38 protein-coding genes and 2 pseudogenes (1 of these 40 running past the window's edge) are annotated in these 57,671 nt (G+C 44.1%); 1 reads left to right on the forward strand and 39 read right to left on the reverse strand.

Features of this window, described 5'->3' with window-relative positions; translation table 11 throughout:
* Window positions 1-401: 401 nt before the first annotated feature.
* The 3 genes from DXA15_RS02810 to DXA15_RS02825 all read right to left on the reverse strand — a co-directional run bounded on the left by DXA15_RS02810 (window position 402) and on the right by DXA15_RS02825 (window position 3,002).
* On the reverse strand, window positions 402-1,358 hold the full coding sequence (locus DXA15_RS02810) for a FecR family protein (protein WP_128133053.1): 957 nt from the start codon (window positions 1,356-1,358) through the stop codon (window positions 402-404).
* A 42-nt stretch (window positions 1,359-1,400) separates the two neighbouring features.
* Window positions 1,401-1,976 carry an RNA polymerase sigma-70 factor gene (locus DXA15_RS02815; RefSeq protein ID WP_128133054.1) on the reverse strand — a complete coding sequence of 192 codons (576 nt, stop codon included), beginning with the start codon at window positions 1,974-1,976 and terminating at the stop codon, window positions 1,401-1,403.
* Window positions 1,977-2,543: 567 nt separating this feature from the next.
* A complete protein-coding gene (locus DXA15_RS02825) occupies window positions 2,544-3,002 on the reverse strand; it encodes a glucosaminidase domain-containing protein (RefSeq protein WP_128133056.1) in 459 nt (152 codons plus the stop codon).
* Window positions 3,003-3,102: 100 nt separating this feature from the next.
* Here DXA15_RS02825 and DXA15_RS02830 point away from each other — a divergent pair, with 100 nt between their 5' ends.
* Window positions 3,103-3,354 (forward strand): DUF4248 domain-containing protein, encoded by a 252-nt coding sequence (locus DXA15_RS02830; protein ID WP_128133057.1) that lies wholly within the window; start codon window positions 3,103-3,105, stop codon window positions 3,352-3,354.
* Window positions 3,355-3,378: 24 nt separating this feature from the next.
* Here the strand turns inward: DXA15_RS02830 and DXA15_RS02835 are convergent, their stop codons facing one another.
* From DXA15_RS02835 to DXA15_RS02990, 36 genes and pseudogenes are all read right to left on the reverse strand, one after another.
* Window positions 3,379-3,765 carry an HU family DNA-binding protein gene (locus tag DXA15_RS02835; RefSeq protein WP_233566713.1) on the reverse strand — a complete coding sequence of 129 codons (387 nt, stop codon included), beginning with the start codon at window positions 3,763-3,765 and terminating at the stop codon, window positions 3,379-3,381.
* A 317-nt stretch (window positions 3,766-4,082) separates the two neighbouring features.
* Complete coding sequence (locus DXA15_RS25815) at window positions 4,083-4,586, reverse strand: hypothetical protein (RefSeq protein ID WP_233566715.1); 504 nt, start codon at window positions 4,584-4,586, stop codon at window positions 4,083-4,085.
* Entirely contained in the window at window positions 4,526-5,578 is a 1,053-nt protein-coding gene (locus DXA15_RS02845) for a CHC2 zinc finger domain-containing protein (RefSeq protein WP_233566719.1), read from the reverse strand. Before DXA15_RS02845 ends, DXA15_RS25815 begins: the two co-directional genes overlap by 61 nt.
* Window positions 5,579-5,582: 4 nt before the next feature.
* Window positions 5,583-7,010, reverse strand: coding sequence for a DnaB-like helicase C-terminal domain-containing protein (locus tag DXA15_RS02850; RefSeq protein WP_128133058.1), 1,428 nt, complete (start codon window positions 7,008-7,010; stop codon window positions 5,583-5,585).
* On the reverse strand, window positions 7,007-7,483 hold the full coding sequence (locus DXA15_RS02855; protein ID WP_128133059.1) for a hypothetical protein: 477 nt from the start codon (window positions 7,481-7,483) through the stop codon (window positions 7,007-7,009). Before DXA15_RS02855 ends, DXA15_RS02850 begins: the two co-directional genes overlap by 4 nt.
* Before the next feature lie 371 nt (window positions 7,484-7,854).
* Window positions 7,855-8,310 carry a hypothetical protein gene (locus tag DXA15_RS02860; RefSeq protein ID WP_128133060.1) on the reverse strand — a complete coding sequence of 152 codons (456 nt, stop codon included), beginning with the start codon at window positions 8,308-8,310 and terminating at the stop codon, window positions 7,855-7,857.
* A 293-nt stretch (window positions 8,311-8,603) separates the two neighbouring features.
* On the reverse strand, window positions 8,604-8,828 hold the full coding sequence (locus DXA15_RS02865; protein WP_128133061.1) for a DeoR family transcriptional regulator: 225 nt from the start codon (window positions 8,826-8,828) through the stop codon (window positions 8,604-8,606).
* Between the two features lie 42 nt (window positions 8,829-8,870).
* A pseudogene (locus DXA15_RS27855) lies at window positions 8,871-8,960 on the reverse strand (helix-turn-helix domain-containing protein); the annotation flags it as partial.
* The gene (locus tag DXA15_RS02875; RefSeq protein ID WP_233566720.1) at window positions 8,957-10,192 is read right to left on the reverse strand and encodes a glycoside hydrolase family protein; all 1,236 of its coding nucleotides are present in this window, start codon (window positions 10,190-10,192) and stop codon (window positions 8,957-8,959) included. The pseudogene DXA15_RS27855 and the gene DXA15_RS02875, both read right to left, overlap by 4 nt.
* Window positions 10,193-10,208: 16 nt before the next feature.
* Window positions 10,209-12,632: a glycoside hydrolase family 3 N-terminal domain-containing protein gene (locus tag DXA15_RS02880; protein ID WP_128133064.1), complete on the reverse strand. Its 2,424-nt coding sequence runs from the start codon at window positions 12,630-12,632 to the stop codon at window positions 10,209-10,211.
* Between the two features lie 18 nt (window positions 12,633-12,650).
* Window positions 12,651-14,990 (reverse strand): GH92 family glycosyl hydrolase, encoded by a 2,340-nt coding sequence (locus tag DXA15_RS02885; RefSeq protein ID WP_128133065.1) that lies wholly within the window; start codon window positions 14,988-14,990, stop codon window positions 12,651-12,653.
* Between the two features lie 134 nt (window positions 14,991-15,124).
* Complete coding sequence (locus DXA15_RS02890; RefSeq protein WP_128133066.1) at window positions 15,125-15,799, reverse strand: SGNH/GDSL hydrolase family protein; 675 nt, start codon at window positions 15,797-15,799, stop codon at window positions 15,125-15,127.
* Between the two features lie 53 nt (window positions 15,800-15,852).
* Window positions 15,853-16,725 (reverse strand): GDSL-type esterase/lipase family protein, encoded by an 873-nt coding sequence (locus tag DXA15_RS02895; RefSeq protein ID WP_233566721.1) that lies wholly within the window; start codon window positions 16,723-16,725, stop codon window positions 15,853-15,855.
* A gap of 31 nt (window positions 16,726-16,756) precedes the next feature.
* Window positions 16,757-18,868, reverse strand: coding sequence for a right-handed parallel beta-helix repeat-containing protein (locus tag DXA15_RS02900; RefSeq protein ID WP_233566722.1), 2,112 nt, complete (start codon window positions 18,866-18,868; stop codon window positions 16,757-16,759).
* Window positions 18,869-18,972: 104 nt separating this feature from the next.
* On the reverse strand, window positions 18,973-20,871 hold the full coding sequence (locus DXA15_RS02905; RefSeq protein WP_128133067.1) for a glycoside hydrolase family 97 protein: 1,899 nt from the start codon (window positions 20,869-20,871) through the stop codon (window positions 18,973-18,975).
* A gap of 22 nt (window positions 20,872-20,893) precedes the next feature.
* Window positions 20,894-23,302, reverse strand: coding sequence for a glycoside hydrolase N-terminal domain-containing protein (locus tag DXA15_RS02910; RefSeq protein WP_128133068.1), 2,409 nt, complete (start codon window positions 23,300-23,302; stop codon window positions 20,894-20,896).
* Between the two features lie 118 nt (window positions 23,303-23,420).
* Window positions 23,421-25,133: a RagB/SusD family nutrient uptake outer membrane protein gene (locus DXA15_RS02915; RefSeq protein ID WP_128133069.1), complete on the reverse strand. Its 1,713-nt coding sequence runs from the start codon at window positions 25,131-25,133 to the stop codon at window positions 23,421-23,423.
* Window positions 25,134-25,144: 11 nt separating this feature from the next.
* Window positions 25,145-27,367, reverse strand: coding sequence for a SusC/RagA family TonB-linked outer membrane protein (locus DXA15_RS02920; RefSeq protein ID WP_233566728.1), 2,223 nt, complete (start codon window positions 27,365-27,367; stop codon window positions 25,145-25,147).
* On the reverse strand, window positions 27,319-28,404 hold the full coding sequence (locus DXA15_RS25820; RefSeq protein ID WP_233566730.1) for a carboxypeptidase-like regulatory domain-containing protein: 1,086 nt from the start codon (window positions 28,402-28,404) through the stop codon (window positions 27,319-27,321). Before DXA15_RS25820 ends, DXA15_RS02920 begins: the two co-directional genes overlap by 49 nt.
* 206 nt (window positions 28,405-28,610) lie before the next feature.
* Window positions 28,611-28,883, reverse strand: coding sequence for a FecR domain-containing protein (locus tag DXA15_RS27860; protein WP_369683039.1), 273 nt, complete (start codon window positions 28,881-28,883; stop codon window positions 28,611-28,613).
* Between the two features lie 135 nt (window positions 28,884-29,018).
* Window positions 29,019-29,566 (reverse strand): annotated as a pseudogene (locus DXA15_RS27785) (FecR family protein); the annotation flags it as partial.
* Window positions 29,567-29,576: 10 nt separating this feature from the next.
* A complete protein-coding gene (locus DXA15_RS02930) occupies window positions 29,577-30,188 on the reverse strand; it encodes an RNA polymerase sigma factor (protein WP_128133070.1) in 612 nt (203 codons plus the stop codon).
* Between the two features lie 268 nt (window positions 30,189-30,456).
* Entirely contained in the window at window positions 30,457-32,682 is a 2,226-nt protein-coding gene (locus DXA15_RS02935) for a carbohydrate-binding protein (RefSeq protein WP_158579632.1), read from the reverse strand.
* Window positions 32,683-32,822: 140 nt separating this feature from the next.
* On the reverse strand, window positions 32,823-35,468 hold the full coding sequence (locus tag DXA15_RS02940) for a glycoside hydrolase family 38 C-terminal domain-containing protein (RefSeq protein ID WP_233566731.1): 2,646 nt from the start codon (window positions 35,466-35,468) through the stop codon (window positions 32,823-32,825).
* Between the two features lie 11 nt (window positions 35,469-35,479).
* A complete protein-coding gene (locus DXA15_RS02945; RefSeq protein ID WP_128133073.1) occupies window positions 35,480-37,744 on the reverse strand; it encodes a hypothetical protein in 2,265 nt (754 codons plus the stop codon).
* 147 nt (window positions 37,745-37,891) lie between these two features.
* Entirely contained in the window at window positions 37,892-41,296 is a 3,405-nt protein-coding gene (locus DXA15_RS02950) for a glycosyl hydrolase (RefSeq protein WP_233566732.1), read from the reverse strand.
* 319 nt (window positions 41,297-41,615) lie between these two features.
* Window positions 41,616-42,992 (reverse strand): RagB/SusD family nutrient uptake outer membrane protein, encoded by a 1,377-nt coding sequence (locus DXA15_RS02955; RefSeq protein ID WP_233566733.1) that lies wholly within the window; start codon window positions 42,990-42,992, stop codon window positions 41,616-41,618.
* On the reverse strand, window positions 42,917-43,402 hold the full coding sequence (locus DXA15_RS25835; protein WP_233566740.1) for a hypothetical protein: 486 nt from the start codon (window positions 43,400-43,402) through the stop codon (window positions 42,917-42,919). Before DXA15_RS25835 ends, DXA15_RS02955 begins: the two co-directional genes overlap by 76 nt.
* Window positions 43,403-43,420: 18 nt before the next feature.
* Entirely contained in the window at window positions 43,421-46,570 is a 3,150-nt protein-coding gene (locus DXA15_RS02960) for a TonB-dependent receptor (protein ID WP_233566742.1), read from the reverse strand.
* Between the two features lie 334 nt (window positions 46,571-46,904).
* Window positions 46,905-47,915: a FecR family protein gene (locus tag DXA15_RS02965; protein ID WP_128133075.1), complete on the reverse strand. Its 1,011-nt coding sequence runs from the start codon at window positions 47,913-47,915 to the stop codon at window positions 46,905-46,907.
* Between the two features lie 67 nt (window positions 47,916-47,982).
* Window positions 47,983-48,531, reverse strand: a complete 549-nt coding sequence (locus tag DXA15_RS02970; RefSeq protein WP_010802056.1) for an RNA polymerase sigma-70 factor — start codon at window positions 48,529-48,531, stop codon at window positions 47,983-47,985.
* Window positions 48,532-48,903: 372 nt separating this feature from the next.
* On the reverse strand, window positions 48,904-49,623 hold the full coding sequence (locus tag DXA15_RS27505; protein ID WP_255419912.1) for a glycoside hydrolase family 3 C-terminal domain-containing protein: 720 nt from the start codon (window positions 49,621-49,623) through the stop codon (window positions 48,904-48,906).
* Window positions 49,620-51,119 (reverse strand): glycoside hydrolase family 3 N-terminal domain-containing protein, encoded by a 1,500-nt coding sequence (locus DXA15_RS02975; protein WP_255419913.1) that lies wholly within the window; start codon window positions 51,117-51,119, stop codon window positions 49,620-49,622. Before DXA15_RS02975 ends, DXA15_RS27505 begins: the two co-directional genes overlap by 4 nt.
* A gap of 13 nt (window positions 51,120-51,132) precedes the next feature.
* The gene (galA, locus tag DXA15_RS02980) at window positions 51,133-53,577 is read right to left on the reverse strand and encodes a beta-galactosidase GalA (protein ID WP_128133076.1); all 2,445 of its coding nucleotides are present in this window, start codon (window positions 53,575-53,577) and stop codon (window positions 51,133-51,135) included.
* Between the two features lie 28 nt (window positions 53,578-53,605).
* A complete protein-coding gene (locus DXA15_RS02985; protein WP_128133077.1) occupies window positions 53,606-55,342 on the reverse strand; it encodes a discoidin domain-containing protein in 1,737 nt (578 codons plus the stop codon).
* A 120-nt stretch (window positions 55,343-55,462) separates the two neighbouring features.
* On the reverse strand, window positions 55,463-57,671 hold the 3' portion of the coding sequence (locus DXA15_RS02990; protein ID WP_128133078.1) for a GH92 family glycosyl hydrolase. The gene runs 56 nt beyond the window's last position; 2,209 of the gene's 2,265 nt are visible here — the last part of the coding sequence; the start codon falls outside the window, past its right edge; the stop codon is at window positions 55,463-55,465.

Below are 57,671 nucleotides of genomic sequence, written 5' to 3' on the forward strand. Positions count from 1 at the left end.
ATGTAGACAGCGACCTGTTACACGAGGATCTGTCACTTCTGAAAAATAATTAGAGGTATTCATTTTGCAATGATAAACTTTTTAGAGGAATTTTGGTGCGGTCGCCCTGGACAAAAAGCCCCACTCTTGATATTTTTCCATATTTTTGTGTATTATTTTAAGTTTGAAGTCTTTCCGTTACTGTTTTGCCGACGTTGCCGGAAGGACTGAAATGAATAATAGTTCGGGAGGTGCCTCGCATTTCCCGAATTTTTCTTTAGGCTGATCAGTAGGGTGGTTCCATGGTTCTGTTATTTTAAAGTTAAACATCAGGGATTGTTATTTAGGGTAAATACGGATAACCTGTCCTTCCATCCTGTACCGGAACTTATTATACTGCCCCAAAGGTTTCAGCACTTTTTCTATAGTATTCTCCAGTACAAAACTTCCTGTAAAATAGCCTGGGCTAGTTTTTCATCTTCAATCAGGATCGTGACGTCATAAAGACGTTCCAACTCCGCTACGACTTCGGAGAAAGGCTTATCCTTGAATTTATAAAGTCCCTTCGTCCAAGCCAGTTGGAAGTCTTCATCTCCCCGATAGGTCGTAATAACTCCGCTCTGCCTGTCGATCCGGGCAGTCTCGCTCGGCCGCAGGACCTGTTCGTTACAGACAACGCCTTCCGTATCATAGGAAGTCAGAAACACTTTTCCGGAAATAAGGGAAGTAGTCGAATAATCCATGTCCGGATAAGCCTTAACGTTAAAGACAGTTCCCAGAACTTTTATATCATATCCTTTCAGCCGGACGACAAACGGCTTTTGTTCATTCTTTGCCACCTCAAAATAACCTTCTCCCTCCAACATGACAGTCCGTTCCTTCTGATCAAACCGTGTCGGATACTGAATCGTCGTTCCGGCATTCAGCAGCACCTTTGTCCCGTCCGGCAAGAACAAGGAACTTTTCCCACTGCCTTTTTCCACCACAAACCGGGTATAGCTATCCTGGGGTACTGCCCGCAGACTTTTATTCTGATAATAAAAATATTGTCCTGCCAGTAATACAGCCAGTAAAAAGACTGCGGCATACGACCACAAGGTGGTAATATTCCTGATTGTCGGACCTTTCAGCTTTGTCGCAGGTATTTCCGAATCTATCTTCTGCCTCATCTTTTCCCAGCTGGCATCTATCGGATACTTCAATGCATCGACCTGTACAGACAAAGAGTCATAAATTGCTTTCAGCCGTGCCAGTTCATTCTTCTTGTCTTCCGACTTCCTGACAACCTCCAGCAATTGTTGTAAAGACTGAGCATCAGCCGTACCCTGAAGATATCGGATCAACAACTCCTCAAAATCGATATGTTCTTTATTATCCATGATTTTTGCATTTCTATACTCAAAACGTGCTTTATCCTGTATTTACTTACTCAAAAGAGAAAAAAATAAACTAAGTAGGGTCAGTGCACTGCGGAGCATTTTCAGGGCTTTATACAATTGTGCCTCCACAGTCCGTTGTGATATACATTTCTCACGGGCAATCTCTGCCGATTTTTTCCCGTCAATATAAGATTCAAGAAATATCTCCCTGCATTTTGGTGGCAATTTATTCACTTCCCTGAAAAGAGCATCCAGGTTATTATTTTCTTCTGCATAATAAAAAGGCTGGTCGGAACAGGAAAGGATCTCCACTTCCAGGTTCTTTTTATAGTAATCGATATATCCAAGCTTCACTTCTTCATGTCTCAACACGTCCAGACAGGAATTTCTGAGAGAAGCAAACAGGAAGTAACGAAGTTCCGATGCCTTAACACATAAAAAGAGCTTCTGATTCCACACTTTCAAAAACAATTCCTGCACCAGGTCCTCCGCCACAGACATACTGACATAGCGTGCCGCTGTAGCCACTAAATCAGGGGTATAAGCGACATAAATCTTTTTAAATAATTCCACCTCGTCCTGTGGCTTCAGCTTTCCCTTTTCTCCACTCGCTCTCATAAGATTAGAATCATCGGTATAACAATATTCAGTACGAAAACGATCTGAATAGTTTATTTACTTACTTCTTTACCAAATAAATTATCATGATGTATATTATTATTACAAAGTTAGTCCCCCATTCCCCCGCAAAAAATAGCATATAATTGCCAATTCAGTGGATTATTTTGTACAAATAGGGCTGCATTCACCCATTCGGATACATGCAGCCCTATACCTTATCAACAGAACAGTTTCAACGCCACTGCTCCAATCAACAGCCACCCCATCAAATTGCCGGCCGTGATTGCCGGAGGAGGTTCCTCTAATGCGGATTCTGCGGTGTATGAGTCCCCGGCGGACTCCCCGGACGAATGATCGACAAGATCGCGCCGATGGCAGCCAGTGCCACCTCCGTCTGCTTCAGAAGAAGCGACAACAGTACTATCAGCGCCAGCCACGGGATCGCCTGGGCTGCTGTGCCTCCCTTTCAGGCCACGGGGAAACAGGGCCTGCACCAGGGATAAAAGGAAATTACAAACGATACGAAGTGTTTTCATACGATAAAAATTTACTGGTAGAAGACAATCAACACACCGGTGCTTTGATCAGCTTGCCGATCGCAACCGACAGACGGTCGAGCAAATGACAGTAAGCGGTCCGGTTATCGCCGTTTACTTCGCTGATATATTTGCTGTACGCAATTTCATGCGCAAAAGCAGAAGGATAATAACTGACTGCGGCAGCGGCCGGATAAGCCGTAACGATCAGCCGGGCATAATCCAGAAAGCTACTCTGCGTATCGGGATACTTGCGGAAAGACAATCCGCGCGGGGCTAATTCCACCCGGCAACCGTGCCAGAACTCGTTGGACGGGCCATATCCGGTAATACCGAACAGGTTACGATGTAATTTCGCCAGGTTACTTTCATTCCATCCCGACTCGATGGCAGCCTGTGCCAACATAACGACCGGATTCAGATGGAACCGTTTCTCCGCAACTTCGGCTTCCGGAAGGAAACGTTTTACAAACTCATATTTTGTCATGGAAAATTCAATTTAGCCGGATAAAACATCGCATAAAGCTTGACATTCAAAGAATAATTCACTATATTTGAGACAGTAAACCATCCAAAAACAGTATATTATGAATACAGATGAACAGACTGCCGAATCCGATTACGGGAAAGAACGGTCATGGGGTTACCAGGAACTGGCTATCCTCTATTTCCCGCATGTCAAACCCGAAAGTGCCTCCAGGCAACTCGCCCGCTGGATAGGGATCAGCCAGGAACTATTGTCCCAGCTTAGAGCCAATGGCTGGAAACCCGGGCGTAAGCTACTGACGCCTAAACAGGCAGCCTGTATCTTCCGCCACCTGGGACCACCGGGATGCTGACAGACTGCATCCCGGCTACGATGCCTATTCTATTTCCGGACGATCTCCGCCACCGCTGCCACTCCCCGAATCCGGTTCGTTCTTATCGAGCACCATACGCTCCACCTTCAACTTCTTGGTCAGCTCCAACAGGGTCTTGCCCGGACGGAAGACGACACGCGGCCGCCTCACCAAATCTGTGGTAAACTCCTTTTTCGTAGGCGACCCCTTACTCCCCAGCACTGCCTGGAAATAACCCAGGTCACCCAGCTGGATCGTCTGCCCGTCCTGTAACTTCTGCTTTACCACAAACAGAAGCCCATCGAGCACCAGCTTCACATCACCGGCGGTAGCTGCCGAACGGTCGGCAATGATATCACACAAACCAGCCAGGTCGCACATTCCATTCGAACTGCTCGCTGCATAAAACAACTTTGCGTCGCTGCCGCCCCTTTGGTCATATCCTTCCGCAATACCAATCGATACTTTACTGACATAATTTTACGATTTAAAAAGTTACTGAATCTGTTTTACTCTCTCTTGTAATATTACATCGTAAAGATACGCCCCGCCAGAAAGGCGCAGTCCGCCATTGTCGGTGGCTGTCGGCGGTTGTACTTGTTTGTCGGTATTTCTACTTGTTTGTCGTATTTGCGAGATAATCGGTATCGGCAATCCCAGGAGAACGCAAAGCGTTCTATGAAAGGCCTCATCTGGTGAGCGTGAAGCGAAGCATCCGGTAACATTCACTATAACCACCTCCTCTCCACCACCGGCGTGCGCTGCAGGTCTTCCCCCAGGCGGACCAGCAGGGAAATATGGCGGGAAAGGTCTGCCAGTAAGGCGGGACGGAAGCCGTCGGCAGGCGTTGCCGCCCGGAGCTGTCCGTTCAGGCAGGCGGTTTCGCTCAGGATACGTTCTTCGTAATACTCCAGGCGGAAATGTCCGGCCAATTCATGACAGACCGTACCTTCCTCTTCACTCAACAGGGATGCCGGTACTCCGGCTGGAAGCGGCAGCTCCGGAAGAAGACCGGAAAGGATTTCCGCCAACAGGGATTCGGGGACCGGCAGGTCGGAAACAGCCACACCCTGCGCCGTGAAATGCAATAAATTCCGATACGTCTCCGAGGTAAACGACAGATCGTCCTCCTCCAGCATCCGTTCCACATGCGAGGCGACTTCGGGATATTTCAGGCAGAAGGCCAGCAGACGTTTCTCCCCTTTCCCCACCTCTTCCGTAAGCAGTTGCATATACCGGTTAAAGCCATCACGCCCCAGCCGGCGGAACAACTCGTCGGCATCCTTCGCCGTGGGCAACAGCAGGCTGTCCAGGGATAGCCGCCGGGAGGCTGCGCCAACAAACGCTCCGTTGCCGACCGCCCGGCCGGATCGTTATCCAGCAAAAGGACCGCCCGCCCACAAAAGCCACGCAACACCTCCGCCTGTCCTTCCGTAAAAGCCGTACCGCCCAAGGCTACCGTATTGGTCAACCCCCCCGCATGCATCGCCAGCGTATCCTTATACCCTTCGGTCAGGTAGGCAAACCCTTCCCGGCGGATCGCCTCCGCAGCCCGGTGGATACCGTACAACATCCGGCTCTTGTCAAACCAAAGGCTGTTCGGGCTATTCACGTATTTAGGCTCCTCCTCCGAAGCCGCCATCGGACGCCGCCCGCCGAAACCGGTCAACCCGCCAGCCGCATTATAGATGGGAAAAACGATACGGTTACGCAGGTAACGATAGTCATCGGGTACAAACACCGTTGCCTGCGCCACACCGAAGTCGAGCCAGGTAGCCGACAATTCCGTATGGCCCGAAGCACAGGGGACCAGGGAGGATAAAAAACAAACATTCGCCTCCATCCCCCGTTTCCGGACAAGTTCCTGTTCCGGGGTCACTTCCGGAGTCACTTTCGGGGTCGGCTCAGGCACAGCCTGCTTCGTCTGCTCCTGTACGTTCCGGGTTGCCGGGGTCGCTTCGGCACGGCTATCCCCGCCCAGGCGCTTCACCGCCTCGGCAAAGGAGCAATGCTCCAGCCCCATCACCAACCCGACCACATCACCTCCCGCCCCGCAGGCATGGCATTTGAAATACTGTCCGCCCACATGGATGCCGAGCGAAGGATGATGGTCGTCATGGAAAGGACAAAGCATCTTGTAATTGGCTCCGGAACGCAGTAAGGTTCCGTAGCGTGCCGCCACCCGTTCTATCGGATTGGCGGCTTTCAGTTGTTGCATGTTCATGATCTTATTTTTTATACGGATAAATCTGTGTCAGACTGTCGTTGTAACGGAAACGCACTTCGCCGGTGCCGCCGTTACGGTTCTTGATGACGAAAAAGCGGCCCACATGATAAAATGATTCGCGGGTAACAGGATCACTCAGTTCGCCATACTGTTCCGGACGGTAGACCATCGCAATGCTGTCGGCGATCTGTTCGATCTCGCCCGAGTTGCGCAGGTCGCTCATCACCGGGATATGGTCGGTGCGCGTTTCGCAGTTACGGTTCAGCTGTGCCAAGACCAGGCAGGCGACGTTCTGTTCCATGGATACAGTCTTCAATCCTCCCGCCACTTCGCCCAGGGCCAGGTCCATCGTGTCCTTCACCTCTCCCCGGTCGGCATTGACGTTGACCAGGTTCAGATAATCCACGATCATCAGGTCCAGCTTATGCTTGCGGTTCAGCACCATGCATCGCGCCCGTATCTCCGCCAACCCGCAACCGCTGCAATAATTGAGGAAAAGAGGCAGCTTGCGCAGTTCGGCTGCCGCCTTATCCAGCCGCTGCCGGTCACCGGCATCCATCAATTTAAAACGCAGCTTGTCCGGTTCCACGCCACTCAACGTGCATAACAGGCGGCTGATCAGCTGGCGTTCGGTCATTTCCAGGCTGAAGAAACAGACCTTCTTTCCCTGCCGGGCCGCCGCCAACGCCATGTGAAGGGCCAGCGCCGTCTTCCCCATCGACGGACGCCCGGCGAGCACGAGCAGTTCGCCACGGTAAAGTCCGCCCAGATAATGGTCGAACTCGTCGATGCCGGTAGTGATCTGCAATTGCTCGCCTGCACGACGCCGCTCCTGCTCGTCATAAATCTCCGCCAGCACCCGGTCGCCCACTTCGGCCGCCGTACGGGTGGTGCTATGCACGGCAAATTCCTCTTCCAGCTTCTCCAGGTCCTTTCGCGAAGCATTGAGCCACGCCATCACGTCGACACCCGGTTCACGCGCTTCAATCATACGCGCAGTCATCCCGGCAATGGCCTGCCGCAACACCCAGCAACGGATCACCCAGGCAGCATACGTCTTGATGAAACGGGCATTGCGCACCTTCAACATGCCATCGGCAATAAAAGCCAACCCGTTCAGTTGCGCGGCATGCTCCGGGTCGATCCGTCGCATCTCCCGCTCCACACTCAACATATCGATATCCGCCTCATGCTGGTAAAGTGCCAGCATCGCCCGGTAAACCAGGCAATAAGCAGGATTGGTAAACATCTCCGGGCGCAGGTGGTTGCCCACTTCGCAAATGGCAGTGCTCTGCGTCAGGATGGCCAATACGACGGCCTGTTCCATCTCTTCGGACGAAGGCATCCCATTGTCTGTACTCATGTAATTGCCGGCTGCGACACTGACTGTCTTCGGTTGTCCGGCGTTTTTCGGTTGTTCGTTTTTCATGATTCTTTATCTTTAAATCTGTTATAATTCGGTCGGCTGGCAGGCGGAGTACGAGGCTTCGCAGGCTTGGCGGGAGGCGGCTCTTTTCCGTCGGAAGCAGGAACATCTTTCGGAACTCCTGCCGGAGGAAATTGCACGAAGGTAAAATGACCGTCGTAACGTATACGGATGTTCCCCTCTTCTGCCAGCAGCTTGATCAAGCGGCTGATAGTCGTCCGCGCCACCCCGGTCTTCTGTTCCAGCTGCCGGTAGGTGGTCACCCACTCCCCTTTACGGCAAGGCATCCTCTGCCCGTTGACTACGATCTCGCCATCCGCGAAATAAACATGTTTCAGCAAACAGAGGTAAATACGTGCCTTGTTACGCCGCTCCGGTTCATCGGAGTAAAAGTCGTCCAGCCAATAATTGGGGACGCACAAAAACCCTTTCTTTCTTTTTTCGGGGTTAACACTCTGATAATCTTCATCTTTCATCTCTTACGATTTAAGTTAAACAATCATGTTACAGGCTGGGACAGTCACCTGGACAGGGACGGGACAGCACCACAGTTGCGTAAATCTCTCATTTTCAAATACTCTACCCTACACAAACGAAACCTTTGGGACAGTCGTGGGACAGTCGGCCGGACACTCTTATTAATATATAAAGAATATCTTATATAAAGACTCTTATAAAGGTTTCCTCTTTCATCGTTTAAAAGATCACGGAGGCAAAGGTAGTAAACGGGAAAAGGCAAAAGAGTATAATTTTATTGCAGCTAAGACCGTAAAAAAGAAGGTATCCGAAAGAAAAACGGCCGTTTTTAACTTACTGTTTACTGTTGATTATTTTATGTACAGACCGGTTATTTGTCCTTGTATGATTTGATTTTTTTATACAGTATACTTTCCCTGAGGGTATTGGCGCGCAACTTTCTCTGGAAGGTCGACAAGGAGAATTTCGTTTTGAAAACGGCATTAAGATTTCGGCCTAAATGATCTGAAGAACAATCTATTACCCCTAAATTCAGGGTAACATGCATCAGGTCGATTAAAAATTCCGGTTGTCTTACCGGGATCAGTTGATGATCGAAAATCAGGTGTGAACAGCCGCAGTTTCCGGCGATCTGTTGTCCATAAGTTTCAAAAAAAAGGTTCGTGAAACATTGTTTCAACTCGTTCTTTTCCTCATGCGTTTCCAGCAGAAAACGTGCGCATTCCTGCAAAAAAGTCATATTATTATCCATCATTTCTACATGTATTTTAAACTGCTTGAACGAGCGATAGTACCCGCCACAAAGATGTGTAATTTGCTTTTCCATTCGACTAATTTATTATAGCCTTTTTCTTCCGGAGCCCTTACCGAATAAAGGTACAAGGCAATTACACAACTTGTCCGGATTTTTGTTGACAATTTGTTGACAAATGCGACAAAGCGGATTTGAGATGCGACAATATGGTCTAATCGGTTGTAGCACAGTAGTGCTGATACAAGTAGGACTATAGTGCCGGATAAGGCAGCACTATAGTCCTACTTGTATCAGATTGTCTCAAAATTATGTGCAAAGAATAATTAGTCAAGCATATAATATAACTATCAAGTTTATTTTGTGTATTATCCCATTGTTATTAGTATTTGCCACAAGCCATCATTATCTTTACCCTCACGCATTAAGACTCCCTTATTTTTTAATGTAGAAAGATCGCGTTCTACTGTGCGTTGGCTCACCGACAAAGTCTCCGACATTTTCTTGGCGGTGATTGTCGGTAACTCTTTTATAAGATTAAGCATTTTCATCTGTCGCTCTGTGAGTTTAGTCTCCGTCATGCTCTCCGACATTCATTACAGTAAGGCGGTCATCATAAATATCAAGATGAACCTCACTCCCCATAACAGGGAACCGCCCAAACCATTGGCAAAAGCACTTATACTCTTTACCCAACTCTTGGGCTTCCTTTCTTCAAGCATCAATTTAAAATCGTATGCGGTGCATTCTGCTGCCTCACTATCGGAATCTGTATATTAAACGAACTACCATCTTTCTTCTGATTCAACGGAGTGATGGAACAGGCGGAATAAAGGACTATAGGGTCATCGTTCTCATCTAAAAACAATTGGGGACGTTCGAGACGGTCCACATCGACATGTTCGCCATTCTTCAGGATAATCTCCTTGTTCATAAATAAAGAGTGCTCGGGCAAATCCCAATGAAGCCCGTCTTTTGAATACATGATAGCCAGACCGGGCTTACCTTGAGTAAATCCTCCGGTAAAATCTTTGAAGACGGCATAGAAACATCGGTCTTTCCGGTGATACCAAACATACGGGTCTTCTGCATTCAACTTCTGTGCCGTGCCTGTTTCAAATTCAAAGACATTATCGTCCAATACCCGGAAAGGGCCGGCGGGTTCATCGGAGATGGCCACCCCATGCACACCACGCCAGCCGGGGTCATAGACATTCCCTTTAAAATAAAGGAAATATTTCCGGTTTGTCGGACAATAAACGACAGCCGGATTCACCATGATAAGGTTATCCGGTTTCACCGCTGTTCCTTCCGGAGACGGCTCCAACACATTATTCGGTTTTACCCGCGAACGGGGAATAAGCAACGGTTGTTCATTACAGGTATATTTACCCTCCAGCAATTCTTTTATGGAGTTAAAACACAGCACTCCCAGTTTCTGGTTTTGCTGGATACGGTCCCTTTTACTCAGCGTCCCTTTTATACGGGCATCCTCTCCCGGGTCTACCGAACCGCAGTAATACAGGTAATATTTCCCATTAAAGCGCTTGATATGTGTATTCGAAACGGTCTGGGCATCCCACGAACTCCGGTCCGGAGTATAGCCGTCCTTATTATAGACAAAACCAATATTTTTGTATCCCCCATAAGGAGAATCGGAAACAGCGACCCCTATCTTCGACCCTAACAGCCAGGCATCGACAAAAGGCGGCTGCCCAGGCCCAGACTCCATGGCAGAATAAAACAGATAGTATCTTCCATCCTCTTCCGCCCGGATAGCCGAACCACACCAGACAAAATGGCCCTCCAACGAAAATGCCGAAAAACCGACAGGGAACTCCGAATCACCGCGTTGCACAACCTCCATGTCAACAGGTCCGGCCTGGTAGGTGTGTTGAGACCAGCCTTGTGTCATACAGAGAAGAGAAAGACACACGATAGCTAACCTTTTCTTCATATCCATTCTTTTTAAATTATTTCTCCAACGTAAACCGCTTTTCCAAACGGATATCTTCCGAACTGCTACCGATACAAACCATAAAGTCGCCCGGTTCTACCGTCCACTTCATATTTATATCCAATAATTCCAAATCAGAAGGCTTCAAAACAAAAGTAACTGTTTTCGTTTCTCCCGGTTTCAGATGCACGCGTTCAAAGCCTCGCAACTGAGAGACATACGTAGTGACACTGCTATACAAATCTTTGATATATAGCTGAACGACTTCATCTCCTTCCCGTGAACCGGTATTCGGTACGTTTACAGTCACCTGTATGTTAGATTTCGTATGTCCTTTCTCAGGTGTGACGACCAAATTGGAGTAGGAAAAAGTGGTATAACTCAATCCATAGCCAAAAGGATACAATGCACCATAAACAGCCGTCTTCCCAAAGCCATTCGGTCCTTCTGAAGCTTGTTCCTCATGTGCCCCCGGTTTAAAAGGGAAATTATATTCAATCTGCCCGATCGTTTTAGGAAAAGTGACCGGCAATTTTCCGCCGGGGTTATAATCGCCGAACAATACTTCAGCAATGGCATTTCCACCCCAAGCATTGGGGAACCAAGCCTCCAGAATAGCCGGTATAAACCGGTCCTCCCAGCAGATTGTTAAAGGTTGTCCATTAATTAAAACCAAGACAACCGGTTTGCCAGTCTTTTGTAATGCTTGTATTAACTGAAATTGTCGCCCAGGCAGATTCAAACCTGTACGAGAATTATTTTCGCCACAGCGAGCTGCATCCTCCCCCAATACGGCAATCACGACATCCGAAGATTTAGCCTGTTCTACCGCTTGGGATATTAAATCTTGTTCTGCATCAGTCAAAGGGGTAGGGATTATTTCACTTTCCGGCCAAGTTGCATCCACGACCTCACATCCCTGTGAATAAAGTACTTCTATATCTTTTCCGACAGCGTTGCCAATTCCCTCCAAAACATTGGTAACATCCAGATTCTGCGCCCCATATCTGCTGATATAGGCAGTCGTATCAACAGCCAAAGGTCCTGTTACCAGAATACGTTTCAGCTTTGTCCTATCCAGCGGAAGAAGTTGGTTTTCATTTTTCAACAGAACCAACGATTCGCGTGCCATGCGTTTTACAAACTCCATCGACTCCGGTGCCGCTACTATTTTATCCGCCGCTTTAGTATCCTCCACATAAGGAGTATCAAACAACCCTAACTGAAACTTTACACGTAAGACATCAGCCACATTCCGGTCTATCGTTTCCATTGACAAACGGCCTTCGCGGACAAGCTTACGCACGGGCAAAATAAACGTTTCAGGTTCGGTGAAATTGGTCCGGACGTTCATACCGGCTTCTACTTCCATACGATAAGCCTCCTCCATGCTTTCAGCGACATTATGTTTGGAATGCGTATATTCAGCCGCATCGCTATCAGATACAATATATCCTCTGAAACCGTATTCGCCACGTAGTAAATCCGTTAGAAAATAATGGCTAGCACAAATAGGAACCCCATCATAATCATTATAACTGCTCATCACTCCCATCGGTTTCGACTCTTTCACAATCTTCCGGTACGGGTAAAGGTGAATCTGATGCATCTCACGCATAGCCACATGCGGGTCGGTCCGGGCATATCCGTCACGTCCTCCTTTGGGAACACTATATACAGCATAATGTTTTAACGTAGATGCTACTCCTTTTTCCTGGATACCTTCTACCATTTGTTGCCCGAGCTGGGCTACCAAAAAAGGATCTTCACCGTAACATTCCAGTACTCTTCCCCAACGCTGATCGCGGGCGACATCCAGAATAGGCGCATACACATTCGTATACCCTAAAGCTTTTGCTTCTTTTCCTACGATTTGTCCGGCTTCACGCACCAATGTTTTATTCCAGGTACTACCGATAGAAATAGGAGCTGGCAGCGGGGTGGAGCGATCATGGTTTAAACCATGGATCCCTTCATTCGAAAAATCGACAGGTATTCCCAAACGCGTTTCTTCCACAAACCAGCGTTGTACCTCATTAATCGCTTCAGCATGCCTACTGTATGGAAAAGAATATTGAGTAGAGACCAGCCCGTTCAAATGTTCATCGATGTTGGCAATCCCATCTTTCCAGATTGCATTTTTCCATTCACGTGTTGGCAGATCATCTTTCAAAACCCGCTTATAGCCATACAATGTAGCCAGTTGGCATGTTTTTTCCTCCAAGGTCATTTGTGACAACAAATCATCAATACGTTTATCGATGCTTTGTCCAGGATCTTCATAAATATCTTTCTTGCCGTTCTTATTAAAGTCAATCCAGCCTTTTTTATAGATTTCTCTTTTAGCAGGATATATCTTTTGTGATTCGAACTTGGTTTGAGCGTACAATGCCAACGGGCAACAACAGCCGATCGCCAATAATACTGATCTTATTTTCATCTTATCATTTATAAATACTTAATTTCCCCAATTCTTATTCGGCTCAGGCCCCAGTTCAATTTCCAGTAGTCCCCCCTTTACCAATTCGGAATGAGGGAAGTGAAAACTGTTCAGAGCCTGACCGTTCAGACATACCGATTGTATATAAACGTTTTCTTTTGAATTGTTTTTAACCGCGATAACGAACTCTTTCCCCGGATAATACCGGTTGTCCAGCTGAATGGTTATCTTGTCAAAAACAGGCGAAGTTATTTCGTAACGAGGTTCCACGGAGGCTCCTCCCTGTACATCAAACAGACCGATTGCCATCAAAACACCCAGAGCTCCCATCTGTCCCTGGTCTTCATCCCCGTTATAGCCTCCGTAAGGGGTTATATCACCAAACACATCCTGCTTGATTCTTCGTACCCAGTACTGGGTGAGCCAGGGAGCACCGGCATGGCTGAACAAATGAGCCATATGCAAGGAAGGCTGGTTTTCATAATCGACCCAATTACGAGCATGGCTTCCATGTGGAGTAATAAAATTAGTAGGAGCAGCCAACTCAAACTGCCGGTTCAATTTGTTCACAAACGAATCCTTTCCTCCGATCAAATAAATTAAATCCGGCATATTTTGCGGCACATAATACGTAAAGATAGCGGCATTACTCTCTACGAATCCCGGCATGTTAAACCCTTCCCCCACCGGTGCAAAATCTTTCAACCAACTTCCGTCTTTCATACGAGGTCTCATCCAGCCAGCCTGAGGGTCAAACATGTAACGGTAATTAAATGAACGGTTATAATACTTTCGGTATATACTGTCATTCCCCATTCCTTTGGCTAATTGGGACAAACACCAATCCTGGTAAGCAAAGAAAAGCGTCATCGCACATCCTTCCCGATGACCGCCATTGCCCTTTATTCCTTCAGGAACAAAACCTTTTTCAACATAATGCGTCATATAGTCGTTCACTTCCGTCTCATATCCGGCATGGTCGCGTATACCACCCGGTTCGGCGTTTTTGATACTACCTTCCAGTGCGGCATCCAAATCAAAATCACGTATGCCTTTATTATAAGCAGCGGCAATCAACGGGATTGCCTGGTCGCCCACCATGACATACGTATAGTTTCCACCACTGGGTCCACGGGCAATCAAGCCACCGGTGGGATAGTAGCCGACCAAAGTCGACACGAAATCGCTCATTACTTTGGGATAAGCGATAGACCAGAGAATATTCAAGTTAAATTCCGATCCCCACAAACCGTCTGAGTTATATACCGTCCGTGTGGGTACCCCGTTCTCCAACGGGACTTGGCAAACCAACGATTTATCCCCTGTGTTGTCCGTGTATTTACCATTCACATCCGAATAGGTATGACGTCCCAACAAAACATGCCACAGGTCGGTGTAAAACTTGATACGCTCCTGCTCCGTACCCCCTTCGACTTTGATCTTTCCCAGTTCACGGTTCCATTCGGCATACGACTCCTTGACCACCCGATCGAAGTTCCAATGATCCAGCTCCGTATCCAAATTCAAGCGGGCTTGCTCTTCATCCACATACGACAAGGCAACTTTCATCAGCAAAGGCGACTTTCCCAACCGTTTGAAACGGGCATAACCGCCCACATGCTGTCCTTCCAATGCCTGTTTGCCGGTCAGTAGCTTTTCCTTCCCTTTCTGTTCCCAACCGCCAAATTCATCCATACGTTGGTTGAAGCGGGCGACAAAATAGACCGTACAGTTCTTTTTCCGCCTCATGGTAGGCGCCATTACAGCATATCCGGCAACCTCTTTGTCCGATACCTTCCGAATAGCCGCCTTCTCCATGGCTCCATGCCCCAAAAAGGCCCCGACATCCAGTAAAATATTAGCAGTCTCTCCTTTCGGAAACGTATACCGGTGCATCCCCACCCGGGAAGTCGAGGTCAGTTCCGCCGTTATGCCATACCTGTCCAATATCACCTTATGATACCCGGGCCTGACTATTTCCGTATCATGTGAAAAACGGGATTTACAAGCTTCCATGCCTTTATGCCCTTCCACATCACCAGTTGTCGGCATCACCGGAATACCCGAAATTTGCCAACAATGAACATGGCTGAAACATCTCACTTCGGTAGAGTCATACAAATATCCGGAGTTCCAACTCCCCTTCACCCAAGTATCCGGACTTAAACTAACCATTCCATAGGGCCGGCTAGCCGAAGAAAAATAAAACCAACGTGATTTATGGGAATCGATACGAGGTTCGACATAATCAACGGGCGTTTTTACCTGTTTGTCCCGGGCACTCAACTCTCCAAACGAGAAGATGAGCAAAAAGGAAATGGCACAAGACCAAAACAATTTACGACTTCTATAATTCATCTCTTACTTTTTTGATACAAAACAATACACATTACCTGAAATGACTTTTTCACTTATCCTAAACTCACGTATATCTTACCCCTCACACCATCGACTTCCATGGCATGCTACTGAAGAGGCATCGGTTCTCCGGATTACTTTATACCCAATTCTTTCAAGATAAAAGGTACCGTATACGTTTTCCATGCCAACGCCCGGGGATGTATACCATCCGGCACATATTTCAGGAACTCTTCTTCGCCTTGTTTTAATATGCCAGTCCAATACGCATAATGGTCGATAAGTTTCAATTTCCTTTTACGGGCTATTTTACGGTAAACATCATAATATGCATTGATATGCGGTCGTTTTTCCAAATGCTCCCGGATCGGCATATTCATAATTTGAAGAACAATTTCGCACTGCGGGTTCGCTTCCTTTATGCGGTCTATCATATATTCGACATTGATACGGCAAACCTCCAGAGAGGTATGATAAGGCAAATAGGCATCATTCATGCCAAATTCAATCAATACCATATCCGGTTTTTTCGACAACACCTTCTCGTCCAAATTTTGAACACCCCATGTCGACCACATTGCACTGCGGGCAGAGTTTATCACCTCCACGGCATCTGGGTAAATCGCATTGATGCTGTCTTGTAACATGGCAGGCCATGTCAGTGTACCGTCAGGAAGTGCACAAAGACTTGTCCCGTAAACAACAATCGTCTGCTTCTCTCCCTGCTTTATCCGGTTGACAACTTTCTTTTGTGACCAAGCACACAGCATTGTATGCAATGCCAACCATAAAAATAGAATTTTCCTCATGATATTATTCCTTATTATTATCTTTTCTCGACACCCCAAACGTTCCGAATACGTTAAAAATATTTCATTATTTCTTCAGCCACCACATGATGCCCTTTTGCATTTACATGATTCTGTTGGCTCATATAGTCATTGATACTTTTGCCCTCCTTTTCCAAAGCCTGAAAGCAAGCATAACTGTCTACCAATCCAACTTGATATTCATTTGCCAATCTCTTAATCATTGCAGTATGTTTTACCAAAGGAGATAAAGGATCCAGTAATTTTTCAGACAAGTCCGGCGTCGGTGTCAGTAGGATAACTTTTATATTTTGCTTTAATGCCATCTCTATCATTTTACGCCATGCTTTTTCACTTTTTTCCAATCCTACATATCGGTCATTCAAGGCATAATCAATAAACACAACATCCGGATGATGAGACAAGACCTCTTTCTTAAATCTTTTACAACCGGCAACAGAGTTTTCTCCACCAATAGAAGTGGTTATTACATTAGCAACTGCATAGGGATATTTATTTTTTAGCGAATGAAAAAACAAATGCGGATAAGCCGACAACGTATTTACAACCGGGGTCTTAAAAAAGCCACTAGGGACGCTATGCCCATGAAACACAAAATTAATCGTCCTGTTTTGAGGATATTTCCTAGACAATTGCTCTTTTACATCCGCCAAATAGCCCGTATTCATGCTCTCCCCGTCACTTGCCCCATCATCCGATTGATTAAAAGCGGCTGTCACTTGTTCACAGATACTCTTCATGCCAGCAATGGAGGGATGTCCCGATTGCTTTTCAATATCCCGTAGCTGCACATTGAGAATTCCATAGTGGCGACAAATTTTCTCCATGGAAGTGGTGATCTCTGCCGACAACATGCAAGCACACAATAGTTGAAATAACAGACAACTCAAAAATACACGTCTCATATAGACTATTTTTTTCATACGACAACTTCATTTATTCAAGCGTAGAACCTATTTTATCATAAGGAATCTCTTCAAATCCATTGATCCGCTTAAATACGTCCGCCCCTTTCCTAAATCCCTTCAAAGGGTCGGAAGCATCTACAAATCCCGGATCTTCATTGGTCGTCCAGTTGTTCCAGAACTCGCCCCATTGGCTATTGCCACGTAGGACATTCGTTACCTTATAAAACAGGTTTCCATGAATCCGGTTCCGCTTCGGGAAAGCGGGGTCTTCCTGCCAATAATTCACCAGTTCGGGATAAGCCACGCTATAAGGCGGTTGCGTATAATTAACGGCCTGAAAACGCTCGTCATAAATTCCTCCTTTGTCAAGCATACTCTTCGCCCAATTCTGCAAACGATTGTCTATATGGATAGCTGTCGGCGAATCGATGAAAATATTATTGTAATAATGATGGTCCATCCCTCCGCCAATCAATACAGGCAGAGACCCTGCTTTAAAATAAATATTTCCGTAGACTTCGCTTCCACAGGCTCCGTCATCATGATAGGTGGCTGTCACCCGATGACGGGGACTCAACTCATGGAAATAATTGTAACGAATCACATTTCCTCTTTCCGACGGATCACGACCATAGTAAATAGCCCCTTGATCGTCTACCTCCTGACACACCTGCGTGATGTCGCAATATTCAATTACATGCTCATTGCCATGAAACAAAATAGCCATACTGGGAGCGTCCGATATGTCGCATCGGGTAACCCGGTTTCCTACGCCATCCATCCAAACACCCGGGCGGTATGACTTTTCAATACGGTTATATCGGGATATCTTACAATTCTCCACAAAATTATCCGAACGTTCCAGCGTCAGACGATTCCCGCCTCCCAGGCTGACACCCCCGGCACCGGTATTATAGATATAACAATCTTTCACGCCATTATGCTTTCCCGCTTGCCTATCCAACACCGTGTTTTCATAAATCTTTCCCATCATATCCCCGATCACGCGCCCGCACAATTCGCCACCGGCTTCCATGGCATGCTTGTGGAGAGGACTCTGTTTCTCCGAAGAATCCGTCCCCTTCCCGATACAGACACCCACGTTACCGAGATTACGGATCGTACATCCCTGTACCACGACATGTTCCGTGTTGTCCATATAAACACCTATACCCCGGCTATTTTCAATCGTAATCCCTTCGATAGTCACATTACGGCATCCTTCGATCGCTATCACAGGTGTTTCCAAAACAGTCAAGCATACGTTAGAGGACTTTTCCCCATCCGGCAAAAAATAAAACTTACGGCTTAACGGGTCCATCACGAACTCGCCTGGCCGATCTATTTCCTCCAATAGGTTCAAGGCAAACCACCGGCGAAAATCCGCCCCCGTAAAGAATTGGTAAGTGGTAAACATTCCCACATGGATGGTCGAATCTTCTGCGCGGATCGACCGAAGAGGAATCATATCATCGGCATATCCATATCCGAAATAACCGCCGATCCATATATTGTCCGTAGATTTCCATTGCGACGGACGTTCTTCCTGATAATGGAATACAGGTAACCGTCCGGCTTTTTTATCTTCCAAGCCACCAGACACGTCCACCCGCCCGATCAACGCCATTGAATCGTTCGGCCAGCGTGAAAGATGGAGCGGTTCCTTATCAACAATCAGCTCCGACCACGAAGGCAACGATTTACGCCCGAAACCGGAAGGGTGAATATTCGCCAATGTATCCACAATACCCCGGCAATCGACCTCCATAACCTTCCCTCGAACACTCTCCTGCAAACGGGCCAAGACTTTCTTGTCTTTCACCGGCCTTATCCGGTTCAAAGGAATCACCTTATCTCCCGAAACAGAGACATGCTCCCCTGCCCGGCTCCTGATCCGTAATGAGTTCCAAGCTCCTTGCCCTATTTCAATGGTCTTTTCCGTCCGATACTCGCCTCCCTTCATTTCTATGACAACATCCCCCGTGAGCCCGGAAGCTCTACGAATGGCCTGTTGCAAAGAGGTGGTTCCGGGGTTAACCGTAATCGTTGTCGGTGAATCATGAGATTCGTCCGCCCCATATACAAAGACAGTTCCACCCAACCAAAGAGCTACCACAGAAAGTAGATATTTCAACTTCATAATCTATCTATCCTTTTTATATACTTACTATTTTACATTCAGCACAAAAATAAAAGCAACCATCACTATAAAAAATAGTAAATAGTTGCTTTTTACGTGGATTATTACTTCTTTTCCACCCGTTTGCAGGGCGTAAGATGTAACACACATCCGCTATCGCCTTCCACTTCCAACGTCAAATGGTCTTGTTCCTGCCATTTGAGTTCTTTTACGCGAACAACATCTTTCTTATTACCCGGCTGGTAATACAAGGTCGCTTTATAACGAGATGCCGATTTCAACATATCTGTCGGAATGGTAACCTGCCGTTTATCGCCGACATTCAGGACGCTGACATACCAGTCGGATGCCGAACGGCGGGCAACTACCGCATACGAATCCATATCCCCTTCATAGAAGCGGGTATCATCCCATACAACAGGAATCGAACAATAAAAGTCGGTTATGGCATCCGTCTTAATCACCGATTCGGTTGAACCGGCACCTCCGTCACGTGCCGGAGCCTTGTAAGGACGGTCATACCAGAAAATAAACTGCCAGGGACTGTAAATAGCAATACGTTTAGCCAATTGAGCCGCACGACCGCCCATCTTTTCCGTCACACGTTCGGCAAAAAAACAGTTTGTATTATCGCCGGCTCCACAAATCATACGGTTATACAATGTATAAATCGCCTGATTCAAGTTCGGACTTTCCTCATCTCCGCGGATACCTTCCTGCGTAATCAGGTTCGGATAGGTACGGGAATAACCGGTAGGGCGGTATTCGTCATGAACATCGACCATGAGTTCATATTTGGCCGCTTTACGAACGGCCTGATGCAGCCAGGCTGTCGAATATTGGTCGCCGACATCGACAAAGCCATATTTCAAGCCTTTTACTCCCCATTGTTTATATAAAGGAAGTATTTGATCCAATTGTTTCGATAAAGCTTTCATGTTGACATACAAAATAATGCCAATCCCCTTCTGATTCGCATACTCTATCACTTTATGAAGATCCAGCGGACCTTTTGAGCGCTTGGGATCGACAGTTATAGTCGATGCATCCGATTCCGGATTATACTCATCCCCATACCAACCGGCATCAAACTCCACATATTCAATTCCGTTTTCTGCAGCAAAATCCACACAAGCCAATCCTCCGGCTGTAGTCAATGTCACTTCACGAATCACCTGCCCCGGTTTGATCCAACTCGTATTCTCTATTTGGTTAGGTTCATTCAAATTCAAGACAAAATAATTGTTCTGTACCAACAGCCCTGGATGATCGGCCACCATCACATAACGCCAAGGAGATCGATAACCCGCCAAATCAAGATTTACCTTACCTGACAAAACCGATTGTACACCGATTCCCGTTTCACTCTTACCTAGCTTCATACGGGAATAATCCACCAAGGCCGCTTCGCCGATTGCCACAAACTTCCGGTCGTTTACCTGTATTACCTGCGGACGGTCTCCTACGCCTTTCAATGCACTTAGTTTCGTTTTAGAATAAGCTCCTTGTGCATTGCCAGTCACCCAAGTATCACAATCTTTCGCAAACAAAAATTGTGTTTTCTCATTCACCAACGTACAGTTCCAGAAATCCAGCTTGTCGAAGGCATAGCGAAAAGCAAGCCCCTCGTCATATAAGCGGACAAACATCGTCATTTCCTTTTGGTTTTCATCGGAACGAAGCAACAGTTCCAATTCGTTGTAGCGGTCTGTCACCAGCGACCGTTCCCCGTAAACCGGTTGCCAGGTCTGGTCGACCGAAGTCCTCGTCTGGTTAGCTATCTGCCAGTTTTCCGCCAATATGTTTTTATCCAGCTCCAGTTGCAAAGTTTTCACCTCCACAACCTTCCCTCCCTTGTCGAACAAAGCGATTTGTACCGACTTTTCATTCACCTGAATATCCGCCTTCAACTTGTCTGAAGGGCTTGCCAATGGCAACACCGTTTGTGCACAAAGCCACAACGGCTGCAACAAGGCACACAATAATACGTTTACTTTTTTCATGATATCTCTTTTCTTTATTATTCTATTTGTCCGATACACCTAATTGATTCAAATTCCCATCCACAAAAATAGTAGATCCCTTTTTTACAGCAAAATCAATCACTTTACCATCATAAGCTACTTTTAGTGGGTTACCCTGTTTAGAGTGTATACTCGCTTTTAACAGTTTCCCGTTTTGCCATTTCATCGAGACTTCAAAACCGCCTCTTGCCAACAATCCGGTTACAGAACCATCACGCCAGTTGGCTGGTAATGCCGGAAGTAAGTGAACCATATATCCCCCTTTCCAATTGCCAACATGACTTTGCAACAACATTTCGGCAATAGCAGCCGTATAACCATAATTTCCATCCAGTTGTAAAGGAGCTGAACTTGTAAGCAAATTTTCATAAGTTCCCTGACGATTAGGATACGCTTCATTTTCCAGAATAGAATACCTTATAATGTGTTTCAAATAACTATAGGCCTTTTCCTTTTTCTCAAGCCTTGCCATCATAGCTATTTTCCATACAACACTCCATTCTGTATGGTTATAATCACCACGCAGGAAAATCGCTTTTTCAGCAGCATTCGCCCAATCCGGAGTTGTCAATGGAGAAATCATTTTACCTGGATAAAGTGCATATAAATGGGACAAATGCCTGTGTTCCATGAATTGAGCATTCCAATCTTCAATCCATTCCTGCAAATCGCCACTTTTATTGATTTGAATAGGAGAGGATAGATTATCCAACGTTTCTGACAATTGCTTTACCAAATTTTGATCGACATTTAACAAACCAGCAGCCTCGATGGTATTCATAAATAAATCATATACAATTTGCTGGTCGATAGCGGCCCCGGCACTCACCCGGTATATGTTTCCATCTGTGAAAAAGAAACCTGTCTCCGGGGAAATGGAAGGTGTGACAACTAGCTTATTCGTTTTGTAATACGGTTTTAAGATATCCAAATAAAACAGAGCCGCATCACGCATGATCGGATAAATCTTATTACGTAAATACTTCATATCGCCCGAATACAAAAAGCTGTCATATAAGTTTTGGCAAAGCCAGCCGCTAGCCCCCGGCCATAACCACCTTAATTCGGCATATCCCCAAGGATTGGTGTATATATTGACATAAAAACCTCTTGCATTGAAATATTTCTTTGCTGATCGGCCTCCCGGAACACGCAGGAAATCAACATAATCGACCAATGGTACAAAACACTCCAGCAAATTGGTTGGTCCTGCCAACCAATAATTCATTTCCAAATTAATATCCGTATGATAATCGCTATCCCACGAAGGGTTCTTTTTACTATTCCAAATACCTTGCAAATTAGCTGGAAGCGACCCGCTCCTAGAAGAAGATATCAATAGATAACGGCCATAATTAAATAACAATGCTTCAATTGTCGGATCAATAAATGGTTTGCTTCCACCTGTATAAGCCTTCAACATTTTATCCGTAGGAAGATGCTTCAGGTTATCTTTTTGATTCGCCAATTCCAATTTTGTACGATTAAACAATGACTGGTAATCTTTCAAGTGATTCTTTTGTATTTCCTTATATTGCTTTTTATCAATCGAACGGATCACTTTATTCGTTTTTTCTTTTGGGTCGATCCCATTACGGCAAACAGGCCAATCCATCGCATAGTCGGTTGCTGCTGAAAGGAAAAGGGTAAGGCTATTGGCATCTTTTACTTGGATTTCATTGGCTACTGGCTTAACAGTACCTCCTTCTGTTAGCACTTTCAGCCTGGAACAATACTTCAATCCGCTTTGTGGCATTTCTCCCGATAACACGATCTGGTCGTTTCCTTCAACAGAAAGGATACCGTTGTCCTGACCAGGTTGTTTGGAAACTAAAGCCGTTATCTGATTCTTTTTATCGCATGTTATCCTGACAACAACCGCTTGATCCGGATAACTTGCAAAATATTCCCGGCAGAACTTCGTTCCCCCTGCAGTATAAGAGACCGACAAGATACCAGATTCCAAATCAAGTGCCCTGACATAATCTTTAATCTCCGTAGCATGGTTGAATTCAATATATATATCACCGAAAGGTTGAAATGCACCAAAATGCTCCCGTGGGACAGAAAAATCTTTTAATAAGTTATTGGCCTCTACTATTTTACCATTGACCAACAAATTTTGCACATTACCTATCCTATTTGCATAGTTTTCATCCTTTAGCTCATCTACCTTCCCGCTCCACAGGGAGACTTCATTAAATTGTATATGCTCCTTCTCTCCCCCACCGAATACCATAGCACCAATTGTGCCATTCCCTATAGGAAGTGCTTGCGTCATCCAACGCTCAGCTGGCGTATTATACCATAGTTTCAAGCATGGGTTATCCTGTCCTAATTGTTGAGCGACAGAAGGGATGCTGGCCGATAGCATGAACATTCCACCTAATAATACATATTTTAAATTCATGTTTTTGCTGGTTTTAATAAAAAGGGGATGTATTCCTTTTACCACCCTACCACCTCAGATAAGTCCAAGGATAACAGAAGCGTATTCAATACATCCCCTCAAAATATTAAATTAATTATTAATATCCAGGATTCTGAACCAAACCTCCTTCTTTATTAGCTTCAATTTCAGAACTCGGAATCGGTAATTTATTCAAATGGTCATCTAATTGATAACCTTCCTTTATCACTTGCGGATTATATTTCATCAAATATTCCGTCAACTTATTCATACGCATCAATGTACTGATACGATATTCTTCCATATACAATTCGCGGGCACGTTCGTCCAAAATCAAATCCAAATTCACATCAGCAGCTGTGACCGATGTTGCATGTGCCCTATTACGGAGTGCATTGATGTCCGCCGCAGCCTCACTATTTTTCCCCCACAAATGATAAGCTTCTGCACGCAAAAGATAAGTTTCCGCCAATCGCATGATATACCAACATTTATAAATACGCCCACCATCATGAATTTCATTGCTTCCACTTTCCTTTTGTCTTCCATAATGCTCTGTTGCAATAGCTTTCATATATCGAGGACGAGTAATAGCAAAAGTCTGGGTTTTGTCTCCAAGATCCTCCGGTTTCATCGGCATACCATAAAAACGACTTTCAGGATTTGTCCAATAATATACCCGTTGAATATTGTAGATGGAATTTCTCATATCACGGTCAAAGTCACCTTTGTAATTCCAAATTTGATCTGCCGCATAATCTGTTACACAACAACCGCCAGATCCCACAGAACGCCCCCCTAAAATATTCTTCAGCCAATTGACAACCCCGTCAACATCTTTTTGACGCCACCAGTCGCCACCGCCCCACCATCTTTCAAAGTTGATTCCATTTCCACTATCATCAGTACCACCAACTGCATTATATTTAACTTGAATATTCCAAATGGTCTCCATATTACCATTGATACGATTGAAGTTTCCATCTTGGAACAAATCCCAATAAACATCACCCCAAGGTTCTTTTTCACCTAGATAATCATAGCCTTCAAACTCGAAGTCTTTATATCTACCAAAACGTTCTGTCATCAACTTCATAGAAGGATGTTCAATGGCTTTAGTGGCATAATATACAGCTTGTTCATATTCTTTCAAACAGATCAAAACTTCCGACAACAAATGATACGCGGCTACATTAGAAGCCTTACCACCTTTCTGATCATCAATATCGGGCATCCATTGTACAGCAAAAAGCAAATCTTCTTTACACTGTTTATAAACGTCTTCCTGTGGAGAATTTTTATAATCAAAGCGGGGACTGGTTGTCTCATTCAATACAATAGGAACATTCCCCCACATATTGGCTAAAAAATGATAAGCATAAGCCCGTAAGAATTTAGCTTCTCCGACAATCGCATTTTTCTCCTGTTCATCTTTCCAACGCACATTCGGATTTTCAGCACGGTCTATAATCACATTACAACTAAATATATATGAATAAAAACTACTCCACCATTTTTTAGAGAAACCACTATCTTTATTCATCGTGTTCCAATGAAAATACTCTCTATATTCACCATCAGACAATGTCAGCGAAGCCAAATCAACATCTCCACCCATTAAATCATATCTATCCCAACCATCACTATACAAATAAAAATCAGTTCTTATTTTCAAATAAATATCTGCCAAAGCTGATTCAAATCCGGCTTTATCAACAAATGAATTTTCCGGTGTCAAGAAATCTTTGGGAGTTTCTTCCAATAGGTCATGACATGCTGTCAATGATCCTACCAATGCCAATCCTATGAATAATTGTTTAATTAATTTCATTTTCTACACAATTAGAAGTTAAACATTAATGTCATTTGGTATGTACGTATAGACGGGAACGCATTAATCGTTTCTCCTGCATTTGTTTCCGGATCTAACCCATCCCAATGAGGAGCAAACGTAAATAAGTTGTCCGCACTCAAAGACACACGCATATTATTAAACCCATATGGTTTTACGAAGCGAGACAAATCATAAGTCAAAGCAACTTTCTGCAGTTTAATAAAACTACGGTCTACATACTTTGTTCCTTTATAACGAGCATTTGATGTGTAATCCAAACGTGGATATTTGGCATCTGTATTTTCCGGTGTCCAATAATCAAATACAGTATGATTACAAAAACCTGTATTTACATACTCATCATAATAGGGTGTATTACTTCCAGACAAATAATAACCGTTTCCACCCCAAATGGAGTTAATATATACCATTAAAGAGAATCCTTTATACTCCAAAGTATTTGTCAAACTCCAACGGAAGTTTTCTTTCGAAGTCCCCAAAAACTGACGGTCTTTATCCGATGTAATCTCTCCATCTCCATCAACATCTTGTAACTTATAATCACCAGGCCGCATACCCGACATGATTGTGCCATTGTCCTTATCTTCTTGCTGCCACATACCATCTACTTTATAAGTATAAATAGTACCCAGTGATTTACCAATAAAATAGCCTGAACTGATCAAGTCATCCTCTTTTCCATCGCCATCATTATCTTCCCCATAAATAGTAGTTACTTTATTACGGTTCAGAGAAAAAGCGAAATCGGAAGTCCATCTAAAATCTTTCGATTCTATATTAACAGAATGTAATCCAATCTCAACACCTTTATTTTTAATCTTTCCTAAGTTTGACAACATAGATGTTTTACCAGACACTGATGGTAATGACAAGCTAAATAGCAAATCCGTCGTATTTGTAAAATAAGCATCTACATTACCAGAAAGACGATTCTTCAAAATAGAGAAATCAAGTCCGGTATTAAATCCGGTTGTTTTCTCCCAACCCAAATCATTCAGGGCAAACGAACTGATTCCCTGTGTAATGGAGTAAGAAGGATCACCGGCAAAAAGATATTTACTAGTAGCGACTTTAGCCAAGGTGCTATAAGGATCGATTGATTGGTTACCATTCGAACCATACGAAATACGTAGAGCCAAATTATTGATAGGTTCAACATCTTTCATAAAAGATTCATTTGAGATATTCCAGTTCAAACCTCCAGAAGCAAATGTAGCCCATTTCCGATTCAGACTAAATGCAGAGCATCCATCCCGTCGAACCGTTCCTGTAATAGAATAACGTCCATCAAAAGTATAAGTTCCACGTGCCATCCAAGCAATCGCACCACTTTCACCTGCGCCAGTATCCACTTTCTGTACCTTTCCGTCTTCCAGCTTGTTATGTCCTAAAACCAAATTATCAAATTGTTCCGCATAAGCACTTGTACTTTCCCATGTACGATACTCCCTAGAATACAAAAGAGTTACATCCACATTATGTTTCTTATTAAATGTGTTGTTATATTTAATCATGTTATCTAACAACATATTGTAGTTATTAGAAAGTTTCCGTTGTCCATGCCCATTCGATTTCTGACCAGAAATCGTATATTGATCATAGAAATCATAATTTTCAGACCAACGCAATGTATTGGAATAAATCATTTCGTAAGAAAGTCCTTTCACCCACGGAGCCGTTAGTTTGGCATTTAAAATGGCTCCCAAATGATTACTCTTGTTAGTATCATCTGTTGCCATACTCCAATAAGGACTGATAAAAGATGAAATCGTTTGCGGATATTGCATATAATGCCCATCCTCATCATATAAAGAAGCATATGGACTAAATTGAGCTGCTCTGTTTAAAGACGGTACACTTCCAGAATTATCACGAATACTATAGTTTGTTTTTATGCCAACTTTCAACCAATTGGTCAAATTACTATCAATATTAATACGACCGGAAAAGTTTTTGTAACGGTCATTCATAATAACCCCTTTTTGGTCGGTCAACGCTGCAGATATATAGTAAGTAGCTAATTCTGAACTATTGGAAATACTCACATTCGCCTTCAAATTATAAGCATTTTGGCGGAACTGATCATACGGGTCAGAAAAAGTCGGACGATGATCAGGAGTAGCATTGTAATTCTTAGCCTCTTCCGGTTGCAGATAAATAGCTATCTTATCCGGATCAGCATCCATCCCATTCGCAATACGGTAATCCAACAATTTTTGAATATATCCATCTGCATCATAAACATCCAACGTTTCAACTCATTACTGATACCGTATGAAAGATTCACGTTAAATTCTGGTTTATTAGATGAACTTCGTCCACGCTTTGTTTGAATCAAGATTACCCCATTGGCAGAACGGCTACCATATACAGCTGCTGCACTGGCATCTTTCAAAACCGTAAAATTGTCAATATCTTCTGAAGGAATATCAGCCAACGAACCATCGTAGATAGCACCATCCAATACGATCAACGGATTATTTCCTCCATCACGGGTAGAATTCTGACCACGAATACTAAAACCAGCCACACTACCAGCTCTATTTGTACCACCCACATTCAAGCCAGGAACAGATCCCTTAATCGTTTCCATAATATTGTTTGTCGGTACATCCCGATAGGCATCGATATTCGCTTTCGTAATAGAACCGGTAATGGCCTGCCTGTTCTGCGTTCCATAACCGATCACTACGACCTCATCCAAAGCTTGACTATCTTCCAATAATTTTATGTTATACACAGATTGATTACCTATCGCTATTTCTTGTGTTTCATATCCTATATAGGATATGAGCAATGTCGCCCCCGACATTGCATCCAAGCTGAAATTTCCGTCAATGTCAGTAATCGTACCGGTCGTTGTCCCTTTGATAGACACATTTGCACCAATTACCGGTTCACCATTGTCATCAACAATCGTCCCTGTTATTTTCTTATTTTCTTTCTGGCCACTTTTACTTCCTTTTACTCCCAGATAAATCTGGTTATCTTCTTTTTTTTCGTAAACCAAACCTGTACCGCTCAACAACTTGCTCATTGTTGCTTCTATTGATTGGTTATTCACTTCGAAAGTTACCTTCTTATCCAAATCCGGAAGTTGGTTACTATAAAAGAAACGATAGTCGCTTACTTTTTCAATTGTACGTAACGCCTGCTTGATCGTTTGTTGCTTTACGTTGACAGTTACCTGTGCAAATACTGAAGTTGTGAGAAAGGCAGACAAACATATAGCCCCTACTTTTCTCATAATCTTTCTTTTTTGAATAAAGGAAGAAATAGTTTCTGATTTTTTATTCATACTTTTGTGTAGTATTAAATGGTTAATTACCAGAGAGTGACTACTTGCGAATATTCAACTCTCTTGATTGACTAATGAAGGGGAAGGTGTTGCAAGCACTTTCCCTTTTTGCATACATGTGTTTTTTCTACGTCATATCGATAAAATTTAAAAGGTTAATCACTATAGAGTTCTATCACGTCATCTTTTTTCTTATAAGAGATAGAAGATGTAAATTGCAAAGCATATAGTGTTGATTGCAAGCTGGCATTTTTCAGTGTACCAGTGAAAGTAACGCTATTCAGTTTATCGCTTTTAATCTCAAACTTCACATTATAATTACGCTCCAGCAGTTTGATAATATTCAGGATCGGCTCATCGTTGAATACCATTTCATTATTCATCCAGGCGATAAACAACCGATCATCCTCCTCTTGTTTCTTTGTCATCCGGGTATCTGCCAACGAATAAACAGCCACTTCCCCCGGACTTAAATTAAAGGACTGGTCCGGCGATGAAACTATAACCGAACCTTCTGCCAGATAAGTCGTGATATTTTCATCATCAGGATAAGCATGGACATTAAATGAAGTCCCCAAAGCACGTACCTGAATATCGCCGGCTTTTACAATGAAAGGAGATTGGGCATCCTTTGCTACATCAAAATAGCTTCGCCGGTCAGTTCTACCTGACGCTGTTTCCCGTTAAAATGACTGCCGTAACGCAGTTTGGAATCGGCATTCAGATGGACTATTGTGCCGTCCGGCAGGGAAATGTCCGACTTTTGTCCGTGACCTACTTCTACGGTCATATCGTTATATTTGGTTAACAACCGGTTTTCGTTCCAATAGAACAATGATATGGCAACGGCACCGAAAACTGCCGCGCAGGTAGCCATACGCATAAAAAACCTTCTGATATTTATCTTTGCAGGATTGGCCGTTGCTGTGATAGCCTTAAAAATCCGCTCGTCTGCCGAATCAGGCATATGACCGAAGGAATGATCCCATATTTCATCAAAATCATCCGTCCACCTGTCTGGATCATTCAACAGCCCGGCTAACTGACGTTTCTCACTTTCGGTAGCTTTATTGTCGTAGAATTTATCTAATAATTCAATCTGTCTGCTCATAGTTATTTCTTTAAAATAAGAATGAAAAAATAGGATAAAGTAATAAAGCTATGCCATTCAGCAGGTCACCCCTGTTCGCTCTCAGCATCTGGGTAAGGAACTTCGTCGACTGTTTCAGATGACTCTCCACCGTGTTTTCCGAAATACCCAGCAGGCTGGCTATCTCCTTTTGCGAAAGATGCTCGATGTGTTTCAAACGATATACTTTTTGTCTGGCGGGTGGCAACATGGAGATGATACGCTCCACTTCCTCCAGCAACAGGTTCAACTCGACTTCATCCTCCACACAATTCTCGGCTACCCTGACATTCTCTATCTGTGAGATCATCAATTGTTCCTGAATACGTTTTGCCGTTTCTTTCAGGAACAGGTTACGGGATACCTTTTTCAGATAACCCTGAAATGAAAATTCAACCACAATCTTCTTCCGGTTCTCCCAGATAATGATAAATGTCTCCTGCACAACTTCCTCTGCCATCGAATAATCGCCGTGCGAAAGCCGGATGACAAACTGAAAGAGAGTATGTTTATATCTATTGTAAAGCTCTGTGAAAGCTTTAAAGTTATCAGACACGATCTCCCTCATTAACTGTTGGTCTGATAACTGCTCCATTTTGTGCATTCGTGGTATTTTTTCTATAAATGATACATTGCATTATTACCGATCTATATTAAGGATACTATACCGTTATAGTTTCCGTGATTCGATAGTCAATATTTAACATTGTTTTGCATATCAGATCTACGATAACAGGAAATACAATTGGTAGCACTATAATATCACCCGTCTTCACATAGTAGTGCTAATGGTACTGACACTACTATGTGAAGGCGGGTGACACTATAGTGCTGGCATGATGGCACTACTATGCCAAACATCCATATCGGTATCAAAGCCGAGGCCAAATCTTCCATTCCTGTTTACCCGGCTTTTCCACTTCTATAGGACCGGGAAAAGGAGCCGACTTCTTGCGCTTCTTCCCCCAATAATCAGTTGAAACCTTTAGCGGGCTTCCGTCGGGATCCGTAAACTCCTGTTGGGGGACAACCGCCTTTCCCAGCATACCGGTCGTAACGAGTTTTCGTTTCCCATGCTTCTGCCAATCCGGAGAGACATTCATCGACAAATACCAACCATCCGCCCTCTCTTCCAATTGAAGGTCCGGTTGGAATATAGAATCCGTCAATGCCGTGTTATCCGAAGAGGCAGCGACAGTACCTTCCAAAAAGATATTCCCATCGTACTTGACCGGATAATGGAACTCCTTCCAGTTTCCGAATGAAGCCTGCCCCATCAGCAGATTATTGTACCATTGCAGATCACCTCCTTTGCTCTCTATCTTTCCAGCCGACACAGTCCCATGAGGTTCATAAAAATAGGTATGGCGACCATCGCCATGGGCAGAAATAGTTCCACGAGCCAAATTATGTACACATGCCACCCCTTCTCCGATATTCAAAGATGTCTTCGACAATAGGATGTTATTTGCCAAAAGAATAGGTCCATGACAGACTTCAATGAAAATATCCTCCGTCTGGTCGTTATCATGGAAAAGATTCCCTATAACCTGGGCACCCTGTCCTCCCCAGTCTAACCAGAGACCTCGTATCGTACGATAGATATGATTGTTTTTCAAAACCACATCATTTGCAAAATGCAGTTTGATACCAGCTACCTCTTCACCGGTAAAGGTTTCCCCCATACAGATATCATGTATCTCATTTCCCTCTATCCGGCAAAAAGCTCCGCCGCTACACCCAACGATTCCAGCCTGGCCGCATGCATAAATATGATTATTGCGAATGACATGAAAACCGGCAGCCTCTTTCTTCCAGGATGCATTCTCAAAATAATCCAGCAATTCTTCTACCGTCTGCCCTCCATCGGGATCAGCATACACACGCGGAGGTAACTCCTGATAATGATGCGAATGCCCGAATGTAGGACGCCCTAACGAAATCCCGGAACAACGTGAGTTCCTGATTATATTATCCTCAATAATCCATCCTTTTGACCATCGCGGGCCAATAAGACCGGGTTGTTCAGCAGAAGGGGAAGCCCAATTGGTCGCTGCATTCTCTAGGATAAATCCGCGAACCGTAATGTAGTCGATACCGGTTTTATCCGGATAAAAGACTTGTGGGCGGACGGATATTTCAACAGGAGTATTATTCGGATCCATCCCTTTCGGGAATTGAGCCCAAATCGTTGTTTTTCCGTTCTCTTTAGCCTTCGGAGCCTTGACCACCAGGCAAATGTCGTTTTTCCCGGACAGTTTCCGCGCCATCTTCAGATGAAAAACCGAGAATGTTTCCCAATCACCGGTATTGGTCACAAGATACGTTCCCAGCAACTCACCGTTTGCATTTCCCAGTCTTACCTCCAACAAGCTTTCCTTGACCAACGTTGCCGCCTCAAAAGAAAGGGAATCCGTTCCTTTTCCAAAATCAACATCGTCGAAATACATGACAGAACCATCTTCCAGATACCCGAAAGGCCAACCGGCATCGGGCGAACCCCATTTATAACAAATAGCCTGGTCACCCCCCTCTACAGAGGCTTGTACAGAAGTCATCTTCTCTCCCCCGGCAGGACAAATCCAGCCCAAGTTCATCAACACCGGACCACCGTTTCCGTCCGTTTCCGCATACCAATAAGGCTGTCCGTCTATTGGTTCCAATATTTGCTTGAATGAAAAAGCTTCCTGTATCCGTTTCCCGTCCAGATAGACACTTCCCGTATGATTGGGGTTTCCTTTCCCATGATACCAACTTCCATATATCTGCTCATCAAAAGGATTTACCTCTCCGAAAAAAGAATCAGGAAGGGTTAGTTTCCAAGTATCGTTTTGTACTTTTTGCCACCCCGTAACAGGTTCAGAACCCGTTATCACAACTATTTCACCAGGAGCTGCCTGATAAACAATACGTTTTTCATCAGAAACACCACCTCTCGGAGGTATCACCCGTTCACGATACACTCCTGCATGGACAGTCACCACATCACCCGGATAAGCCTCCCGGGCAGCTCTTGCTATTGTCCGGAAAGGGGATTTTTCAGATCCATTATTACTGTCATCTCCAACCATTGAAACATGGTATTCTTTCGCAGGCAATGACAGACAATTAACGCAAAAACAACACAGATAAATTAAACAAAGAACTTTTTTCATCATATAACCTCATATTACATCAATTCCTATGTCTATAAAGTTGATTTACTTTATAAACATAGGAACTAAAACTATACAACAAATCACTTCAATATAAAACTAACCGGAGCATACGCACCCAGTTCCAACTCTAATTTACCAGAATCAATAGATATATATTTTCCAGTCTTTTCTCCACGTAAATTTACAAGTTCTGCCACAGATACATTCATTCCTTTAGGCAATGTCACTGTCAGTTTTCCGGAAATTCCCGCCTGTTCCCAAACGCGTAAAAGTGTACCTGCATTTCCATCCGGATCTTCACCAAACGCAGTTACTATCACTCCCGGACGAGACAATTCTATCCCCGATTGAACGGGAGAAAGGGTCCCCCCATTCTTTTCAGCAACAGTTGCCAATAAAGGATTACGTGCCTCCAAGGCACGTGTTATAAAGCCCTGATTTCTAGCATTTCCAGTAGTACTATTATCTATCGTCCACAGGCGTACACGTGAACTCCATGTACCGGGATACCAATAGCGGAAATTGGTATTCCACTGATTATTATAAAGATTCAGATATACAACAGGTTTCTCCGGAACATAATCATCCGAATATTTCCAACAACCAGGTACTCCCAGACTGACCAACGGATGATCCAGAGGACAAACAGCGATACCAGCCCCGTCCGGTCCTGTTATCGTAAGTCCGTGCTCGGCGGCATATAAATGACGATTGGCTCCCCGCTGAATATCGGTAGCCGGATTCATTACCCCCAGCTGGCGATACACATTAAACTCCGGATTCTTTATTTTAAAGGGAAGGCAAAGCCAATCCGCTTCCGGCCAGTTATCTTTTTCCTTATCCTGTATGGTTATTTCCATATCTACATAAGGTTGCCCTTTATACAAAGAAACACGGAGGACCGTTGCCGGTAAATGAGCCGACCGGTCGGATGGCATCTGTAACTCTGCCGTTTGAACAAGACTGTTGGCCGTAACTTTCAATTGACCGTTCTTCGGGGAAGCAGCACGATAAGAAACTTCTTTCTCCGAGATCATCCCGGGCTTATGCATTCCGGGGTGAGGCCAATCCTTTGCCCGTCCCTGTTGATAAGTCATCGTATAATCCAGGGTCTGTTCAAATGTAAACCGTTCATTCAGATATTGTCCGAATCCGTGAGAGGCATTTTTATCTATCCATTCCCGTCCGGTCTGTTTATCCAGCCATGAAGAGACAGCCCCTTTCTCCGGATCAAATGTTATTTTAAAAAATTCATTCTCTATGGAAGCTGATTTACTTTCATGCATACTCTCGTCCGGATTGTCCATCGGGATAGTCCGATAGCCACAGGAAGGAATATCCTTCACAAACATCACCCGGTTACCAACTTTCACCAATCCGGAACGAACCCAAGGTAAAGGATTATATACGACATAAGAGGTACTGTTCCGTCTCACATTTTTAGCAAGACAAGCCAGATCGGACGTTGCTATAGCCTGCGTAATTTCAGACGCATCACGGATATAATCGGTCTTATCTTCCCAAGATGCTTCCAGATCTTTATATTCTTCGGTCGGCAACTTACGGAATGCTTCGCCATAAGCACTTATCGCTTTGGAACCTCCCCAGGTATGTTCTCCGTACAAGGCAATTTTTTCATACGCATTTGCAACCTCTTTAGATACAGACGGCATTTCAACACCCCAGCATTTAAGTTGTGTATTCAACGCCTCTGCTGAAGAAATAAGTGAACGGACTTCACGTGACAAACGAACACCTCCGGGGTCGCACATCACTCCATGTACCCAAGTATCCGGCATAGCCGATTTTACGACGGGCAATACAGGATTCTCCTGCATCATTGCATCATAAAAATCATCCATCGTACCCATATGTACATCAACACCGGGCATCTTTGCCTTTATTTCTTCAAACATGGCTTTTATCTGTTCGCCGGTAGGAGGTCCGGAGTTATCGCCCGTAACTAATATGGCAGGCCATACTTTATAAGGCCAGTCTTTTGCCGGTATCAGGTTTTTCCCGATCATCGGATCGTCAGGGCTTGTCCATGCTTCAGGATACAGGCCGTAACTGGTTCCATAGATAGGAGAATACAGGGTTAGAACACGCGATCCATCAGGGCCTTCCCACCAAAACAGCCCTGGAGTTTTAACAAATCCACTGGGCCAGTTACAGCCAATATGTAAAAACTTAACACCTGCATTAGCCAGAACTGTAGCCAAAGCCCCCGTATGCGATGGTTCATCCGTCAGTTTACCAGAACGGGAAAGCGGTAGGTTATACTTACGGCTTAACGCAGAAGAAAAGCCCAATCCTCTCACCATCTCTTCCAATCCACAGATATCAGATGTGATAGTAAACGGCAATGCATGAGAGATAATCTGTCCTGATCTGTACTTTTCCTCCAGCTTCTTTTTCCGTTCAGGATTCTGTCCGTCCCAATCCTCCATCGTCTTCGACAGCACCCACCCGGGAAGCGTCCAGGCAAATTGCTGCTCTTTCGGAAGATCCCCGGAAGCATCCATTGCCTTAAACGCATTATCTATCATATCTATCTGATAGTAATTGACGATATCTTTCACACGATGTGTAAAACCTATGTCAAAATGAGTTTTACAGATGACTATTATTTCTTTTACACTGGGATTATATTCCTCCGGAGCCTGACCTCTCACAAGAAAAGGAAGTATGCTCAATATAGCTATGCTTATATTTCGTATTTCCATAGGACTTAATTTCATTCGGCCATTGTAAACCGGTACGTCTGACCGGGTTCTGTCTTCATTTTTATAAAATCACCGTCCACGGTTCTCTTACCGGCAACCGGGTCTGTAATCTCAACTTTCTTACCTTTCCACGGATTCTGCAAAGTTAAATCGCGGCCTTTCTCACTGACAAGAGTCAAAGATGTGACTGCTCCGCCTTTCTGTTCGCCGGAAACCAAAAAGGCACCTTCTACCCGGATCTGATGGAACGAGGCATCCTTACCGCGGGGCCATACAGGAAAGACACGGACAATATCCTGATGTCCCATACAGAGCATTTCGTTGATTGTATTGGGTACCGTGCTCCAGTTTTCAATACCATGCGGGTTATTTAACTGGAAGCCATTCGGGTAGGTATGTTTTGAATAAGTGTTCAAATGAACCAGGATGCTATCCGGCTTATAACCGATCCGCACGGCTGCCGGGAAAAAGCTGTTACTTCCATTAGAATCCAACCAACGTTGCATTTCATCGACTGTGTTATAAGCGACCTCCAGTAACTTGGGATCACTATTCAGACCGATCTGGCCTGCCGGATAAATATGCTGGATTCCCAGTGTGTTTCCGTCCCACCAATCGCAACCTTTTTCCGTATACCGGAAGACTGTCTTACCGTTTCGCTCCTGCAACGGATAATCGGAAAGATGCTTGTTGATAAACTGCCACTGCGTTCTCTTTTCCTCATCGACTCCTAAAAGAGCGCTCATGTCAGAAACGGTCTGCATCACCATCCGCACCAGTCCTAATGAAAGAATAGGATTCATCGTCCCGACCGTACCTTCATGGATCGCATCATTATAAATGACATAGCGGTCACCTTCACGTGTCAGGTAATTCTCCCAAAAGGTGGCAACCCCTTTTACGAAAGGATACACTTTCCGGGTATAGGCTTCATCCCAGGTATGATAAAACTGCATAGACATATTAACGACAGCATAGGCAGAGTTGCTTTTTTGTCCCCAGAACATACCTTCGTCTTCTATATTTCCGCTTTTAATCCAGTCATAATAATAGGTATCCATGAACGGAGTCCTGCGAGTCGTCTCAACACCCAAAGGTCCCGCACCTACAGGCAGCAAAATACCTCCCGGAATACCGGTGACTTTCTCCGAGTAATAGTTTCCTCTCTCTATCTGTGCTAGCATAGAGGAAATATAGGGATCAGCCTGCTCGATCCTGTTGGCTGAGTAAAGCGCATAATAAGGGGCCATATGGTTATAGTTCAGATGATAGTCCCCATTCCAGTAAGGACGTTCTTTCGTGATCCAGGTACCAAAAATAGAGGGTGGGAAATCCATATCCCGGCTACAGGCACCCATACCGTAAAGAGAGAGATAATATTGTTTTTCAATTACACTATCCGGTATGCTGACATACGATTTTTCCCAATAGTTCCGCCACCATTCTTTATGGCTTTTCTCTATCTCAGCCTGTCGTGCCGGAGTAAAGTCTTCCACTTTTTTTATGACAGTAGCCACACAATCGTCACTCTTGAAATTGCTGGAGAAGGCACACACCAAACGGACCGTTTTTCCCGGTTCCAGGGTAAATTTGCCATCCGTAGATCCGCTTACCCGTAACGCCATAGCACCTTTAGTCGGTATATCGACAGAGTCTACAAAGGCACGGGACAGATACTCGACACCATTCGGTTTCGTCTCATGCTCCCTGACATCGGGGAATATCCGTTCAAGAGGCGGTTTATTAATCTGTTCTTCTTTTCCCAAGAAAGATATGCCGGCAGTACCTTCCACAGAACCATTCCCTTCCATATTCAAATCCACTATCAGCATATCTTCCGTGGCAGGAACAAAGGCTTTGTAGGAAACGGAAATATCCCCTTTGGTAAAACGGGCGGTCGATACGGCATCATATAGCTGCTGTTCCACCAGATAGGAGGCATCTTTCAATTGAGGGATATCCAGTTCTATCTTACCCAGGACAAGAGGAAATGATTCGTCCAAAGCAGACTTCAGTCTCCAGAAATCATTCCTGGCGACATAAAAGACCTGCGACTCCGGTGTTCCCGACAAGGCTACCCCGGTAAAACCATTCCCCAACAAAGGTGCATCGACCGAATGCGGTGCGGGTATACGTTTAGGAGGTTCCGTAAAGCGGATGGTGTGTTTTCCTATGATATTTTCTGCCTGACTTTCCGGCTGATTAGCTTGATCCGTACAAGCAGAAAATAAGAGTGTACTCAATACGGACAGGGATAGTATTAAAATCTTCTTCATTTGTAAATAAATTGTGCTCCGCTAAGGGATTTATGTGTCTCTTCATTTCAAACACAAATATAAAAGCAGCTATCGCTATAAAAAATAGCAAATAGCTGCTTATTGTGTGGATTATTATTGCTTTTACAATAATAACAAGCTCTCTGATTATTCACATATACTCAACGAGACAGGGCCTAAAAGTCCGGCAACCCCATCTCCCCTATATGGAGTCGGAATCGTCTGATAATGATTCGACAATGTGCTATAAACTAAGACTTCCAATTGGTTATCACCTTGTTTAACATACTTGCCTATCTCAACTTTGTATGGCGGTCTCATCAGTATGCCCACCTCTTTACCATTAACTTTTACCTCACAGGAAGCATTTACATTGCCCAGGTCCAGAATGACTTTACCGGATGCTTCGGCTTTTGGTATTGTTATCTGCTTTCTGTAATACATTCCACCTGAATAATATTTCAAGGCTCCGGTCTCCGACCAATTACCGGCATCCAAAAGCCCTTTCCCTGTTTTTATTTTAACGGGTTCACAAATCACACCAGTCCCCTGATAACCGGGTTTTCGTTTGATCGAAAAAGCGACCAGGCCAACTTTCTTCCGGGTCTCAGGAAAGATTACCCGATACTTTCTCATCCCCGAAGAATCTTCAGATAGAAATCGGATATTCCCTTTTTCTATTGCTTTCCCATTAAACCATACTTTCAAATCGCTTCCGGCTATCATCATGTTCATTTCCTGCATTCCCGGAACAGAATTAAAACGATAATTCCAAGTAAGATTCTCTCCTCCGTAAGGATCATACAACAAATGATCTCCTAAAGCCCAGCGTGTAGAAATTATTTTGTCGTATGAAGACGGCTTTGCCGGGGTAACGGATGATGCAGGGAAAAATACAACGGAACTTCTCTTTCTAAAATCCCGATACGTACCTTTCTGAAACTTGAATTTACCTTTCTCTGTATTTGCATATGCTACAGTACATGGATGCCATCCTTCTTCCAACCAGACATTTTCATTCGCAGGCTTCTGGTCGATCAAAAGAGAATCAGGTTGAACACCATCTATTTCGATCCTATATGAGCCTGTTACAGGGACATAGACTTTACTTTTGTATATTTGATGCGCTCCCTGGTCCAAAATGAAAAAGCCGTCGCTGACTTTACCTTTCAAACCATGCCATCCTTGTGATCCCGGATTGTCAAAAACACCATACTGCCATGAAAACTCCAACATATCTCCTGACGATTCATTTCCTTGTAACACATTATCCAACGGGATATCCGTGGACGTACATTCTGTGACAAATTGAGGTCCAAACCCATACACACTTTCAGGCCATTCCGAATCATCGAAATCTGTCGACATCCAGTTTTGAGGAGAAAAAGCAGCCGGTCGATGTTTAAAAGAACGCGCCTCAGCACCGATAACATCCGAAGCCGGAAAACGATAATCCCCCCATTTATTATCTAATGTCGGCAACAATTCCGTCTCCCACAAACCTGTAATTAAGGATCGGTATATCAACTTCGATTCCTTTTTGCCTTCAGGCATTACAATGGGTGTTCCTTTTGAAAAGACAAACAAATACGAATTATCCGACTCTTTATCCAATCGGAGCCATGTTCCTTCTTTTGTTTGGCGAACAACCGGATAATCGGAGATTGTTCCGTCAGAAGCATTCCAAAGTTCAACTTTACCCGTAGCTCTGAAAAAACATTCTGTACCTTCAGGCACGTCCATAACCATATAGACATCACGTTCTCCCACATATCTATGTAAAACCTTCCCTTCTCCGGTACCTGATATAAAATCCGGAACAATCAAAGATTTTATCTGCTCCGACACCTTATCCTCCGACATATACAATCCTACTCCCCCCGAATCATGAACCTGTTTCTTTACTTTCTTTCCTTGAGAAACTTCCAGGGATGTCGCACCGAATACTTCCCGGATTATTGCATCCGCTTTCGAATCGTTTTCTCCCATACAGGTACTGGCCTTCGGCAACTCGCCTGTTGCTATTATTATCCCTCCCGAACGATAAAAGTCCCGTATTTTTAATAAAGAAGAATAATGCATCGCTTTCATATCTGCCAAAATCAATATACGATACTTTTCTCCCGAGATATTCAAACAGCCGTTCTCTACTTTTGATTTTTGCAAGGACCTGTAATCCATAAAATCATAATCCAAACCGGAATTACTAAGTTTCATTGCCTGTTCAAACGCAATCTTTGTGTTAGCATCCGGATAGGCCTGCATCGATTCCGTAGGATACATCAAGGCTATATCACAGACATGAGTACCTTGACTCATCAGAAAACTCAATCTCTCTGTATATTGAAGCCATTGTTTCATATGTGGCCAATAAGGCATTCTAAAATGAAAACAAGGCGGAGCCCATTCCCACCAACCACCATGTGTGGAATAATATAATCCATGCATACAGACTAAATTTCCACCTGCCATAAAATGATGGTCCATTTGTTTGGTCAGCCATGAGCCCGTACTTCCCCATCCCATACTATGAAAAGCCTCAAGCCATGTTCGCGGACGTTCATATAAATGAGCTATTGAACTGGATACTTTCGTTTGCAAAAAACTAGAGCCGGTCGATGGAGCATCATTCCCCGGAGCTGTGTACCAAGAATTAGCCCTGAAATAATCAATATATGCCAATGGTTCCATTCCACGTCCAAAATTATCGCTTCCATAAATCAAACCGCGTGAAGCATGCCAATTATAAATGGGCTGAAAAAAGCGTTCTTCCGCCAAATCCATTAATACATCACAATAATCCAAACGTATCTTTGGCGTTATATCTCCGATACTTTCTTTCAAAGCAGGAAGATAAAGTGTGATATCATACCCTTTCCTTTTTTCAAATTCTTCCTTAAAGTCCTCCGACCAGGACCCTATTTTAATAGGATAAGACAATTCATCCTGAAAAAAATAGTTCATCCCCCCCGAAGCTGCATCTCCCATATTCTTTTCAAAACGATCGAAATACACGTTCACATATTCTCTTCCGATATCCGGATGCAACAAATGACTTTTTTTCGTTGAAAGAATATATACTTTATAGTCTTTCCCTTCCGGAGCTCTCCACAAAAGTTTTCCGCCTGATATATATTCTGTCAGATCTATTTTCCCTGGCCAGGCAACAGCACCGACCAATCTTTCCGGAATGTCATGAATAAAAGTGGTCCCTCCCCGAACAGAATCAGACACAATCTCCAAGTCACCTTGATAATTCTGAAATTTTTCTTCTTTCAACAACTCATCCGTATAATATCCATTGCCAATCCATCCTATGGTATAATCATCCATACCTAAACCGATGTTTTTCCGGGAACATTCTTTGGCAAACCAATTCCAGAAATTCCACCAATCTCCGGAGAACACCTTAGGCTTTCCTGCTTCTGTTTTTCCGGAAAGTCCATATCCGTCTTTCATTTCCCCAACATCCACTTCAGGGTCCATGTGTATATAACTTACAGCAAAACCATCTGTCGCAGATGCAGATAAAATGTCAAGCTGTTCTTTCATTCTTTCCTTATTCAAACTATCACCATTCCACCAATAAAAAGGAACGTTTCCATATCCCTTCGGAGGTTGGCAAATTCAGAAAAGATATCCGTATCTTTTTTCGGATATCCCTTATATCTTTGTGACTGAGCATAAGTTACCAGACAGGAAAAAAGGTAAAAAGCAACTATTTGAAGAACGACTATCTTCCTCATAAATAAATTATTATTTTGTATTTTATTCGAAATCATAAACATCTGGTCATATAAAGAGGCTTCCCTTTTTACCACGGGAAACCTCTTTACTAATTTATTCTTGTCTTTAAATGACGACAAGATTATTACCAACCGGGATTTTGTTCCAGTACTACATCTTTATTCGTATCAATAACCGTTTGAGGAATAGGCCAAAGATTAAAGGGTTTTGTCAATGTTAATCTCGGATAGTCCCAATATGAATATTTTTTTATACGATCGGCAGCAACTGTTCCTCCCATGCGAAGCAGAGTATTCCAACGACTCTCTTCATACATCAATTCACGGGTTCTCTCGTCAAGGATCAAATCAAGACTAACATCATTAGCAGTCACCAGGTAACTACATTTTGCCCGTGAACGTAACATGTTTATGTCAGATGCGGCACCAGACTTGTCTCCGACTCTCAATTTAGCCTCGGCACGCAATAAAATGGTTTCGGGTAAACGTATCAGATAATCATCACGGAAAATGCTGCGCAATACCCTACCATCAGCCGCCAATGTATAAAAATCAGGACCTATTTTACATGATATCGGATATATCAAGGTGTAAGCACCATCGTCATATTTACCATTTTGATCTTTTTTATAAAGAACATCCCATGGAATCTGTTTTCCATAGTATTCGGATGTTTTTATATTTCCCAAAAAGACACGGCGTAAAACAGCCTCCGAATTACGTATATCTTCACCCCATTTTCCTTCATAAACACCATCACGAGAATAAGGAGTAGGAGTTACCTGGCTACAACCAAAACCCCCGACGTCTTCCATCTGACCACCGATATGCGCTCCTCCCTGATCTCTGAAAACAGGTCCATAAATAGCAGGGTAATCCAAACAAGCCAAACTTCCGTCGGACTTATATACCTCATAATCTGATTGAGTACACCATATAGCTTCAGTGTTCCCATCCTGATAATCCTGATTTCCTACCTGGAAAAGATCCCAATAAACATTTCCTTCTATAGGATAACCTGCTGATGAATAAGTCCGGTCAGCAGTCTGTTCTACTGCCGAAGTTGCATAATAGAACTCCGGACCTTCATTTTTACGTGCACCGAAGCGCTCTGTCATAAGACTGTAAGTACCGGAATCTATAACATCATTGGCATACGAAATAGCCTTATTATATGCACTGGCAGCATCACCGCCTTCCGCTTCCAGCAACACTCCCTTATCAATGTACAATTGGCAAAGATTATGCTGAACAGCCGCCCTTACCAAACGTCCGGCTTCCGCTGTCGTAACAGGCAAATCGTTTATGATATCTTCCATTTCATCGATAGCATATTGATAGGTCTCCATACGTGTCGAACGTTTATAATCATATTTAGGAGTAGAAGTTATTTCTGTTACCAACGGAACTCCTCCAAATAGTTCTCCTAAATTTCTGTAAGCAAAAGCTCTGAAGAATCGGGCCTGAGCAATGATATAGCTTTGTCGGATTCCGAATTCCACATTATATGCTCTAAATTTGTGGCATAAATGGCGGTATTGGCAGCATTAATCAGATAATAAAATGCGGCATATGTATCTTTGAATACCCCATATTCCGAATTAATTATACTGTAATCATTAAACCGGTAAGAATAACGTATAGTCGGTACATCCAGCACATCAGTTCCGTTTCCCATTCCATACGACCACAAATTCAATTCCCCAAAGTTATTATAAGGACAATATATATTATGTACTTTGATATAGCAAGTAGTAAGTACTTGATCTACCTGTTCGGAGGTAGTAAATACATTGTCGATTGTGTAAAATGTTTCAGGATCTTCTTCCAGAAATTTATTATCATCACAACCAACGACAGTAAAGATTGTCATTAATAGCAATAACGTTTTATATATATATGTTCTTTCCATTGTTTTATAAAGTAAAATTTAGAAACTTAAATTCAAACCCAAAGAAACGTTCGTCATTATCGGATATGTCTGACTCAATGCAGTGCTACCGGTTTCCGGATCACCACCGTCCCAGCCGGTAATCGTTGCCAGGTTTTTCCCTGTAATGAACATTTTAAAATTATTAATTCCCATATTCTTCACCCATGGTTGGTTGAATGTATATGAAAGTGTTACATCCTGCAAACGAACATAAGCTCGGCTTTGTAATCCCAGGAAATAGCTATCTCCTGTAAAAGTTGCAGACGGATATTTGTTACTCGGATTCGCCTCTGTCCAATAAGGAATATACAGACCGTTGGAGGCAAACCACTTTCTATCCCCGCCTGTTATATAAGCGTTCGTATTTCCGGCCTGATAATAACCGTTACCTCCGAATACACCGGCAATCATAACATATAATTCCCAGTTTTTATATTGCAAAGTGTTACTTAAGTTTAGTTTGAAATTAGGAGCTTTATTCCCTATGATAGAACGATCTTTTTCATTAATCACTCCATCGTTGTTTTTATCCACATACTTAGGAGTTCCGGCAGAAACACCATTGGCTTTCATATATTCAGTATCATCCGTCTGAACAATTCCATCCTGTTCATATCCGAAAATAGAATGTATCGACTCCCCTATAAACAGGCCATTTCCAATATCATCATCTTCCTTTCCATCACCATCAAGATCCTCACCATACAGATGAACCAACTTATTACGGTTCAACCAGAATGTTAGTCCCGTAGTCCAGTTAAATTCCTTATTCTGAATATTGACAGTCCGTACAGTAGCTTCCACACCTCTGTTTTTGACTTCTCCCATAGAAGAATACATACTTGCAAATCCCGTCATAACAGGAATCGACCGGGAGAAGATCTGGTCATATGTTTTAGAGAAATAAACATCTACATCGACAAACAAACGGCTATTCAACCAGGTTGATTCAAATCCCATATTCCATGCTTCGGTTGTTTCCCATCCCAAGTCTGAATTACCGATAGTACTCTGGTTAATACCGTATGACGGTTTTCCAGAATTACCAAAAGGATAATATATTCCCCCGGAATGGCCGGTTGCAACCTGTGACAATGTGGAATATTGTGTTAAACCCTGATTCCCGTTTTTACCCCATGAAAGTTTTATCTTCATATCATCCAGAAAAGCCACACCTTTTATAAACGGTTCATTGGTGATACGCCAGGCTGTTCCTATGGCCCAGAAATTACCCCATTTGTTATTTGCACCAAAAACAGACGAACCGTCTCTCCTATAAGATGCTGTCATATAATAAGTGTCGTCAAACGAATAAGATGCTCGTCCAAAATATCCGATATTCGTTCTTTTCCAGTTATTCAAAGAAATTTTCTGTGTAGAAGCGTAATGAAGGCCGTTCAACCCTAAAGCCGTATTCCCGTTCGATGCAAAGTCACTACCCGACAAAGTCTGAGATTCATACTTCTGATAGTCACGAGTCGCTACAGCTGTCAGATCAACGCTATGTTTTCCAAATACCTGGTTATAATTTAAAATATTATCAATCACATAACTGGTTGTTCTTTCGTTTGCCATACTACCTCCGGCACTACTTAAATAACTATTTTGAGTTGCAACAGAGTAACGCGAATCATCATCATACGATCCGACCGGAACATTGTATGACTCATGCGTAAAGTCACCGGACTTCCTGTAATTAAGATTTCCTGCATAATTGAAACGGTAACTTAAACCGGAAATCCATGGGCATTTAACTACGGCATATGCATTTGCACGAAGATTATCACGAAAGTCTACATTTTCTTTCTTCGACTCATCATCGATCCCCCACAAAGGATTACCTCTACCACGTGTACCGTCAGGTATAGCTTCAAGCATCCCATTCGGTCTGTACATCATTGCATACGGAGATAATATTGTAGCAGACCAGATATTAGCACCAAGGCCGGAATAATCTGTTCGGGTATATGCAGCATCAAGACCGATCTGCAGCCAACTTGTAATATCGGTATCTATCTTAGCTAATACAGAAACACGTTCATAATCATCTCCTTTTATCACGCCACCACTCTCAGTATAAGAAGCAGACAAATAGTAATTCATTCTATCCCCTGCTCCGGATACAGCAGCCTGGTAATCCTGGGTCCATCCTGTCCGTGAGATTTCATCCAGCCAATTGATTTCTTTCCCTGAATTCAAATTCAGTTCTTCCTGAGGAACCAAAAAACTATAATCAGAATATCCGTTTGCCGCAGAAGTTGCATCAAGCCACTGTTCGCCATTCATCAGTTCCGGTTTAAGATGCCACGACTGCATGCTTCCTTTTGCATTAAAATGGATGACCGGCTTGCCTTGCTTACCTTTTTTAGTTGTAATAATAATTACTCCGTTAGCAGAACGGGAACCATATGCAGCAGCTGAAGTAGCATCCTTCAGGACATCATAAGAAGCTATATCATTAGGGTTAATATCATTAACACTTCCCATAAATATAACTCCATCTACTACCACCAACGGATCGTTTGAACCAGATATGGAATTCTGTCCGCGAATCTGCATAGAAGGAGTTCCCCCTGCCGTATTTGTAGCACCAATATCAAGTCCGGTCACATTTCCTTTCAGGGATTCCAATGCATTTGTATTTGTCGCCAAAGAAATCGGAGAATTCTCCAGCTTGACGGAAGATACAGAACCTGTAAAATCTTTTCTTTTAGTTGTTCCGTAACCGATCACAACGATCTCATCCAAAGATTGTAAATCTTCTTTCAACAGAACATTCAAATGTTCTTTGTTTCCCAAACTGATCTCCTGGGTAATATATCCTATATAGGAAATTTGAATTACCACATTCTCCGGCACTTCCAAGATAAAATTTCCATCAATATCAGTGATGGTTCCAATTGTCGTTCCTTTTACAGAGACATTCGCTCCGATAACAGATTCCCCATTCTGATCCTTGACTGTACCACTAATTTTTCGGGATTGACTACTTTGACTGTTACGCGATATCTTCAGAATAATCTGTTTCCCTACCACTTCATAGCTGATTTGTTTTCCCGCAAAGGCTTTTTTCAAAATAGCATCCAGACTTTCCTGGCGAGCCTCCACTGATACCTTTTGTGACTGATCTACTGTCTGATCCAACATAAAGGAATAATCAGTTTTTGTTTCTATCTGTTTAATTAACTGCCGAAGCGATTCATTCTTTATTGATAAATCAATTTTTTCACTTTGGGCATAAGTAGAATTGAATATAAATAACGCAAGTAATAACGGAATTAACTTCCTTCTTAATTTAAACATTATGTAATAGCTTTAAGATTATAAAATATATTATATCTTTGCCTTTATATATCAATTAGTTATTCTGTCTAATTTTCGGCAGGATAAAAGTACAGGTATATATATTTCAAAAGGCATGGAGATTAGGGGTCTCTGTGCCTTTTACGCATAAGGCAAAACACGTCTGATAAAAGACTCTCTATTTATATCTGATCGTCACCTCCTTTCCGTTCAGTTTATACTCTATCGGAGATATCTTATTGATCATCTCTAATAATTCCGTCAATGATTCCGTCTTAATTGTAAACCAATAAGACTTAAGGGTATCCACATTAGATAATGTAATATCCACTCCATACCAACGCTCCAATTTCTTCCATACTTCTTCCACTGGAGCACCATCAAACTTTAACAGGTTATGCCGCCAACTGGCTTCGATTTCCGCATCACAGGATTCAACCCGACAAGACAAATTCTTCTTAGAAACTATAGCTTCCTGATTAGGAGATAAATAAGTCAACAAATTCTGGCCAGTAGCCGATAACAGACTTACTTTACCACGAAGCAGGGCAACCATAATATTTTCTTCATCCGCATAGGTACTGACATTGAAGGCCGTGCCATGCACTTTGACATCTACTTCCCCGGCTTTCACAATAAATGGATATTGAGTATCTTTCTTTACATCAAAGAATGCCTCTCCTTCCAGATTGACGACACGGTCGTATGTACTATATTGATAATTATAAGATAAACGGGAACCGGAATTCAACCAGACAAGCGTCCCGTCGGGCAAGACAAGCTGTGTTTTTTGTCCGGGAGGAGCTATTATCACATTTTCAAACTGAGTAGCCTGCCAGGATTTTTCCGGGTTATTGATCAGAGAAGACAAAGCAAAACCCAGAACCAACGCTACGACAGCCGCAACGGAAGAGACGCGGATCAACAGGGAACGTGAATACAACGGAACCAGTTTCACTTTATGTCGGATACGGTCCTGTATCTTTCCCCAAACCATTTTCTTATCCGGTATCACATAAGCAGAAGTGTCCAAACGGACAGCTTCCCACTGCTTTCTTAACTTATCCAGTAAAAGGTGATGTCCTGGCTCTTCATCAAGCCAGCGGATAACCTGTTCCTGCTCTTCGGTCGTACATTGCCGGGAGAGGTATTTCGCCAATAGTTCGTAAGGTATCTGTTTTTTATCCATGTTCTGCTATTTTATTCAGTAGACACATGGGCAGGGACAAAACCCCCAAAAGGATATGAATATTTTTTTATTCTTCTGTCAGTTTCAGTAAAAGGAAGAGAAGGGCAATGGTTTCATCAGAGTGTGCAGCCAGATACTCCCGGATCTTTTTAAGTGCTATCCCCATCTGATTTTCAACAGTCTTTACGGATATATCTTTTACTTGTGCTATTTCTTTATAGCTTAGTTGCTCTTCGCGGCTCAAGATGAATATTTCTCTACATTTCTCCGGCAAAGACTCAACGGCGGCTTGCAATAGTTGATAGAATAACTCCCGGTCAACACAATCTATGGATTCGTTCTTCTCCAACTCGATGCGGGCCCATTTCTCTAACAAGACATTGTGGTTTTCTTCATCACGCAGGTAGTTCAACATACGATTACGGGCACTATTATAAAGAAAGGTCTTGATGTACTGAACGTCCTTTCCTTCATAATCTTCCCAAAGGTTTACAAAGACATCCTGCACAACTTCTTCTATCACCTGATAATCACGGGTATAATAATTCAGGAAGCGGCATATAATTTCAAAATAATCATTATATGCATCTTTGAATGTACTCTCGTTAATAATCATAGCAATATAGTTTTTTCTCTGTATATAATAGTAAAAAGCGGATGTCTCATCTCCTTATATCCCCGCGCAAAAATAAGTAAATAAATAATTATACAATCAATATCGGGATAAAAATAACAAAGCTTGCAGTAATTGATCCCAACAGATATGAAAACGGATCAATCGCCTGCAAGCTCGTATACCGGAGTGTTCTATCTCCCTTTCGGTTATTGGTTATTACAAGGGAGGCAGTGCTGTTTGCCTGCTTTCCCTTGTTATTTACATCTGATTCTTTTTGCATATCACAGCTGTGATACAAAAGAAATCCATCTGTGAAACAAACGGAATCCAACTGTGATATGAAAGGAGCACAGTTGTGATATGCAATAGAAATTAATAAACTACATATTTCTCCCCTTCAATCTTCAGTTCCCCGAAGCTACCTTCCGATTTATAAGGCTGGCCGCCGCCGATATATAATTCGACTGTGCCTTCTTTCTCGACCTGGTTACCCTTTTCATCCACCAAAGACAGTTCTTCGGGAGAAAGGGTGAAGGTTACCTGCCGGCTTTCACCTGTATCCAGATGAATACGTTTGAAACCTTTCAGGGCACGTAAGGGGACACGGGTGTTGCCGTTCTGCGGATGGGATACATACAACTGAACCACTTCGTCGCCGGCACGCTTTCCGGTGTTCGTTACGATTGTGGTTACCTGAATGCTTTCTCCGGTCTTGACGGTGGAGGCATTCTGCAAAGGAGCATACCCGAAGGTAGTATAACTCAAGCCATAGCCGAACGGATATCTTACATCGCCTTTGAAATAACGATACGTACGGTTTGCCATCGAATAATCCTCGAAATCCGGAAGATCCTCGTCATTCATATAGGTAGTCAACGGCATACGGCCGGCCGGGTTATAGTCGCCAAAGAGAACATCGGTAATGGCATCGCCGGCAGCTTGTCCGCCGTACCAGGCTTGCAGGATCGCATCGGCATTGCGGCTCTCCCAGTCGAAGCTCATCACGGAACCGGACATATTGACCAGGATTAGCGGACGGCCCGTCTTTTTCAGTTCCTTCATCAGTTCGGTCTGCACGGGAGGCAGTTTCATCGTTGTACGGTCACCGCTGGCAAACCCACCGTAACCGGCAGCTCCGGCATCACCGGCTTCGCTTCGTAATCAGCGCTGATACCACCCACGAAAATGATAATGTCTGCTTTTTTCGCCTGAGCAGCCACCTGGGCAAAAGAAGGAGCACCTTCGAGTTTCTGAACAATACCGACACCTGTCAGCGTATCGATCTGAATACTGTTACCAAAGCGTTTCTGCAAACTCTTATACGGGGTAATGATTTCGCTCGGCGTACCAAAATAGTTAGCCAACAGCGTGCTGCCATTATCCATATTCGGACCGATCAGGGCGATACGTTTGATCTTGGAGGCATTCAACGGCAGGATATTCTTATTATTCTTCAATAACACCATTGATTTCTGCGCCATCTCATAGGCATGCTTTTTGTGGGCATCACATTCGATCACTTCACGACCAATAGATGCATAAGGCACGCAGTCAGCAGGATCGTACATACCCAGCTTAAACTGGATTTCGAACAGGCGAGCCAAAGATACATTGATATCTTTCTCGGAGATCAAGCCTTTCTCCACCCCTTGCTGCAATTTCTGATAAAGATTACCGCATTCAAGGTCTGTACCGTTCAGAACGGCATCGGCTACGGCTTCCGTATCGTTGCTATGTGTTTTATGATACTTGGCAAAATCACTGACCGCCCAGCAGTCGGACGTCACATATCCATCGAACTTCCACTGGTTACGAAGAATATCCTGTAATAACTCGTTATGCCCGCAACAGGGAGTTCCTTCGAAACGGTTATAGGCGCACATCACACCATGTACCTTCGCTTTAGTCACCAGTTCCCGGAAAGCGGGCAAGTAAGTATCCCAAAGGTCATACATGGAAACACGGGCGTCATAAGAATGGCGGTTGTGTTCAGGACCGCTGTGTACGGCATAATGTTTAGCACAAGCCACCGATTTCAGATACTCCGGATTATTTCCTTCCAGGCCGTGGACGATCGCCGAACCCATTTTGGCTGTCAGGTACGGGTCCTCGCCATAGGTTTCCTGTCCACGTCCCCAGCGGGGATCACGGAAGATATTGATATTCGGAGTCCAATAAGTCAGTCCACGATAGATTTCGCCGGTCTTGCCTGCTTTCAGGTCTTCATTGAACAGGGCGCGTCCTTCCGAAGAGGTCATATCTCCCATCTTTTGAAGAGCTTCCGTGTCGAAGGTGGCAGCCATACCGATCGCCTGCGGGAAAACAGTCACCTTTTCCTTCGTACGAGCCACGCCATGCAACGCTTCGTTCCACCAGTTATAAGCAGGAATACCCAAACGGGGAACAGCCGGGGCGGCATGTTTCATCAACTGGACTTTTTCTTCCAGCGTCAGACGGGAAATGATATCCTGTACCCGGACATCCAACGGAAGGTCCGGATTACGAAACGGATAGTCGTACGTTTGTGCCGTCAGGCCGCCCATAGAGAGAGCGGCCAGTAACACGATACTTTTCAGTTTGCTTTTCATGTGATTGCCTATTTTATTTGGTTACTTCTACAATAATCTTACTCTCTTTCAACCCTTCCGATACAGCAGTCAATTCGATCGGTTGTCCGGAACGGTCACTGGTGACAAGTACCTGGGCATAGCCGTTAAATGCATTCCGGTGTACATCGCTTCCGGCAGGGAAGACATCCGGTTCCTGACTACAAGGATTACCATTACCCACTCCCAGAATCTTGCCGTTACGGACATCGAAATGAATTCCGTTTTCAGCAGTAGGTACTACACGTCCTTTGGCATCCAACACTTTTACGGTAATGATAGCAACGTCGTTACCATCACCCTGGATAGAAGTACCGTTTTCACTGACCAGTTGCAGGGAAGCCGGATTTCCGGTAGTTTCCACCAACTCGGTGTATTTCTTTCCGTTCTTCTTCCCTTTGGCCAACAGCTTACCCGGGGTATATTTAACACGCCAAGCAGGAATATCGAACTTTTCAACCGTCTTTTTACCCAGGCTTTTGCCATTCAGGAACAATTCCACCTCATCCATATTGGTATACAGATGTACATCGACCGAATCCGTACCGATTCCATTCCAATGAGGAAGCACATGCAACACCGGTTCTTCCGTCCACCAAGCCTTGTAATACCAGAATGCATCTTTCGGGAAGCCGCAATAGTCTAATATGCCGAAATGAGAAACTACACCCGGCCAGAAATGTAACTGCGCCTCGCCTCCATAATCGAATCCGGTCCATACGAAAGCACCGGCAACAAACTTGCGTGCATCGACATAACGCATCCATTCCTGTGCACGTGCTCCCCATCCCGGAACATCACGATCGTAAGCCTGATGGAAACCCTTCTTCGCATCAGTCTCATAAATACCACGCGTCATCACCGTACTTGCCTCTTCGGTGAAGATACAAGGCAGATTCGGGAACTTTTCATGAACTGCGTCGATATTGCCTATTTTATAATAATTAGAACCTTGTACATCTACGGCATAGGTAAAACCTTCCCCCCAACTACCGTTCATGGCAGCCGTGCACGGACGAGTAGGATCCAGTTTGCGCTGAACGGCTTTCATGCGCTCAACAATCATACGCCCCTTCTCTGTTCCCTGTATGGCAGGTTCTTCGTTTCCCAAACACCAAATGATAACAGACGGATGATTCCTGTCGCGACGAATGATTGTCTTCAGCTGGCTCAGACCTTCATCACTGGAGCTCAATACACGCAGTTCATCCATGACCAGCATACCCAGCGTGTCGCAAGCATTCAAGACAGATTCCGTCGGAGGATTATGGGAAGCGCGGTATGCATTTACTCCATACTCTTTCAGACGGGCGATTCGCCACGCATTCAGCTGGTCCGGAACAGCAATCCCCACACCGGCATGGTCTTGGTGGCAGCATACCCCCTGAATCTGTACTCGTTCGCCATTGAGGAAGAAACCTTCGTTGGCATCGAAACGGATGTCACGGATACCGAAAGAGGTATCGTAGCTATCGACCACTGCCCCATCCAACAAAATATCAGTATGCAACGTATAAAGCGTCGGAGTCTTCAACGACCATAAGTCAACCTGCCGTACATCCATGTATGTTTCCACCTCTTTCGTTTCCAACGAGGGTACGGTAAGGGTTGTACCAGATTTGTTTACTTCTTTCCCTTGACAGTCGATTATACTGTTTTGCACAATAAGATCGACCGATTTACCACTTTGGTTCGTCACTTCTATCTGTGCCTTCACACGGGCTTCCTTCTTTTGCAGATCCACTTCGCTGGTGACAAACGTCCCCCATTGCGGAATATGCACAGGAGCCGTGCGAGTCAACCATACATTCCGATAAATGCCGGCACCTTCGTACGACCATAATTCGGAATGAGTCGCATCTACACGGACGGAAATCACATTTTCCGCATCCTTTTCATAATTCAGGCATTCCGTTACATCGAAGACCAAAGGTACATAACCGCTCTCACCGCGTCCTAAATAGACACCGTTCATCCATACCTGTGCATCACGGAAGATACCCTCAAACTCCAGCGTATACCGATCCCCTTTTACCAACTTGGGAGTAAACCGTTTCCGATACCAGCCCACACTGTTTTCGGGTGCACGTCCGCCCAACTTGCGGTATCCTTTCATCTTGAATTGCTCTTGACTATATCCCAAAGCCATCCCCCAGTCATGAGGCAAAGAGATCTTCTCCCACTTGCTATCGTCAAACCGTTGCGTATGAGGAATAGCCAAACGTGATTCCTGGTCTGCATCCAGCATAGTCGACTCCTGCAAAAAGGCAATCTTAGAGAACGACAATGCCTGCCCGTAATTAAAATCCTTCTCCGGATTGGCCGCATGCCCTTTAGCAAAAAGCCAATCCTGATTCAACAACTCTCTCTCCCGCTGTGACTGGGCACCCAGCCAGAGGCAGGGGAGTAATAACATCACTGTAAAAATCAATCTTTTCATTTCTCTGATCTATTGTTTCTTAAATGGATTAACGGCAGACCTCCACCTGTTCGGTCCGGGTAATACCGTTTTCGTTATAAGTATCTATCGTGAAATAATAAGTAACTCCTTTATTCAGGCTGCCGATCTCCAGCGAAGTCTCTCCCATCACCTGGAAATTACTATATAGCTTGTCTTCGGCAATGCCATAACGGACAATATACCCCTGGGCATGCGGCACTTCGTTCCAGGCCAGGCTGACTTTACACGGGTCTTCTTCATTCCGCTTAACCGTAAAGCCGTTCACCGGACGGGGTTTGCTGCCCAAGCCGTTACCGAATATCCTCAAATCGCGGACCGAGAGGTTGGACGATACGGTATATTCCTTATTCTGTAGTTTGATATAGCGGGCTTTAAACGGTTCTTCAAACTCGATATAATCGTGCGGGGTATCCGTCTTTTTCGTGCTGTAATCCACTACCGGATACCAGTCCTCCCCATTCACCGAGGCATAAATCACATAACTCTGGTAAACACCCGGAACGAAGCCCTTCTGTTTGGCCCCATATTCATCGAAATTGACCTGAATGGCATTGACAGACGAAAGATGTTGCAAATCCACCTGCAACCATTCCGTATCGTTGTTGGTAGCGGCAACCCAGGCCGTACGCGAATCCTCATCCACGATGTTCCCTGCCGGAAAACCATCCAGCGTAGAGGAAGCAGTAACCGTCTTGCCGTAAGAAAGCAGCATCCAACCGGGTTGGTTGCTGCCGGAAGCCTGTCTTTTTCCCGTAGGTAAAAACATCGGATAGTCACCGAGATAAGTATCCGTATAGAGATAGCCGTCTTTGTCGAAACCAGCCGGATAGAAAGAGACACGCCGTTCGAACATATGCCGGACGGAAATAGAATTGGTCGCCGCCTTCCAGTAGTTTTCGTTGCCTACGGTAAACATACAACCATGCCCGGCTCCCCCGATAAAGCCTGTCGGCTTATAAGAGACCGGACTGTTTTCCATATAGGTAAAAGGGCCCGAGGGAGAGTCGCTGACATACGTTCCGTCGGCATACGATTTCCATTCGGTTCCGGGAGCGGCATATTGTAAATAATATTTCCCCTGATGAGCCGTCATCCAGGCTCCTTCGATATAAGGGCGGCGGGGCAATTCGTTGTGTTCGCCTGTCCGTTCCCAGCCATATTCTTCTTTATTACTGTTGAAACAAGTAATCACTTCTGTCCGGGCCTCCAGGGTGTTCAGGTCCAAAACCTGTGCATAGATAGGGTCTACGGGCGAACAGCCGTAGTACATATAGAGATTATCCCCTTCCACATAAAAAGCGGGGTCCCAGTAAGACCAGATTTCCTTCACCGGTTCCCACTCTCCCGTTTCCGGTGCAGCCGAACGGTACAACATGCCTTTTCCATGCGTAGAACCGACATAATAGAGATGGTCTTTATGTATAAAAAGCCCCGGTGCATAATCCTCTATCGGCAACACGGAATCGGTGATGAAGACATGTTTCCAATCTGTAAAATCCTCGGAATACCAGTAGCCGGATGACTTAGAGGCAAACAGGTAATATTTGTCTTTAAACGACACCACAACAGGGTCGGCAGCTTCGCGAATCCCCTCACCTCCATCTATTTTCATAAACCGGTAGTTGAGGTTGACCGGGTTACAAAAGGTTTTCGGGGACTGGGCAATCTTTGCCTTTATCAGATGAGTATCCTGGCAACCGATCAATAACGGTGCAATCAAAAAGGTTAGCAACAAACTTTTCATACTTCTTGTACAAATTACATCTTATTATTATGTTTTTCAAGCATCTACAGCCACAAATATACAGACTATCAATCATATAAACAATAAAAACGCACATATTTATTGTATACATAACAACATCTATATCATATCTTCTCCCTTCATTTCGAATACCAGTTCTCCTCCCTGCAATACTTCTTCGAAAGTAATATAGGTTCGCTTCAATTCCTCCCCGTTCAAAAAGACTTTATCGACATAGATATTGCTATCGGATAGATTCCTGGCCTTTATAATAAAATCCGTACCCGAAGGCAGTTTGATCTTTGCATATTCAAACAAAGGAGCTCCCAACTCATATTGGCCGGAAACCGGGTCCATCGGATAGAAACCTAAGGCACTAAAGACATACCAGGCACTCATCTGCCCCGTATCTTCATTCCCGCATATGCCATCCGGCGTATTATTATACAAGGTTGTCAGTACCTGATTGACATACTTCTGGGTTTTATATGGCTGCCCCACTTTATTATACATATAAATCGTATGATGACCGGGTTCGTTGCCATGGGCATATTGTCCGATCAGGCCGGAGATATCACCGGATACATCGTCGCCCTCCAATGCAGAAGACATTGTGAAAAGCGAATCCAGGCGGGCAGCCAGCCGTTCCTTTCCGCCCATCAAAGCCGCCAACCCTTCCACATCGTGAGGAACAAAGAAAGACCACTGCCAGGCATTCCCCTCGCAATAATCATCCTTACGATGCGAAGATGCCAACGGAGCAAAAGGTGTACGCCATTTACCCTCTTTTGTCTTTCCCCTGACAAAGCAAATATCAGTATCAAATACATTTTTATAATTGAAAGACTGTTCATTGAAATAAGCGGCCTCTTCGCTTCTTCCTATCTGTTCGGCAAAACGTGCCAACGCCCTATCGTCGAAAGCATATTCGAGTGTGCGGGCCACCGATTCCATTTCCATATCACAAGGGACGTAACCGTATTTCCTATAATTTTCCAATCCGACGAAATACCCCATCGAATACCCGCATGTATCCTTCATCGCCGATTCGGTCATTGCTTTGAGAGCCAGTTCCGTATCGAAACCGATAATACCGTTCAAATAAGCATTGGTAATTACGGGAAGCGAATGTATTCCGGTCATTTGATAATTCTCAATGCCCCACAACGTCCAGATAGGCAACTGTCCGGCATATTTGTAATGCTCCAACAACGTTTTTACATAGTCTTCGGCCACCTCCGGATGAAGCACCGAAAGAAGCGGGCAGGCCGCCCGGAACGTATCCCAAAAACCGATGACTCCCCCGTAATAATCGAACCCGTCCGTCTGATGAACCTGCCAATCCGGTCCCCTGAAACAATGATCCACATCAGAAAATAAAAACGGATACAGCATCACATTATGTAAAGAAGTATAAAACAGTTCTTTCTTCTTACGGTCTGTCGTTTCGATTTCTATCTGTCCTAACACATCGTGCCACTTGCCGGCGGCCTCTTCGCGGATGGCATCAAATGTTTTATTTTTTGTCTCTGCCCAAAGATTCTTGGCAGCCCCCTGTGTATCCACCGAAGAGAGTGCCGTCCGGACCTCCAATTCGCCCGTATTACTCTCAAAAATCAATAAAGCCTTTATGTTCGTTCCTTCCGCCGAAGTCATCCCTTCCATTCGCCGGTCGTCGACATATAAAACGCACTCTTTAATAGGGGAAGAAAAGGTGGAATAAAAATAAACCTGTTGCCCCGGCGTCCATCCGTTCGAGCAACGATATCCACGAACGGTATACGGATCAATCCATTCAAAAGCCGACGCATACACCGTATCGACATCATGCTCGCTTTGTATGGTACAAGCACTTTCCGAGCCATATTTTAAATCGACAATCACCGGTATCTCACCTTCAGAGGCATACGTATACCGCTGTAGGCCACAGCGTCGGGAAGCCGTCAGTTCAACCGTCAATTGTTTATCATATAAACCGACAGAATAATATCCGGGTTCGGCCTTCTCGTCTTTATGGGATAATACCGCCTGATACTGTTTTGAATAAAGTTCTTCGTCCGTCATACCGCTATTCAAAGGTAAGGGCATAAATAAGATATCCAGAAAATCGGCACATCCTCCGCCACTTTTATGCAGATGGCTGAAGCCCAGGATAGAAGGATCGTCATAATGATAGCCGGCACCATACGGACGCGTATCCGCTCCTATCTGCATCATCCCGAACGGAACAGACGCTACAGGAGCCACCCTTCCTTCCAAACCGGTCCCAATCCATTTATTCACATATTGATTATTACTGCCTGCCTCATTCCGGCAGGCAATCAGCAGG

This window comes from Parabacteroides sp. AM58-2XD, from assembly GCF_003463685.1.
Taxonomy (GTDB): Bacteria; Bacteroidota; Bacteroidia; order Bacteroidales; family Tannerellaceae; genus Parabacteroides; species Parabacteroides segnis.

Coding starts and splice junctions, on each gene's coding strand:
- DXA15_RS02830 (WP_128133057.1), top strand. CDS start 3,103: ATGAATACAGATGAACAGACTGCCGAATCCGATTACGGGAAAGAACGG.
- DXA15_RS02930 (WP_128133070.1), bottom strand. CDS start 30,188: ATGCACAAAATGGAGCAGTTATCAGACCAACAGTTAATGAGGGAGATC.
- DXA15_RS02825 (WP_128133056.1), bottom strand. CDS start 3,002: ATGACAAAATATGAGTTTGTAAAACGTTTCCTTCCGGAAGCCGAAGTT.
- DXA15_RS02860 (WP_128133060.1), bottom strand. CDS start 8,310: ATGGAAAAGCAAATTACACATCTTTGTGGCGGGTACTATCGCTCGTTC.
- DXA15_RS02985 (WP_128133077.1), bottom strand. CDS start 55,342: ATGAAAAGTTTGTTGCTAACCTTTTTGATTGCACCGTTATTGATCGGT.
- DXA15_RS02905 (WP_128133067.1), bottom strand. CDS start 20,871: ATGAAAAAAGTAAACGTATTATTGTGTGCCTTGTTGCAGCCGTTGTGG.
- DXA15_RS27505 (WP_255419912.1), bottom strand. CDS start 49,623: ATGAAACTGCCTCCCGTGCAGACCGAACTGATGAAGGAACTGAAAAAG.
- DXA15_RS27860 (WP_369683039.1), bottom strand. CDS start 28,883: ATGACAAAGAAACAAGAGGAGGATGATCGGTTGTTTATCGCCTGGATG.
- DXA15_RS02910 (WP_128133068.1), bottom strand. CDS start 23,302: ATGAATTTAAAATATGTATTATTAGGTGGAATGTTCATGCTATCGGCC.
- DXA15_RS25835 (WP_233566740.1), bottom strand. CDS start 43,402: ATGGAAAGAACATATATATATAAAACGTTATTGCTATTAATGACAATC.
- DXA15_RS02975 (WP_255419913.1), bottom strand. CDS start 51,119: ATGAAAAGCAAACTGAAAAGTATCGTGTTACTGGCCGCTCTCTCTATG.
- DXA15_RS02895 (WP_233566721.1), bottom strand. CDS start 16,725: ATGAGACGTGTATTTTTGAGTTGTCTGTTATTTCAACTATTGTGTGCT.
- DXA15_RS02965 (WP_128133075.1), bottom strand. CDS start 47,915: ATGGATAAAAAACAGATACCTTACGAACTATTGGCGAAATACCTCTCC.
- DXA15_RS02960 (WP_233566742.1), bottom strand. CDS start 46,570: ATGTTGGATCAGACAGTAGATCAGTCACAAAAGGTATCAGTGGAGGCT.
- DXA15_RS02855 (WP_128133059.1), bottom strand. CDS start 7,483: ATGAAAGATGAAGATTATCAGAGTGTTAACCCCGAAAAAAGAAAGAAA.
- DXA15_RS25815 (WP_233566715.1), bottom strand. CDS start 4,586: ATGCAACTGCTTACGGAAGAGGTGGGGAAAGGGGAGAAACGTCTGCTG.
- DXA15_RS02970 (WP_010802056.1), bottom strand. CDS start 48,531: ATGATTATTAACGAGAGTACATTCAAAGATGCATATAATGATTATTTT.
- DXA15_RS02845 (WP_233566719.1), bottom strand. CDS start 5,578: ATGAACATGCAACAACTGAAAGCCGCCAATCCGATAGAACGGGTGGCG.
- DXA15_RS02815 (WP_128133054.1), bottom strand. CDS start 1,976: ATGAGAGCGAGTGGAGAAAAGGGAAAGCTGAAGCCACAGGACGAGGTG.
- DXA15_RS02915 (WP_128133069.1), bottom strand. CDS start 25,133: ATGAAATTAATTAAACAATTATTCATAGGATTGGCATTGGTAGGATCA.
- DXA15_RS02875 (WP_233566720.1), bottom strand. CDS start 10,192: ATGAAGAAAAGGTTAGCTATCGTGTGTCTTTCTCTTCTCTGTATGACA.
- DXA15_RS02900 (WP_233566722.1), bottom strand. CDS start 18,868: ATGAAGTTGAAATATCTACTTTCTGTGGTAGCTCTTTGGTTGGGTGGA.
- DXA15_RS02890 (WP_128133066.1), bottom strand. CDS start 15,799: ATGAGGAAAATTCTATTTTTATGGTTGGCATTGCATACAATGCTGTGT.
- DXA15_RS02885 (WP_128133065.1), bottom strand. CDS start 14,990: ATGAATTATAGAAGTCGTAAATTGTTTTGGTCTTGTGCCATTTCCTTT.
- DXA15_RS25820 (WP_233566730.1), bottom strand. CDS start 28,404: ATGAGAAAAGTAGGGGCTATATGTTTGTCTGCCTTTCTCACAACTTCA.
- DXA15_RS02940 (WP_233566731.1), bottom strand. CDS start 35,468: ATGGAAATACGAAATATAAGCATAGCTATATTGAGCATACTTCCTTTT.
- DXA15_RS02880 (WP_128133064.1), bottom strand. CDS start 12,632: ATGAAAATAAGATCAGTATTATTGGCGATCGGCTGTTGTTGCCCGTTG.
- DXA15_RS02850 (WP_128133058.1), bottom strand. CDS start 7,010: ATGAAAAACGAACAACCGAAAAACGCCGGACAACCGAAGACAGTCAGT.
- DXA15_RS02810 (WP_128133053.1), bottom strand. CDS start 1,358: ATGGATAATAAAGAACATATCGATTTTGAGGAGTTGTTGATCCGATAT.
- galA (WP_128133076.1), bottom strand. CDS start 53,577: ATGAAAAGATTGATTTTTACAGTGATGTTATTACTCCCCTGCCTCTGG.
- DXA15_RS02865 (WP_128133061.1), bottom strand. CDS start 8,828: ATGTCGGAGAGCATGACGGAGACTAAACTCACAGAGCGACAGATGAAA.
- DXA15_RS02950 (WP_233566732.1), bottom strand. CDS start 41,296: ATGAAAGAACAGCTTGACATTTTATCTGCATCTGCGACAGATGGTTTT.
- DXA15_RS02945 (WP_128133073.1), bottom strand. CDS start 37,744: ATGAAGAAGATTTTAATACTATCCCTGTCCGTATTGAGTACACTCTTA.